The organism is Alistipes sp. AM16-43, assembly GCF_003435745.1.
In the GTDB taxonomy this organism is placed as follows: Bacteria; Bacteroidota; Bacteroidia; order Bacteroidales; family Rikenellaceae; genus Alistipes; species Alistipes onderdonkii.
In genome coordinates, this window is record NZ_QTUQ01000002.1 from 421,681 (window position 1) to 479,351 (window position 57,671).

A 57,671-nucleotide genomic window follows, 5' to 3' on the forward strand; every position below is an offset into this window, starting at 1 on the left:
CTCGGGCGATTCCGGTAATCCCTCGACGGGCGCCGGGCGGTTATAAGAAGTTTGTTTTTCGCGTTTCATTGTTCGGGTGTTTTTGGGTTGTGGTGTTAAACTCGGATTTGCGGCGCATCCAATTTCGCGCGGCGGCTTTCCAGTCTTTTATCGGATTTTTACCGGTTCGCCAGCCGTTAGCCGTGAAATAGTCGTAAAAGCATTCCGCATCCGTATCGCCTCCTTTGATCGTAGAAAAATAATCTTTGACTATTTCGAGCGAGGGGACGACAAACGCCGTGCGTTTGGTAGTCCCTCGGCGCGGCTTGTCCGCGCTCGTCGTTACCGAAGTGTCGTTACCTTCTGCATTCGTAGGCTCCCCCTTACAATCCCCCTTACTATCTACATCCTTATCCTTATCTACATCCTTATCCTTATAAAGGTTAGGTCTTTGGTTAGGTCTTTGGTTAGGTCTTTGGTTAGGTTCGCCCGCCTTGCCACTTGGGTTATTTCGGCTTCCTTTGGGCGCTCCACCTTTTCGGCCATTCTCCACACAGGCGTCGTATCGGTTATGTGCGTTATCGATTACGGGCTTGATCGCAATAAACAACGCCTTTGCAACTGCATTGCTATCCGCTCCAGGCGCAATGCCTTCAAAAGCATAGTCGAATATCGTTTCCGATACGACCTTATACAAATCCGGCGGTAATTCGCGCAAAGATTCACGGAATGAGCGGTAATAGACCATCGTGTCGCGGATCATCGTGTACCTCCTTTCCGGGCTTGCTTACGCTCCCATTTAACCCAATCCGCCTCAAGTTGAGGGTAGCAATAATCATAGAAAATACGGGATAGATCAGGCGGCAAGTCGGGGGCGATACGGTCAAGGCCATACATTACAACCGCATCCATAAATAACCGATAGTCAACGGGTGCAAGCCCTTCCATCGCACCCCGAAAAGAGCGATAAAAAATAAAACTATTACGCTTCATGGTCGGCCTCCTTCCGAAGGAAATACAGTTTAAATTGGGAGCCGTGCTCGCTGGGCACCCATTCATCGAGGATGTCGATGCCTTTGGCCCTCAAATCGCGTATGCAACTCCGAGGATCGGATAATCGTAGGGCGACGGAAATGTCTGCGGCAGAATATTTTTTGCCTGATTGGAGTAAATTATAGACGCGCTGCTGATGGAACGCTAAAGTTTTTTGCGTATCTTTGCTGGTGTCCACACCAGGGGTTGCCGCTGCGTGCTCGCTTCGAGCGCCGGCGGCGATCTTCATTTCATACATAGCCCTGGTGTTATTGCTGGTTATTTGCCGACTGTGCGATCCGCAATGCTGCGGCCGCCCGCTGTTCCTCGGGACGCAAAGTGCCTGCCTCAATCCATTTTGTGAGCTCCGTGCGAGAGAACACAAGGCGCCGGCGCACCTTACGATAGGGGATCGCATTTCTAAATGTCAACCCATAGAGATTGGAAAGAGTAGTCGGGTATCCCATAGCTTGTAGGAAGACAATCGCCTCCTCGGCTGTCAAGGTGTCGGATGCTTCCTCGGCTGGCTTCTTATAACCTGCCAGCTCTGGGATAATGGTGCGGACTGCTTTTAAGATCAAGCCTTCCAGTTGTTCTGATGATGCAACATATACTGTTGCCGGAGTTTGTACTTCCATAACATTGTGGCTTTAAAAATTCAAAATTTGCCCGCGTCCGGGCTCGTGATCGACCACAATGCAAAGGTGCATAATGTTTTATTTGCAAAAAATGCATATAAATTGCAAATAATAAGGGAATAATATTTGCAACTGAAAACGCCCCTGCATGTAGGTGCAAAGGCGCTTCTCTTGTTAGTTGCAAAAAATTGCAAAGTATTTTACATTGGGGGCAAGTATTGGCATATTGACTGCCTTGTGGGTAAGTCCGGTATAATGCCTCTTAATTGGTTAATAAATCCGCTCAATCTGCCATTTAATTCTATAATCTTACCTTCTTCTTTTAGTCTCATTATTTCTTCTGCTACAATTTTACTGCGAGGTATACCTGATTTTATCGCAATAGTTTCTACAATTCGTTCAATTTCAATATCTGCGTCTAAAGTAAAATAATCCTTCAATGCCATTTCGCGGCACGACCTTCGTCCTCGTTTTATAGGGGTTTCGGGAACTTCATCTCCAGCATCTTTACCCCAACTAAAAATAGCGTGGCAAAACCTTTGTAAATTCTTGTCGTTTTTAATATCCGAAATTTTATATTTAATGCACACTTCCGCAATACCGCTATAAAATGTCGCCAATGCTGAAATTGCCTCCCAAAAATAATTTTCTTCTGATGAAATATTATTGAAGTTTTCCGACTGTTCTGCGATACGCTTTTCATGATTGATATAATGCTTTAAACGATCATCAGTGCCAAATATGCGCCATCCATACTGAATAAGTGTACATATTACGGCCTCTCGTGCTGCTTGATCCATTCTTGTTAGAATAGCATTTGTTGCCATTATATATTCTTCTCCATAAATATGTCCTCTACGTCCTAATCCATACATATGCCGATCTATATCATCTGGAATATTAGACCCTTCTAAAATTCCATCATACGCAACAAAATCAACTAATTCAATAAGCCATAAATATATATCTTTTATACCTTTACTATTAGATAAATAATAGCTATTTTTAGGTGCCATTAACAATTTTTCTGATTTTACAACATAAGGATTTTTGCATTTGAATCCAACACCTGATAACAAGCTTGACATATTCCCAATTTGGTAGCATTCAACCCCATCGCATACCCATTCGGTTATGACATCATGAATTTTATAAATAAATACTAAAGCAGAAAATACTGAATCAAATATAGCCGGATAGGTGTCCCGCAACCTTTCCCGCCAAAATATTTCTTTTTTATCTGCTCGCAGTTGGTGCACATATTCATTCACTTCATAATTAATACAAGCATTATAATTCTCAAAAATTAAATTTGCAACTTTTTCCCGTTTATCGTCCGAGATTAATTTTATAATATTTAATGCTTTAAGGCGTAAATCTATATGTCCATCTATTGAAAAATCGTAGTTTTCTACATTTTCTATTGGTTTGGTAAGATCATCGGCTTGTGTTTGCCTTATAATTCCTATAATAAATGCGTTCACAAGTTTAGAACATTTACGCACATAGTCCAAAACATCTGTAATTGTAGCTATATCCATACTCACTCGAATTTAGTTAATATTTCTGCCCACTTCGTGCGCTCCTCCTTTTCAAAACTGGCAAGATAGTTTTCCGTAGTTTTCAAATCCTGGTGCCCGAGCGATTCAGATATATAAGAAATGTTCGCCCCGGATCGTTTCAATACGGTGGCGAAGGAATGACGAGCAGTGTATGTTGAAATGCGCCCGATATTGAGCCTTTCGCCCACCTCAGCCATTCGTCTATTAAATGCTCGCGTAAAATACTGGGTCTTCTGCTTTCGCCGAATAGCATCCTCGGAACCGTCCAGCACCGGGAATATGTATGTATTCGGGGTGGCGGGGGTATTTCCCCAACGGTCGATAATCGTTTGCATAGGTTGGGTTATAACGACACTTATTTCCTTACGGGTTTTGGTGGTAAACTCGGTTTTCTGACGCACGAAATGAATTTCCCCGTCGGATATGTTATTATATTTCAATTTCACGAAATCGGCAACATTTATTCCGTTGCATAGGTAGAGGAATAACCAATAATCCCTGTATTTAGCCGTAGCCTGCGTACCGTCTTCGTATTTAGCTATGGTGGCTATCTGTTCTTGCGACAAAGCCAACTTGCGCCCTTCGCCGGCCTGTATTTCATACCGCCCCCGACCGAAGGGGTATTGCGATTCTTTGAGCACTCCCAAGCGCTTTGCATCGTTGAGGAGCGCGCGGAGGTGGCGTAGATTTATTGAAATTGTGGTTTGTGCTTTACCTTCACTACGGAGAAAGTCTGCGTACCTCCGCACCCAATTTGTAGTTACAGCCTCAAGTAGCACATTTTTCCCGGCAAACCGTTCGACACCCTTTAACACATTGTCATATACCAACATGGTGCCGATGCGTCCCGATTTCCTCAATTCGTCTATTTTGGCTTTAAACATCGTGTTTAAAGTATCGGATGCCGCCCCCTTCAATCGCTCATTAAGTGCCTCCAAAGAGAAATTGCCAGTATAGGCAATAGTTTTGGCCGCCGCAAGAACAATACTATAACTGTTTTCTATATCTGCGCGTACATCAAGCAATGCGCGGGATCGAGTTGTCGGTAATGCGTTCCACTCCTCCGGCGTCAACGCTTTACCAGTCGGGTAATACTTTCGGTTGCGTCGATATGTAACACGAACACGAACAGAAAATCGCCCCCCATCTCTCGGGTGTCCCGTGTCCAGCATAGCAGCAACCGTTATTCCATCCTTTGAGTAATTAAAATTCATCTTTGCGTGGTATATATATTGTCTTTTCGGAATATTTATGTAATTTTAAACACAACCGCAAAAAAACACTATCGGCTATTATTGTAAACCAGCGTATTATTACATACAAAACGGGTACACAATCTAAACACAAAGGTATAAAATCAATCAATTTCATGCAAACATAATCAAAAATAAATTTATATATTCGCCGCTGAATTATAGTAATTTACAGTATAATTACAAATAATATCGAAAACAATAAAAATAACGGGCTGACGACTACGGATCAGAAGGTTACAGGTTTGAGTCCTGTCGGTGTCACGAAGAGGGAGCAAAGAAAATTGCTCCCTCTATTGTTTTTTAGCGAGTTACATCGCTGAAACCAAACTCTTTCGGCAATACAGGTGGTTTTTCCGCGCCTCGTTTCAAGCCTGTTTTCCCTCGGTTCTTACCGTTTATGTAAACCAAGGTGCAAACCGATTGGAAAAGAAAACCCGGGGATAACGCCATAAATAAAGTAAAAAATCATTAACTTTATCAGAAAAACATCCCCCAATGAAAGAAACGACTAAATTCGATGATTTTTCAGGCGAAAAAGCGATCTCGCTTGCGAAAACTTTTGCAAAAGACGCCTACACGAAAGAATTAGGAGTCGTCCTGAGTGTGGCCTTTAGCGATATACGCAATCTACCGGCATTGGGGTTTAACCAGGATGAGCCCATCCCCCTCAAAGAATATGTCAAGAAATGGGTTTCACGATACTTTTCAGGATACAATGGCAGGCCGTCGAAACGGCATGGCAAAAAATCCCAAACAAAACCGGATCCCGCCGTAAAATTAATTCTCCGAACCCGAAGAGAAGATATCGACGACAATTTCGCAGACACTCTTGAAAAAGGGCACTCCATCATGATGACAATCGAGGGGATGGTCGGCAATCTGCTCGAAGAATATCTGGCGACAATTTTACACCCGTATGGCTGGTATTGCTGCTGGGGAAGCACCATAGACGCGGTCGACTTTTGCAAGGAAGACGGCTCTTTACTCCAGGTGAAGACAAGCAACAATTCGGAAAACAGTTCCAGCATCCGCGTGCGGAACGGAACAGAAATAAGAATATGGTTCCGAAGATTCTTCAACAAAGCCAATACGTTCAACTGGGTCGCCCTAAATGAAATAATCGGCAGGGACATATTCAACGAAGAAGATTCTGAACGAAAATTCAGGGATTTCATTACCCGGACGATCCGGGAGAATCCCGGCTGCATCTACATCCCTGAAAAGTGCCGTATCGAAGCTGTTCAGATGGAATTGTGGTAACCCCCAAAAACAATCGAACCTTTCGTTCCGGATCGGTTCAATTGTTATTATATCGCGCTCCCGGCATTTTAATAATTCATTTCTTATCCGACAATTATTTTCCAAAGGAAATTTGTTTTAATGGAAAATATTCTATATCTTTGCATCGTTATTGATACAGAAGAACTATAAAAACGGATAATGACCATGAAAAAACTATTATTGACCACGATGTGCATGCTCGGCCTGGCAGCCTGCGCAAACGGCAGCAACAAGGAAAACAACACTAAAAAAGAGAATACCATGAAAACGATCGCACTGACCAAGGCGGATTTCCTGACCAAAGTCGCAAATTACGAAACGAACCCTACGGAGTGGAAGTACCTCGGCGACAAACCGGCGCTCATCGACTTCTACGCATCGTGGTGCGGCCCCTGCAAGGCACTCGCCCCGGTTCTGGAAGAGCTGGCTGCCGAGTACGGCGACAGCATTTACATCTACAAGGTGAATACCGAAGAGGAGCAGGAGCTCGCCGCCGCGTTCGGCATCCGCTCGATCCCGACGCTGCTTTTCATCCCCACCAGCGGCAAGCCCCAGATCGCACAGGGTGCCCTGCCCAAGGCGTCGCTCAAGGAGGCCATCGACAAGGTACTGCTCAACAAGTAGACAGGCATGGCACTCACCGTCGACAATCTCCGCTGCCCGCAGAACCACCGGTGCCCGCTGCTGACGGTTTGCCCCGTCGGGGCGATCACACAATCGGGATTCGGACTTCCGGTCATCGACCCGGAGAAGTGTATCGAATGCGGCAAATGCGTCGGGCACTGCGGCAAACAGGCCATACACAAACCGGCAGACAATGGAAAAACTGTGTAGGATCCGCGAGTTGCAACGGGCTGTCAACCGGTTCGAAGCGGCACTCGAACGCTCATACGGGATCTGCCTGAACGAAGGCATGGCCTTATGCAGCCTTTCGAAAGCCGGACGTCTCTCCTGCGGGGAGCTGGGCGAAATGCTGGGGCTTACTCCGTCGAACACCTCGAAGGTGCTCCGCTCGGTCGAAGGGAAAGGCTACGTAAACCGGGAGTTGGGCACGAACGATAAGCGGCAGATGTACTTTTCGCTGACCGAAAAGGGCCGCGGGCTTCTGGGAAGCATAAATTGTGAAGAAATCGAAACGCCCGAATTACTGAAAACACTATTCGGGGAATAAATGACGCAAACGGGGCAGCCGGTCTTTCGGGATCGGCTGCTTTTTTATACCTCCTACTGCCGATGGACATCACACAGCCCAGGCTCCATATTACAATTTTTCTCAAAAACACTTATTTATATAATATTTTAAATATTAAATGTGGTTTTGCGTGATTTTTTATCACCAAAAGTGAATTTTTAATTAAAAATTCCTTAAATTTGTAAAAACAGCATAACTGCACGACCTCATGGCAAAACGGGAATTATTACTCGGAGACGAAGCCCTCGCACTGGGGGCGCTCCACGCAGGGTTGTCGGGTGTATATGCCTATCCGGGCACGCCTTCGACCGAAATCACCGAATATATACAAGGACATCCGCTCACCGCCCAGCGGGGCATCCACTGCACATGGTCGGCCAATGAGAAGACGGCGATGGAGGAGGCGCTGGGCATGTCGTTTGCCGGAAAACGCGCCCTGGTGTGCATGAAGCATGTGGGCATGAACGTCGCCGCCGACGCCTTCGTCAACTCGGCGATGACGGGAGCCAACGGCGGGCTGGTCGTCGTGGCAGCCGACGACCCCTCGATGCACTCGTCCCAGAACGAGCAGGATTCACGCTTCTACGGCAAGTTCGCCCTTGTCCCGACGTTCGAGCCCTCCACGCAGCAGGAGGCCTACGACATGGTGCAGGCCGCGTTCGATTTCTCGGAAAAATACCGCATTCCCGTACTGATGCGCCTTACGACCCGCATGGCCCACTCGCGCGCCATGGTCGAACCGCGCGAGGCACGCTCCGAGAACAGCCTCGCCTATCCCGCCCGGACGCGCCAATGGGTGCTGATGCCGGGCAATTCGCGCGTAAGATACGAGGCATTGCTCGCCGACTATGCCCGCTTCGAAGAGGAGGCGGCCGCAAGCCCCTTCAACCGTTACGCCGATGCTGAAGACAAATCGCTGGGCATCATCGCCTGCGGCATCGCCTACAACTACCTCGCGGAGAATTATCCCGACGGATGCCCGCACCCGGTGCTCAAAATATCGCAATACCCGCTGCCGCAGGAACTCGTGCGCCGCATGGCGTCGGAATGCAAGGCGCTGCTCATCATCGAGGAGGGACAACCCGTCGTCGAAGAAGCCCTGCGCGGCATCCTGCCTGCGCCCGTTGAGATCCGCGGCCGCATGTCGGGCGAACTGCCCCGCACCGGGGAACTGACTCCGGACAGCGTACGCACGGCCCTGGGGCTCGCCCCGCACGCGGCCCTCGCCGCCAGCGGCATCGTCGTCCCCCGTCCGCCCGCATTGTGCCAGGGTTGCGGGCACCGCGACATGTATACGGCACTGACGGAGGTCGCCGGCGAATATGAAAATGCCAAGGTATTCAGCGACATCGGCTGCTACACGCTGGGGTGGCTCTCGCCGTTCCACGCCATCGACACCTGCGTCGACATGGGCGCCTCGATCACCATGGCCAAAGGCGCAGCCGACGCCGGACAGCACCCCGCCCTGGCCGTCATCGGCGACTCTACCTTCACCCACTCGGGGATGACCGGGCTGCTGGACGCCGTGAACGAGGGGACGAACATCACGGTCGTCATTTCGGACAACCTCACCACCGGCATGACCGGAGGCCAGGATTCGGCCGGCACGGGACGCCTCGAGCAGATATGCGCCGGGCTGGGCGTCGACCCCGCACATATCCGCGTCGTGGTGCCGCTGCCCCGCACCCGCGAAGAGATGAAGGCCATAATCCGCGAAGAGATCGCCTACGACGGCGTTTCGGTCATCATCCCCCGCCGCGAATGCATACAGACCGCCAAACGGCACAACGCAACCAAACAGAAACAATAGCGACACGCCCGTCGCGGCGACCACCCGGCGGCAAAACCCTAAAAACAGGCAAACCATGAAACGCGACATCATACTCTCGGGCGTAGGGGGACAAGGCATCCTCTCGATCGCCACCGTCATCGGCAGGGCCGCCCTCGACGAAGGGTTGCACATCAAGCAGGCCGAAGTCCACGGCATGAGCCAGCGGGGCGGCGACGTGCAGTCGAACCTGCGCATCTCGTCGGATGAAATCGCCTCCGACCTCATTCCGCGAGGTGCCGCCGACCTGATCATCTCGCTCGAACCGATGGAAGCACTCCGCTACCTGCCGTGGCTTTTGACCGGGGGCTGGGTCATCACCAACACCGCCCCGCTGATCAACATCCCCGACTATCCCGATGCCGATACGCTCGGGCGGGAGATAGACTCCCTGCCGCACAGCGTGGCACTCGACGTGGATGCCATCGCCCGCCAAGCCGCATCGCCCCGTGCCGCCAACATCGTGCTGCTGGGCGCCGCAGCACCCTTCCTGGGCATCGCACCCGAAAAACTCGAAGCGGGCATACGCGCCATCTTCGCCCGCAAGGGCGACGCTATCGTCGACACGAACCTCGCGGCATTCCGCGCAGGCTATGCATACGCACAAAAACAGGCCGCACAATGGGAAAACTGCCGATAGACCGCTCCGTGCTCAACTCCGCGCTGGAGCGCATGGACATCGCGGACATCGCCCAGGCGACGATCCGCCAGTCGGGCGACATAGCCCGCATCATGGAAACACAGACGGGGATGGAATTCCTGCACCTCGAAATGGGCGTACCGGGACTTCCGCCCGAAAAGGCGGGAGTCGAAGCAGAATGCCGGGCCCTGCAATCGGGCGTGGCGTCGCAGTACCCCAACATGTTCGGCATCCCCGAACTCAAACAACAGACTTCGCATTTCATCCGCGCGTTCCTCGACGTCGGGGTCGCACCGCAGGGCTGCATCCCGACGGTCGGGTCGATGCAGGGCAGTTTCACGGCTTTCCTGCTCTGCTCGCAGCTCACGCCCGGGAAGGATACGATCCTCTTCATCGACCCCGGATTCCCCGTGCAGCGCAACCAGGTGCAGATCCTCGATATCCCCAGTGCGTCGTTCGACATCTATGAATACCGCGCCGAAAAACTGGGCCCGAAGCTGGAAAGCTACCTCGCACAGGGCAACATCGCCGCCATCGTCTATTCGAACCCCAACAACCCGGCGTGGATATGCCTCACCGAGGATGAGCTGCGTACGATCGGCGAGCTGGCTACCCGATACGACGCCATCGTCATCGAAGACCTCGCCTACCTTTGCATGGACTTCCGCAAACCCTTGGGACGCCCCTTCGAAGCGCCCTACCAGGCCACCGTGGCCAGATACACGGACAACTACATCCTGATGATCTCCGGCTCGAAGATATTCAGCTACGCCGGCCAGCGCATCGCCATCGCGGCCATCTCCGACAAACTTTACCCGCGGCACTACCCCGCGCTCAAACAGCGCTACGGCATGGGGCGCCTGGGCGACGCCTATGTCCTCACGTTCCTCTATGCCGCCTCGTCGGGCACGAGCCACTCGGCGCAGCACGCCCTGGCGGCGATGTTCCGCGCTGCGGCCGACGGGCAGCTCGATTTCGTGGGCGAAACCTCGGAATACGCCCGGCGCGCCCGCCTCACCAAGGAGATCTTCCGGCGCCACGGCTTCCGCATCGTCTACGACAAAGACCAGGACGAAACCGTCAGCGACGGATTCTTCTACACCGTCGGCTACGGCGGACTCTCCAGCGCGGAGCTGCTGAGCGAACTGCTCCTTTACGGCATCTGCGCCATATCGCTCACATCGACCGGCAGCCGCCAGCCGGGCATCCGGGTCTGCGTTTCGCAACTGAACTGCCCCGAGCAGTTCGAACTGCTCGAAACACGCCTAACCGCCTTCGGGCAAAACCACCGATAAGCCTATGCGATTCACGACAGCCGCCGAAGCCGTAAAGCTCATCTGCCCGCACAGCAACGTCTACATTCAGGGCAGCACCTCGATCCCCGAAGTACTCGTCCGTGCCATGACCGACCGTGCCGCCGAGCTCACCGATGTCACGCTCTACTCCGGATTCGCCGTCGGGAGGGCAGACGCCCCCTATTGCAGCCCCGAATACAAGGATACGTTCCTGGTCAACAGCCTGTTCGTGGCCAATAACATCCGCCGCTGGCTGGCCCAGGGCTACGGGCAATCGATCCCGGCCTTCCTGGGCGAAATCCCGGGGCTGTTCCGCGACGGGACGCTGCCCGTCGACGTGGCAATCCTCAACCTCTCGCGCCCCAACGAGGAGGGCTACTGCTCGTTCGGCGTCTCGGCCGACCTGGCCGTTTCGGCCGTGGAATGCGCCAGGACAGTCATCGCGCAGATCAACACGGCCATGCCGTTCTCCTACGGCGACGCCGTGATCCACCTCTCGCGCGTCGCCGCGGCCGTCGAGGTCGACGACCCGCTGGTCGAAGTGCCCTCGGCGACCCCCACCGACATCGAACGCAGGATCGGCAACCACATCGCCGAACTGATCCCCGACGGGGCGACGTTGCAGATCGGCGTGGGCGGGATCCCCAACGCCGTGCTGGCCGCGCTCACGGGCCACAAACACCTCGGGCTGCATACCGAGGCGATGACCGACGGCGTGTTGCCGCTGCTCGAAAGCGGCGTGATCGACAACTCGCTCAAACGGGTCATGCCGGGTGTAACGGTCGCCTCGCTGGCGCTGGGCTCGCGCCGGCTGTACGATTACATGGACTACCGCAAAGACCTCGTGATGAAGGATGTGGCATGGACGAACGACCCGTTCCGCATCCGCGAGAACCCGCGCGTGATGGCGATCAACTCGGCCGTCGAGGTAGACCTCACGGGGCAGGTTTGCGCCGACTCGGTTGGCGAGCGCATCATTTCGGGCGTAGGCGGGCAGCACGATTTCATGTACGGAGGGGCCCTGTCGGAGGGCGGCAAAACCTTCATCGCCATCCCGTCGACTACCCCCAAGGGCGAATCGAAGATCAAGGCGCTGCTGACGCCCGGCGCAGGCGTCGTGACGACCCGCCACATGGTGCAGCACATCGTGACCGAATACGGCGTTGCGCATCTGCGCGGCCGCAACCTCGCCCAGCGGGCGCGGGCACTGATCGCCGTCGCTCACCCCTCGGTGCGCGAAGAACTGGAAAAAGCCGCCTGCGAACGCTTCGGCTACTCCTTCCTGAGGCTCAAATAGAAGCGCCCCGATCAAACGGGACGCTTATCGGAGGCATCTACCCAGCCCCTATACCAGGCATTGCTGCCGGACAACGGGGATCTGAGATCAAATCCGTGTGCCCGGGCACACTCTCTCCACCCCTCCGCAAACAAGCAGACCTGCCATATGGCAGGTCTGCTTGACACGTCGGGATGCCGCGGTTACCACCGGCACACCGGGTTATTTTGCGAACTTCATTTCGTCGAGCAACCACCCGGCGTCGGCATACTTGTCGATCACCCACATCACATAGCGGATATCCACGCACACCGTGCGCGCCAATTCGGGATGGAACCACACGTCGCCGGCCATCGACTCGCGGTTGCCGTCGAACGCAAGCCCTATAAGGTGCCCCCTGCCGTCGAGTACGGGGCTGCCCGAATTGCCTCCCGTAATGTCATTGTCGGTCAGGAAATTGACATAGAGCGTACCATTCTCGCCCCAGCGTCCCCAGTCCCGTTTGGCGATCAGCCGCCGCATACGGTCGTCGACACGGTATTCGTATTCGTCAGGGTTGTACTTCTCCATATAGCCCGCGATCGTCGAACGCGAATCGTAATGCACGCCGTCCGAAGGGTTCAGGGGCTGCACGTTACCGTAGGTCAGGCGCATGGTCGAGTTGGCATTGGGATACTGCGCCAGTCCTTCCGAAGCACGGAAATCGTAAAGCAGGTCGGCATAGCGGCTCTCGCTCCGCCCGACATGCGCCCGGCCGCGCTTCTCGGCCTTGTCCACACCGCCCGTAAAACGCTGTACGGTGACCGATTCGGTAAGCGCCACCATGGGGTCGCGGCGTATCTCGGCCACCGACCGGTTCTTCGAGAAATAGGCATCGTAACGCACGGGGTCGCTGCAAAACGAAGCATCGAACGCCGCACGCGCCATACGGTCGGCATCGCCTCCCGCCTGGTCGTACATCGCCTGCAACTGCACGCCCCACATCTCGCGCGGCACGTTGGCCGTGAAGTTCACCACCATCCGCGCCAACAGGTCGCGGTCGGTCGCGGCATCGTAGTTACGGCGCAGGCGGCCGCTCCCGGCCACGACGCTTCGGGCATCCTTCGAATCCACGATCAGCGAGTCCTGCTTCAGCCGTTCGAGTTTGCCAAGGTACGACGACACGCGGTTGGCCACGAGCAGCGCCTCGCTGGGGCCGAGCCATGCCTCGCGGAAATAATTGAGGTTGCGCTCGGCGCCCTGCCGCGCCTTGTAACCGCGCGCGAGCTCTTCGAGCAACATCCCGTCCTCGGCCTTGCGGGCGGAATCGGCCTCGATCCAACGCTGCAGGCGTTCCTCCTCGGCCTCACGGATCGCCACGACGTCGAAACGGCGCAGGCATTTGTTCTCCCACTTGGCGTAGTCGGCGTAGTTGCTCAGGCCGAAATAAGCATCCGAATACTCCATGCGCACCCGCGGATCGCGTTCCATATGGCGTTTGAGAATATCCATCCGGTCATGGCGGTTGGCCACGACGATCGGGTTCCGGACACGCTGCTTCTCGGCCACGGCGAACGACGACGCATAGCGGTTCGTACGCCCCGGGAATCCGATCACCATTGCGAAGTCGCCGTCATGCACGCCGCCCGTGGCGACCTGCAACACGCGGCGGGGTTTGAGCGGCACGTTATCGGCGGAATAGGCCGCAGGACGTCCCTCCCGGTCGGCATAGACGCGGTAAAGCGCGAAATCGCCCTTGTGCTGGGGCCAGCCCCAGTTGTCGTAATCGCCGCCGAAGGCACCGATCGACGCAGGCGGCGTACCCACCAGCCGCACATCCTTGTAGATGTCGTAGTAGAACATCAGGTACATTTTGCCGCCCCACATCGAGTAGCACGACACCTCGCACTCCGTTTCCCGGCCGTAGCGCCCTTCCAGTTCGGCATAGAGGCGGCGCGGAGCCATCATGCCCCATTTCCCGGCGGCTTTCATCTCCTCCTTGAGCGCATTGGCCTCGTCGGTCACGTCGACCACCTTGCGCACGAACCACACGGTCTTGCCGGGGACGGGAATCTCCTCATCGCGCGTGCGTGCCCAGAATCCCGTTTCGAGCAGGTTGCATTCGGGCGTCGACAGGGCGCAGATGTCGCTGTAAGCCACATGGTGGTTGGTAATCATCAGCCCCTGGTCGGAAATCATGCTGCCCGTCCCCATGCCGCCGTCGACTGCCACCACGGCATCGGCCAGCGCAGCCGATTTCTCGTTGTAGATCTCCTTATCCTTGATTTTCAGTCCCCGGGCCTTCATCTGCGGATAAATCTCCGCCAGCCGGTGCATCAGCCACATGCCCTCGTCGGCCATCGCAGGCTGCATACAGAGCAGCACAACGGCCAGACAGGCTATCCATCTTCTCATATTCTTCATTTTTCACCAATGGGAAAGAACCTTTTTCCCGGTTCTCCCCACATTCGGTCTGTTTTTAAAAACCGACAACAAAAATTCAATCCTCAGCATCGGCTCCGACAATGGCCGGCAAATTGACCCTGATAAAATCGTCCAATTCCTTTCCCCTCATCAAAACGAACGTGGAGTCGATCCGGTACATTTTATCCAAGGCGTATTCGGCCTTTTTTCGCACCGCGGCGGAATCTGCCGCCGGCATCGTCCGCATAAATGCCGCGACATTGACTTCGTAATACTTTTCGAACAGCTCGCGGCAGTTCGTATTTTTCGCACGAGCACATCCTGCAAGTACGAAAACCGCCAACGAAACCACAGACAGCAATCCGAATATCCTGCATGAAACAGTCATTTTTGCAGCCGTTTTTTCAATTACTCTCCAACCGTTTTCCCCGGATTGGTGAACTTCAGCCGCGGGTCGGCCTCCTTGAAGGTGCCGTCAGCCATGCGCAGCGTCCATTTTTCGGCCTGGAAAACCTCTTTCCACAGCTTCGCGTCGTCCCACATCGACTTCACATAGCGGATGCGCATCACGGGCTTCATATCCCGCAGGACGAAATCCACGGACACGATGCCGTCCGTACACGAAAGGAAGCTCTTGAAATAGGGGAACGCATTGCGGATCGGCATCTTCTCGATACCGGGGAATACCATCTCGTAGACCGCCTTGGGGAACTGCTCGTCGTCCCCCCACTTCTCCTGGTTGGCAACGAACCTGCCCGCGAGCTTCTCCACATCGCGGAACATGATCTGCGCAAACTCTTCGCGCGAAACCTGTCCGGCGACCGCATAGCTTTTAAGCACCGTATGCATCGGGATCACCTTCTCGCTCTCCTTGGTCGGGATGACCAGTTCCTTGGCGTCGATCGCCTCCCCGAACATTTTTTCGGTAATACCGGCGGCCGGATCGACGTAGACCGTCACATCCACCGGACAGGCGAACTCCGACGTGAAGCCGTAGACTCCCTCGATCTTCTGGAGCACCATGCCGAAATAGATCATATCCATCCGGTCGTGGAGCCCTTCGACGCCGAGCTTCACCACGTCGAGCATCGGCACCTGCTCGCCCGGCATGGCATATTTGCGCAGCGTCGGCGCAAAGATCGCAGCCTGTATCTTCAGCGTATCGGTGGCAGCCGGGTCGTAAAGCACCTCGACGCCATGGCGGCGTACAAAGGTCTTGACGCCATATACGCCCTGCACGGCCTGCATCTTGGCCGAAAAAGCCTTCGACGAACCGAAGCACTTGATCGTCTGCAAGCCCTTCATCTCGAACGTCTGCAGGTTCTCGACCTTCTCGTAGTCGCCCCACTTCTCGTCGATCGTCGGCAGTTCCATGGTGGAACCCAGCCATATGGCCAAGAAGAAGAGCACCACGGCCAGCAACCCGGGCACCCAGCGCAGCGAACGGCGGCCGTTGACCTGCAAGGCATCCTTGGCACACGCACCGATGCAGTTGCCGCACAACGTACAGTCAACATGCTTCACCTTCACATAGTCATGGATCGGAAGCTGGTAGGGACATTTCTTTTCGCACAGTCCGCAATTATTGCAGGTGTTCAAGTCCCGCTTGATGTACATCAGGGGGAAGGTGCAGCTGCGCATCTTGGCGATCTCGACGATATAGGCGGCAAGACATGCGCCGCCGATCGTCCATACCCATGCGTTCGCAACGCCCAGCGCACCGAGCGCCCAGCCGCCGAGGGCGGCGATCACGAACAGCAGCGTGAATTTGAAAATGTTGCTGGCAGCTCCCAGCGGACAGATATACTTGCACCAGAACATCTTCACCACGAAGCCGCCCAGGAGCAGCAGCGCAAGGCTCGTGAGCGACATCCAAAGCACGATTTCGCCCTTGAAACCCGTAGCCACAGCATAGAACGGGTCGAGTTTCTTGCAGAACAGCTCGCTCGACGAGAGCGTGAAATAGAGGATCGTGAAGAGCAGCACGTACTTCACCACGCGCAGCAGTTTGTCGACGACGCTGCCCGAAGGGACATCGACCTGCAGGTGCAGTTTTTTCCCGGCACGCCCCATCCACTCGCCGACGGTGCCCAGCGGACAGAGGTATCCGCAAAAAAGTTTGCTGAACAGAATCACTCCCACGGCGAGCACGAGGCCCATCATGATCTGGAGCATCGACATCGAACAGGCCAGCGAATTGTTCACCAGATAGGTACCGAAGGCCTGCAACCCGCCGAAAGGACAATATGCCTCGACATCGACAGGTTTGTCGCTGAATTTGGCCCAAAGCACCGTGCCGACGATGGCGGCCAGTACGCCCCATTGCAGCAGGTGTTTCAGATAATTAGGTTTACGTTTCATCTATTGTTTGTGTTATGTGTGTTCGTGTGTGCCGGGGGGAGGGTCACTCCTTGTCCTTGATACAGCGGACGGGGGCGGCGCAATAACCGCCCTGGTAAGCGATCGTCATACGGTTATAATTCTTATTGTAAGTTATCATACCGGCATAATACTGGATGTTCTTGATGCCGCTTTCCGGATCGTCGGCCGTATTGTAAGTAACCTTGTAGCCGGTCGAGCTGGGGAAATATCCCATACCGAACGCCGAGGCGTCGGCTTGTGACACCGTCGCCATATAGGCCGGGATCGCCGTGGCGTTCGCCGCATTGATATAGCCGCAGCCCGCAATATTGAAACCGTCCTTGTTGAGCGCGGCAATCGAACCGCCGCTTTGCGTTTCGTCCAAATAGGGCGACGTCGGGTCGGAGAGGCCGCCGCTGCCGGTACCCGCCAGCTTGAGCCACTCGGCCATCGTCGGAATATGCCACCCGTCGGGGCAGATGCCCTGCGCACCCGCGTACTGGTCGAAATTGGTGCCCGTCATCTCGCCGGTCATTCTCAGCATCACGGGATAACTGTACAGCAGGCCAGCGGTCTCAGTCAACGACGGGTCGGCGGCTTTCGAGAGGTTGCAGGGATACCACACCCCGTTGCCGTCCTTCGGATCGTTCGATATGGTTTTGCCTTCGGGCACATAGCGCAGGTTCTCGGCCATCCACGTACGGCCGTCCTTGAGCGTGACGATCTTGTACTTCACGCCGCCCCACTCGACGGTCGGGGTCTCCACCTCACCCCCGCCGTCCGGCAGCAGGTCGTCTCCGTCGACCCAGCCCGCGATCGGGCCGCTGAATTTCACCTGGATGTCCGCCGGCTGCACGTTGCAGTCCATGCGGCGGTTCTCACCCGACTTGAGGTCGGTCGTGCCGAGCGTCTGCGTACGTTTCTTGCCATCGGCCGTGGTGACCGTAACCCTGAGCTGCACACCGTTTTGCGGCACCAGCAGCGCGTAGTAAACCTTCTCGGCAGTGGCCGTGTTGGCAATCACGTCGGATGCTTCGACACCCGCCTTAGCCGTAAAATCGCCCGTGGCGGGATCGAGCACCCCGGTGCCGACAGCACCCTTGATGACGATGTCCGTAATGTCGAAACCCGATTCGTTCGTCACTCCGATAACGATCCGCGACATTTTATGCTTGAAGGTCATCTGCGTGGCCGACAGCGTAGGCTTGACCCCCGTCTTCACGGCCACGATCAGGTCGGAGGCCGTGTAATTCGCGCCGCTCTGATCCGCCTTCACCGAGAATTCCGCGGGCGCCGCGGCACCGGCCTGGTAGGGATAATAGGCAAAAAGCGTCGAAGTGGCGTCGACATCTTCGTACCAGAGGAAACCCTCGGTCTTGAAATCCGTTCCGTCGAACGACATCTCCTTGTTCGCCACGAACGCCGAACCGTCCGCCGTCATCGTGATCGTGAGGCCGACCTTATCGTTCAGCTCGAAATCGGTGTCCGTCGCACGCGTACCGGACGACATGCTTGCCGGCGTCAGCGCCGGATTGGCGATCGTCGGGGTGATGCGCACCTGCTTGTCGCCCGTCCCGGTGCTTTCCTCCTTCGAGCAGGCGGTGAAAACCATCGCCGCGACTGCCGTCAATGTCAAAATCCTTTTCATAATCCTATCCTTTAAATTAAAAATTATATCCTACACTCAGCGTCGCCGCGACCCGGTTGGGCTGCGCGACGTATTCCAGACCGAAGCCGTGTTCGTAACGCGCGAATACGTCGATATAGAAGCGTTTGATATTGCGCCGCAGCCCGAGCGCCGCCCCCAGCCGTTTGGCCGTGAGGTATTCGTTTTCGTAATCGTAATAAGCGGTCAGCTGTCCGGGATACTCGCCCGGCTGCACGCCGGGGGTCTCGAACCGCTTTTCGCGCTCCGTGAAACCGCCCAGGCGATAATCCGCCGCAAGGGTCAGCTCCCAGAGGCCGAACGTGCGGATCAGCGAGGCATATATCTTCGTAAAGTGGAGCTTCTGCCCCTTGACATAGGGGTACATCAGCGTCGATTCGCGGTTGAGCTGCGAATAACCGACCCCGGCGCGCAAATCCGTATGCGGTGCCACGAACTCGTATTCGCCTCCCAGGTCAAGTCCCTTGCGCCCGAAAGTTGGCGTCGAACCGTGTATAGTGATGATTTGCACGCCGTTGATGGTCTCGGTAGTGATGATGTTCTCGTCGGTGCCGAGCGTCTGCCAGTCGAGGTTCACGCGCACGAAATGCCTGCGCAGTGCCGTCCCCAGCGACAGGGCGGCATTGGCCGTCACCTGGTGCGTTTCGAACAGGTGCCAGATAATCCGGCTCTCGCCCGTCTCGCCCTGCCTGTTGCGGTAGGCGACGTCGGCATAGAACGGCCCGTATTGCAGTTGGACACCCGCCCCCTGCGTATTCTCCCGGACGGGGAATCCCGAAACGCCGTTGGTCGAGAGGTGTATGTCGGTGCTCCCCCACTTCTCCAGCGACCCGTAGAGCAATCCCCGGTCGAAGAATGCCTCGTACAGGTCGGCACCGGGGCCCACGCCTTCCGCGTCGACCTTCTCGCTGTTCGTACCCACGATATAGACCGCCCCTACGGCAAAGCGTCCCGCATGGTACATCACGCCGGGCGAAAATTCGAAATCCAGCCGCGTGTTCTTGTGGCGCAGGTCTTTGCGCTTGGCATAGTTGCGGGCTTCGAACTCCACGCGTAGGCCGCCCGTCCACCGGTTGTCCAGCACGGCCGATACGCCGCCCGCGAACGTATAATCCTCGCGCACCTTGCGCCCCGGCGTAAATTCGAGGATGTCTACCGGATAATACCCCGGCTCGGTGAACATCGAGCCGCACATGTTGCGGCCGTCGAAATAGTCGTAGCCGAAACCGCCCGAGAACGAGACCTTCTTCAGGTGGCGCACCGACTCGGTTTTCGCCCCGGCATTCCAACTGTCGTCCGACGCGGAGTGGCCCGCAAGCCCGCCGTTCTCCTTGGTGAAATAGATCTCGGCATAAGAACGGCTCAGGGAGTCCTGCCGGATACCCGCAGCGTTCAGGCCGCCGTTCCAGGGATTGCGGCGGAAGATATGGTCGAAACGCTCCTGTGCCGCGGCAGCAGAGACGGCAACCAGCATCAGTATCGTTAAAATCCGTCTCATAGGCTAATCACGCAAAGATTGTGTCTCACGCTCATAAAAATCGTTCGACGAGTTATTGGTATCCACGTACCTTTCGAAGCCGGCAGCAGCCGTGGCCTCTTCATCCAGCTTCCGATGCAGGGTATGCCCTTGCGCCTTGGCCGAGAAACCGATATACCCGGCATCCACATCGGTGTGCAGGCGTTTGTTCTTGGTCGCCTCGGTCATGTTGCATACCTCGACGCCGTCCACAATCCAGTCGTTGTCCCACGGTATCTTCGAATAGGTGATGCTGCCGTTCTGAACCGTCGACTGAAGGTCGTCGGCCAGGTAGGCATCCAGATCGAACCCCTCAGGCGCCCGGAAGAGGATCACGGCGGGCGAATTCTGCGAAATCACGTAGACGACGGCCGAATTGGTTCCGGTCTTTTTCAGCACCTTCATGTAATGCGCCTGGTCGATCTGGTCGCCCGGAACAGGCGTAGGATGGAGCTTGTTGCCGGGATAGTGCACCATATCGTAGAGCACGAAACAACCCTTGCGGTTGAGGTTCACCGACTGGGAATAGGTCTGCGTATGGTCGACGCCGTAGTAGGCCACCACGGCATCCTCGCCGGGTTCCAGCGGAAAATCCGTCCCCGATCCCGGGAACATCCAGATACAATCGGGGATGGCGGCGTAATCGCGGAAAACGATGTTGCCCGAAGGGTCGGTGCTCGTCCACGGATTGTTGGCGTTCGAGTTGTAGGGGGCGACCATCGCCAGGCACAGGCCGTCGAGGTAATAGGTTTCGAAACTGTTGTTGTGCAGGACGATATATTTGTCGTCGGCATAAGTCCCCGTCGCCGGCGGATCCTGCATGCAGCCGCCCGAGTAGATCTCCTTGATGAGGATCGTACCCGGCTTGGAAAATTTCAGCGCCACGTCGACGTCCTTGTCCCCGCCGACAAGGTCGACCTGCTCGATCGTACCGTTGAAAACCGCCGAATCGTCGGGCAGGTCGAGCACCGAGAGCCGGTAATGCCCGGCAGCGACGCGGAACCCGGCGTGGCCCTGCGCATCGGTCAGGGCGGTATAGACATTGCCCGTATTGCGGTCGGAGAGTTTCACCGCGACGCCTTCGCGCAGATAGCCGGCGTATCCCTCGGGATACACGGCCGTCACACGGAGTTCGCGCAGCGCACCGTCGTAAGGGTTCCTGTCGAACGACGTGCAACCGGCCACCAGCAGACAGGACAATATGCAAAATATCTTTCTCATCGTTTTCAGAATTTAAGGCGTACCGTAAGTCCGTAATAGAAATCGGGTGTGAAGACCGCCTTGACACCCGTGGCATACGAAGCGACGAAAGGCCGCGAATTGGTGAAGTTATTGGCGTAGAACGAGACGGAGACATGGTCGCCGATCTCCTTCGTGATGCTCAGGTTGGCCGAAAAATAGGGGTCGTAACCGTCGCCGTTGAAAGAGTAGGCATTGCCCGAACGCAACAGCAGGGAGGAGAAGGCCGGGTCGTTCTTCTCGGCATCGGTAAAGGGATGACGATTGCCATCGAGGTCGATGTAGGCCACAGGCCAGATCGCCGTATAGCTGTCGCCGTCGTAGATGCTCCCGCCGGTGGGGTTACGGTCTTCGTCGACGTTGAAGGCATACTCGCGTCCCTTGTACTCCGAAAGGTTCTGCGAGCGCTTCACGAGCGAGGCTTCGAGCCGCAGCGAGATGACCATGCGGATCGAGGGCACGTGCGTCGTGGCCGTGAGATTCATATCCAGCGCATGCAGCTTCCGGCCGTTGTAGGTGACGTTGGAGCTGCCCCCGTTATCGAGATAAACCCCCACATAGGGGTAGAACTCGCCGCCGGTCGAGGTCGAGGGATAGTAACATGCCTCACCCTCGTTGACGTATTTGGTATAGCCGTAAGCCCCATCGAGCCGCAGCTGCGTGCGGATGGGGTTGATCTGCGGGAACTCCACGACGAACTCCAGCCCCATGCGATCCACGGGCGAACCGTTGTTCTGGTAGGTATTCTTGACGAACGTCCGCTTGGTGGAAGTGGTCTGCATGGCGATCCAGCCGGCCGAAGGGTTGTCCTTGTCGCGGACGAAGATTTCGCCTGTCTGGCTGTCGACGCGGAATGCCGGGTTCGCCGGCATCGTATAGGCCGTCCCGTCGGGCAGCGTGGACGGCACGCCCATCATGTTATAGGAGAACGGCTCGAAGGAGGCGCTCAGCTTGTAGGGATATTTCGTGCGATTGAAATAGCCGACCAGCGAGACCGAGGTGCCCCCGATACGCAGGTCGACGCCGACCTCTGAATTGCGGTTGCGCTGCCACTTCAGGTTGTCGTTGTAGAGTATCTGGTAAGGCTGCGTGTGATAAACATAGGCGCTCTGCCCCGAGCCATAGGTGGTTGCGAACACGGGCGTATCGCGGTATTCGGGCAGCGGATAAAGCACGTTGAACGACGGCAGCTTCTCGGTGATGCCCCAGCCTCCGCGGACAGTCAGATGGTCGTTGATGCGGAATTTCAGATTGAAGCGTGGCGAGAGGCTCGACGTATTCTCGTATTGCGTATTCTTGATAAAGGTCTTTTCGGCACGCAGGCCCGCCATCAGTTGCAGCGTGGTCGCCCCCAGCGGCACAGTCAGCGTCTCCTCCACGTAGGCCGCGAGGTTATGCATATAGGGGATGTCCGTATACGGACGGGGGCGGTAACCGTTAGGCGCGAGGGAGGGAGTCGCATAGTACTCCCCGTCCCCGACATTACCGTTGGCCCGCCACGAAGCGCCGACCTTGGCATTGCTGTGCACGTCGCCCCAGCTGCGCACCCACGTGGCCTTGAGGTTGGCCGCATAGTCGAGCTGCTTGGAATCGACGTATTTGGTCGAATAATAGACCGGAGGGAGCATCTCGGCGATGTAATACCCTTCCTGTTCGGCATGGACGGCCGGAAGGGAGGTCGAATTGAGGTTATAGGTGCGCTTGCGTGCAAGGTTGTCGGTATAGTTGAGCGACGCGTCGAAGTCCAGGCTCGTGATCCACGACCTGTTCAGCAGCCATTTGAGCGAGGTGTTGGCACGCAGCACATTGTCACGCACCTTCTCCCACTCGCCTTTCTGGGCATCGGGGTCGTCCTCGGTATTCATACCGCCGATATTGGCCGTTACGCCGAAATTGAAACGCAGAACCTTGGCGAAGGTATTCTGGTAATTGAGCGCCAGCCCCGTGCGGGAATAGGAGGTGTAGGGCGACGTGGGGTTCTTCGTGGCCCGCGTATACTCGACGTTGCTGTTCAGCACCCCGTGGTTCCGCCCCAGGTCGAAGCCCTTCGAGGCGGCGATCTGTTTGGTGCGCGGATTGGTGGAGAGCGTCACCGTATAGGGCGTCTTGCCCTTGCGGGTCGAGATTTTCACCACGCCCGACAAGATGTCGCCGTATTCGGCCGAAGGTACGCCGGTCACTACCTCGACCGACTCGATGTTGGTCGCCGACAGGTTACGTGTGCTGGCACCCGTCGGGTCGCCCAGCGAAGCATTGGTGGAAAGGCGTACGCCGTCGACCTCGACGGCCGTACCGAACGCCGCATTGCCGGCCGTGCTCCCGCCGCTGCGCAGCGAAAAGACATTGTCCTTCATCAGGTCGGGATTAACCGTTTTGCCACCCGGCAGCAGTGCCGAGATGTCCGACGCATTGACCATTTGCAGGTGGTCGATGGCATTGCCGCCGATCGTACGCGACGTAGCCATGGCGTTGGGCGCCTCCTTGGCCGTCACCACGACGCTCTCCAGTTTCAGGTTATCCTCGGGGGCATAAAGCCTGACCGGCCCCATCCCCGTACGCACGTCGACCTCGGCTTCGGTGGTAACGAACCCCAGGCAGGAAACGACAAAACGCGTTTCCCCGGCCGGGACTCCCTTCACCGTGAAGTTTCCGTCGGCATCGGCCACGGCCCACAATCCGGACTGCGGCAATTCGACGACTGCTTGTCCGATCGGCTTGCCGGTATCCTTTACAAGCACCCGTCCCGTAACGTCGAGACGCTGCGCCGACACGACAGCCGGGACAATCGTGCATAAAAACAGTAGTAAAAGTTTCCTCATATGCTTGACCTAACGCAACAAATATAACGAAAAAGCATTACCCATAAACCGTTTATGTTATTTTTTTAACATATAACGTAATTTTTGCCTGCAAAAATAGCGATTCGGGCCTCAGGCGGCAATCGCCATTTATGGGGATTTTCACCGGCCACCCTACCGGGATATGCGCATAAAACGGGGTTTTCCCATCTTTATGTTATATAGGTCGGAAAGATTAATATATGATTTTCAGTACTCTGTATTGCATAGTATGTATTTTTTGCTTACATTTGCCGATATTATAACCACATTTATTGGTGTTTGGTAATTTTTTATTGATTTTCGATAAAAATAAATTGTTTTTCAAGATTATATTATTACCTTTGTCCCAAGCGCCTCACACACCGCTTACAGATTGTAACCCTCAACATCGCAAACCGCTTTATAACGGCAGACTGAATATGATAAAGCTGGAAAACATCAACAAGACCTATAATAATGGGTCACCCCTGCACGTGCTCAAAGGCATCGACCTCGATGTAGAAAAGGGCGAACTGGTCTCGATCATGGGCGCCTCGGGTTCGGGAAAATCCACCCTGCTGAACATCCTCGGGATTCTCGACGACTACGACAGCGGCAGTTACTACCTGGCCGGACGGCTGATCAAGAACCTCAGCGAAACGCAGGCCGCCGCTGCGCGCAACAACATGATCGGCTATATTTTCCAGTCCTTCAACCTGATCAATTACAAGAACGCCGTCGAAAACGTCGCCCTGCCGCTCTACTACCAGGGCGTCTCGCGCCGCAAACGCAACGCCCTGGCACTCGAATACCTCGACATGCTGGGGCTCAGGGAGTGGGCCGACCACATGCCCAACGAAATGTCCGGCGGCCAGAAACAGCGCGTGGCCATCGCCCGGGCGCTTATCAACAAGCCCCAGATCATCCTTGCCGACGAACCCACGGGCGCACTGGACAGCGCCACCTCGCAGGAAGTGATGAACCTGCTGCGCAGCGTGAACGTTGATATGGGCATGACCATCATCTGCGTCACGCACGAACAGTCGATCGCCGACCAGACGGACAAGATCATCCGTCTTACGGACGGCGTCATCAGCAGTATCACCGAAACCGGACTCGGAAAGCGATGAGGGAACTGCTGCTGGAGATCTGGACATCGGTGCGCCGCAACAAGCTGCGCACGTTCCTCACGGGCTTCTCGGTCGCGTGGGGCATTTTCATGCTCGTCATCCTGCTGGGCTCGGGCAACGGGCTCAAGAACGGCGTAACCTCCAATTTCGGCAACTACGCCACCAACTCGATCGACCTCTACGGCGGCCGTACTTCGAAGCCCTACATGGGCTACCAGAAGGGGCGCCGCATCCGCCTGTGGAACAGCGACCTCGAAATCCTCGCCCGGGAATTCCCCGAGGTAGACGAAGTGGCTGCCAACTCGTGGTTCGACAACCATACGGCAACCTACGGGAACGAATACACCAAGGTCTGGCTGCGCGGCTCGCTGCCCAAGATCGAACAGATCGAGGGCGTGGAGATCGTAAAGGGGCGCTTCGTCAACGACGCCGACATCCGCGAATACCGCAAGTCGCTGGTCATCGACCAGGCCATGCAGTCCCTGCTATTCAAGGGCGCCGATCCGCTGGGGGCAAGGATCAAGCTCGACAGCACGGTATTCACCGTGGTCGGCGTCTACAAGGGCGACGCCCAGCGCAGCAGTTCGTCGTGTTACATCCCGCTGACCACCGGGCAGCTGCTCTACAACGCCAACAGCCCCGAAGTGAACAATGCCATCATCACCATCAAGGGCGTCCACACCACCGAGGCGATGAAGGAGTTCGAAAAGCGCGTCATCCGGCGCCTTTCCGCCGAACACCACTTCGCCCCCGACGACGAAAGCGCCATCTGGCTCGACAATACGATGGAAACCTACAAGAATTTCATGATGGTTTTCGCAGGCATCAACATCTTCGTCTGGATCATCGGCCTGGGGACGCTGCTGGCCGGCATCGTCGGCGTAAGCAACATCATGCTCGTGACGGTCACGGAGCGCACCTCCGAATTCGGCATACGCAAGGCGCTGGGCGCCAAGCCCGTGTCGATCATCAGGCTGATCCTTACCGAGTCGGTGATGATAACCGCCGTATTCGGTTACCTGGGTATGGTATTCGGCGTGGCGATGATGGAAGGGGTCAACTACATGCTCAACCAGACGCCGCAGACGGGCGGCGGCCATGCGCCGTCGATCTTCCTCAACCCGACGCTCGATCTGGGCGTTGCGGTCAGCGCGACGGTCGTGCTGGTCATCGCCGGCCTGATCGCAGGCTACGTCCCAGCCTACCGGGCCGCACAACTCAAGACAATCGACGCCCTGCGTTATAACAAGTAGAAGCCATGGGATTTTTCGATACAGACCGCTGGAACGAGATATGGCAGACGATCTCCCGCAACCGCAAGCGCAGCATCATGACGGCACTGGGCGTCTTCTGGGGCATCTTCATGCTTACCGTACTGCTGGGTGCCGGCATGGGGCTGGGACGTCTGTTCCGGGCACAGCTGGGCGACATGTCGACCAACACGCTGCTCATACAGCCTTCGCAGACCTCTCTCCCCTACAAGGGCATGCCCAAGAACCGCTGGTGGCGCATGAACAACGACGACGTGGAAAACGTCCGGGGGCTCAAGGAGGTGCAGTACGCCTCGGGCGTCTACTGGGGCGGGGAGATCCATTGCAGCTACAACGAACGCAAGGGCGACTATTCGCTGATGGGCTACATGCCCGACTACCAGCAGATCAACCCGCAGAAGATCATCTACGGCCGCTTCATCAACGACGTCGACATGGCGCAGAAGCGCAAGGTCTGCGTCATCGGCACCCAGATACAGAAAGACCTGTTTCCGGGAATGGAAGACCCGACCGGCAAGGTCATCAAAGTCAACAACAGCTATTTCACCATTATCGGCGTCATGCGGCGCCAGAGCACGGCCATGTCGTTCAGCAACGTCGAACGCACGGTCGTAGCCCCGATCTCGCTCGCGCAGCAGATGTACGGTGGGGGCAACTCGATCCACATGCTGGCCATCGCCGGCCGGGAGGACACCCCGAGCAAAGAGGTCGAAACCGCCTGCAAGTCGGTGATCTTCGCCAAGCACCTGATCTCGCCGGACGACGAGAAAGCCGCCTGGTGCATGGCCACGGCCGAGATGTTCGACAAGGTGATGAGCCTCTTCTGGGGCATCGGGTTCCTGACATGGATCGTGGGCCTGGGGACACTGCTGGCCGGCATCGTCGGCGTGAGCAACATCATGCTGGTGCTGGTCAAGGAGCGCACGCAGGAGATCGGCATACGCCGCGCCCTGGGCGCGCCGCCCACGGCCATCATCTCGCAGATACTCTCCGAAAGTTTCATCCTCACCTTCATCGCCGGGGTGGTCGGCCTCACGGCCGCGGTCGGGGTGCTGTCGGTCGCCGATTCGATCTATTACCAGGCGGTGACCGTGGCCCAGGAGGGTGCCGAAATCTCGTGGCAAATATCGTTCGGAACAGGTATGCTGGCGCTTTTCATCCTCGTGGCCGGCAGCCTGCTGGCGGGCGTCATCCCCGCCTACCGGGCCCTGAGCATCAAGGCTGTGGATGCAATACGTGAAGAATAAATTAAATTAAATCAATAGATTACGGCTATGAAAAAATTTCTGAAAATCTTTCTGGGTGTGCTCTTTGCGGCGCTGTTGCTCGGAACGTTCGTGTTCCTGTGGCAGAAGACCCGTCCGGTAAAGGTAGTCTACACGATCGTACAACCCAAACTCGACACGCTCAAACAATTCGTGGTCGCCACCGGCAAGGTCGAACCCCGCGACGAGGTGCTGATCAAGCCCCAGATTTCGGGTATCGTTTCCAACGTCTACAAGGAGGCCGGGCAGATGGTGCGCAAGGGCGAGGTGATCGCCACGGTGAAGGTCGTGCCGGAGATGGGACAGCTTTCGAGCGCCGAATCGCGCGTTTCGGTAGCCGAAATATCGCTGGCGCAGACCCGCCGCGAATTCGGCCGCACGGAAACACTGCACGACAAGGGCGTCGTCTCAGACGAGGAGTTCGAACAGGGGCGCACCGACCTCCAGAAAGCCGAAGAGGAACTGCAGAACGCCAAGGAGAACCTGGAGATCGTCAAAAACGGCATCACCAGCCGCTACAAGGAGCTCAGCAACACGCAGATCCGATCGACGATCGACGGTATGATCCTCGACGTGCCGATCAAGGTCGGAAACTCGGTGATCCAGGCCAACACGTTCAACGACGGTACGACCATCGCCTCCGTAGCCGACATGTCGAACATGCTCTTCCGGGGCAACGTCGACGAAACGGACGTCGGCAAGTTGCACGAAGGCATGCCCGTGAAACTGACGATCGGCGCCCTGCAGAACGTCGAACTGGATGCCAACCTGGAGTACGTTTCGCCCAAAGCGACCGAGGATAACGGCGTCATCATGTTCGAAGTGAAGGCTGCCGTGAAGATTCCCGCCGACGTCTTCGTGCGCGCCGGGTACAGTGCCAACGCCAGCATCGTGATCGAAAGCCGCGAAGGCGTGCTCACGCTTCCCGAGAGCACCGTCGAATTCGAGGGTGAGAAAACGTATGTCTACCTGCTCACCAGCGCCGAGGACGCCGCAGAGCAGACCTTCGATAAACGCGAGGTCAAGATAGGCCTTTCGGACGGCATCAACATCGAACTTACCGAAGGCGTGACCGCCGACGACAAAGTCCGCGGCGCGAAGGAAGACAAGAAGAAATAACCCCAAATGCACCGCAGCATGAAAACCAGCACCCTATTCGCCGCTCTCTGTACAGCTGCCGCCGCTCTCTGCGCAATGTCCGCGGAGGCCCAGACCGCACCAGCTGCACCTCAAGCCGCCGCAGCACCGGCACCCGGCACCCCCTGGTCGCTCGACGACTGCATCGGTTATGCCCTGGCCAACAACATCGACGTGCAGCAACGCGCCCTGCAGGTTGAACAGAACGAGGTAGAACTCTCGACGGCCAAATACAGCCGCCTGCCCGACCTGAACGCCTCGATCGGAGGCGACGCATCGTTCGGCCGCGTACTCTCGAGCGACAATACTTATAAGGACAACAACCAGACCTCGGGTTCGCTCAACATCTCGACCAGCCTCCCCGTATTCCAGGGCATGCGCATCAACCGCCAGGTCAAAGGCGGCAAACTCGACCTGGCCGCAGCCATGCAGGATCTGGAACGTGCCCGCGAAGACGTGTCGATCAACGTCATGACACTCTACCTGGAGGTACTTTACAACAAGGAACTCACCGACGTTGCCGAACGCCAGCTCGCCCTGAGCACCCTGCAGGCCACGCAGAGTCGCGAACTGGTCGCCGCCGGCAAACAGCCGGAATCGGCCCGGTACGAAAGCGAGGCGCTCATGGCCAAAGACCAGCTGAGCCTGACCCAGGCCCGCAACGACCTACAACTGGCACTGCTCAACCTGAGCCAGGCCCTCAACCGCGAGAGCGCCGCAGGGTTCGACGTCGTGGTTCCGGAGCTCGACAGCGTGACGCTCGCCTCGCTGCACCGGCTGGGCACGGCAGACGGGGTCTACAACTATGCAGTGGAAAACCGTCCGCATATCAAGGCGGAGCGGCTGCGGCTCGAAAGTTCGGAGAATTCAGTCCTCATTGCCAAATCGGCACTCTATCCCTCCATCTCGCTTTCAGGCGGCTACGGCACGGGGGTGTACAGCGCCGACAGCGATAAGTTCTGGGCCCAGATGCGCCATAACAGCCGCGAATACGTCGGACTGTCGATGAACATCCCGATCTTCAACCGCCGCGCCACGCGCAACAATATCCGCTCGGCACAGCTTTCGGCCCGCAGCCAGCGGCTCGCGCTGACCGAAGCCGAGCTGGCGCTGCGCAAGGAGATCGAACAGGCGTGGTACAACGCCGACGCGGCGTACAGCAAATACCGTTCGGCCGGCGTAGCCCTCGCCTCGGCCGAGGTAGCGTTCGCCTACGAACAGCAGAAGGCGGAATCGGGCCGTTCGACCATTTTCGATTTCAACGATGCCAAGACACGCATGGAAAAAGCCGAGTCGGAACTCGTGCAGGCGAAATACGAATTCGTATTCCGTTCGAAAATACTGGATTTTTACCGCGGGAAACCGCTGAAACTGTAATCCGGGCAGGTAAACAGATCGTACATAATAAACAAATCAGGGCGGCCGATATCGACCGCCCTGATGCTGTCCGGAACAACCAATCCCTAAAGTTTTCCGGCAGCGGCCGGGTAAGGTTTTCAGACTCCCACCCGGCACAGAAGCCCTTTTGCGTCACTAATTACCCCCTCCATCCCCTGTGTGAAGTAGGGTAGTGCAAAGATATGTAAATTATCCTGAACTGCATAGTGCGGGGTCTGTTTTGTCATAACATGGAGCTAAAATGATTTACCTTGCCGACCGAAAATGTTGCACACAGACACAATGAGCCCACAAAAGGTTCGGCAAAAAGGCGGGTATCTGGAAAATTTGCCCTACTTTTGCAGCAAATTCACAAACGGAAAGGATGGAATGGCTTAAAAGTTTATTCGTCGAACACTCGGCCCTGCAGGCCGTCGTGGTTATTTCGCTCATTTCGACGATCGGGATCGCCCTCGGCCGGATACGCATCTTCGGCATCTCGCTGGGCGTGGCATTCATCTTTTTCGCAGGTATCCTGGCCGGGCATTTCGGACTGTCGATCGACCCGGCGATGCTGAACTATGCCGAGAGCTTCGGGCTCATCATCTTCGTATACGCCCTCGGCCTGCAGGTCGGCCCCGGCTTCTTCAACTCGCTGCGCGCCGACGGACTGCGCCTGATGTCGCCCGCCCTTGCGGTAGTATTGCTCGGCACGGGGCTGGCCGTGGCAATGAGCTATACGCTGCACGTCTCGATGCCCGACATGTCGGGCATCCTGTGCGGCGCCACGACCAACACCCCGGCGCTCGGAGCGGCGCAGCAGGCGCTGCAACAGATGGGCGTCGACTCCAGCGGCGCCGCCCTGAGCTGCGCCGTGACCTATCCGCTGGGCGTGGTGGGCGTCATCCTGGCCATCGTCTTCATCCGCAAGCTCTTCGTCCGCCCCGCCGACATGCCGGAGCCGGACGCCGAACACCGGAAAAACGTCTTCATTGCCAGCTACCACCTGACCAACCCGGCCGTATTCGGCAAGAGCGTACACGAAATAGCCGCTCAGAGCCACCACCATTTCGTCATTTCGCGCGTATGGCGCGAAGGAAAGGTTTCGATCCCCACCTCGGATAAGACGCTGCAGAAGGACGACGTCATCCTCGTGATCACCACCCCGGGCGAGGCCGATGCGCTGCGCCTGATCTTCGGAGAGCAGGAGCAGAAGGACTGGAACACGGAGAACATCGACTGGAACGCCGTCGACAGCCAGCTCATCTCGCAGCGCATCCTCGTGACACGCCCCGAAATCAACGGCAAGAAGCTCTCCTCGCTGCGCCTGCGCAACAATTACGGCATCAACATCAGCCGCGTCTACCGTTCGGGCGTGCAACTGCTGGCCACACCCGACCTGCGTTTGCAGATGGGCGACCGCCTGACGGTCGTGGGTGAAGCCGCAGCGATCAAGCATGTGGAAAAGATACTCGGCAACGCCGTGAAAAACCTCGAAGAGCCTAACCTCGTGGCAGTCTTCGTCGGCCTGATCCTCGGGCTCACGCTCGGGAGCATCCCCGTAAGCATCCCGGGCATCAGCCTGCCCGTAAAACTCGGCCTGGCAGGCGGCCCGATCATCGTCGGCATCCTGATCGGCACGTTCGGCCCGCGCCTTCACATGATTACCTACACCACGTACAGCGCCAACCTGATGCTCCGGGCACTGGGCCTGTCGATGTACCTCGCCTGCCTGGGGCTCGAGGCGGGCACGCACTTCTTCGAGACCGTCATGCGCCCCGAAGGGGCACTATGGCTGCTGCTGGGATTCCTGCTGACGTTCGTCCCCGTAGTATTGCTGGGTATCTTCGCGCTGCGCATCCTGCGCATCGACTTCGGGTCGGTCGCAGGCATGCTGTGCGGCAGCATGGCCAACCCGATGGCACTGAACTATGCCAACGACACGATCGAGGGAGACAACCCGTCGGTATCGTACGCCACGGTCTACCCTCTCTGCATGTTCCTGCGGGTAATTATCATTCAGGTGATGCTGATGATTTTTCTGTAACATCCGGTTTGGCCGGCACGTCCGGCTCCGGCCTCTGATAGCGCAGCGCCTCGATATCGCTTCCCGACGGATTCTGGAACACCCGCAGGTCGAACTCGGGGATGACGGCCAGCACATGGTCGAAGACATCCGACTGGATGCGCTCGTAATCCACCCACACCACCGTATCCGTAAAGAAATAGAGTTCCATCGGCAATCCCGTCTCCGTCGGTTGCAGCTGGCGCACCATCAGGGTCATCCCCTTGTTGACAGGCACCTCATCGCGCAGGTATCGTTCCAGATAGGCACGGAACACCCCGAGGTTGGTCTGGTGCAGGCCGTTGATCTTGCGTTCACCGGGGCGGATGCCATGCGCGGCATTGTATTCCTCGACCCGCTGCTCGGTCTGGTCGATATATTCGCGGATGATGTCTATGTTGCGGTACCGGGCCAGCATGTCCGGCGTACAGAATTTCACGCTCGTCATGTCCAGGTTCACCGAACGCTTCACGCGGCGGCCGCCCGACGCCTGCATTCCGCGCCAGTTTTGGAACGAATCGCTCACCAGCAGGTAGGGCGGCAGCGTAACGATCGTATTGTCCCAGTTCTGCACTTTGACGGTCGTGAGCGACACCTCGATCACCGAACCGTCCGCACCGTATTTGGGTACGGTGATCCAGTCCCCGACCTTGAGCATGTCGTTCGCCGAAAGCTGGATGCCCGAGACGAAGCCGAGGATGCTGTCGCGGAAGACCAGCATGATGACGGCCGCCGAAGCGCCCAGTCCGGTGAGCAGAATGGCGGGCGACTTGCCGATCAGGATCGAGACGATGAGGATACCGCAGATCAGCGCTGCGATTCCCTGCCCGGTCTGGCGCAATCCGTTGATCGGTTTGTTCTGCCACGCAGGACGCGCCGAGACGATATTGAAGGCCGCATAAAGCAGGGCGTTGATAAAACGGAAGACCGTGACGACGATGTACACCTGTATCAGTCGTGTGACGATCGTCCTGGCTTCCGACTGTTCATCGAAAACCACGGGGAGGACGATGACCAGCACGATGGCGCTGACGATATTACACAGCCGGCTCAACACGGCGGAACTGAACAGTTCGTCATCCCACGTGGCTTTGGTGCGCATCACGATGCGCCTAATCCCGCGCACGAGCACCGTACGGCACAGGAAATCGAGAAGCACGACGGACAGCACCACCAGGGCGAAAGCCACCCAACGATCCCAGCCGTTATTCAATGCGGAAGTGAGCCCGAGCCATGCGAGCAGGGCGTCGGCCCAACGTGTAAGGAGAGACTGCATACGATATTTCTATCAAATTTCAGACCTAACGGCCTTTGTAATCATCAGCGGCGGAAACCCCGGCGACAGGATAACGACTGCGGAAGGCAAAAATCCGGCACCAGCCATCACCATAGGACATGCGTTTGGGGAACGGCACCAATCCCTGCGCCTCGCACCGGTCAGTGCTGGACAATGCCCTGCGGCATACAGGACAGTCGCTTCATTGTCGGTTTCCAGGTTACAATATACGAAAAAAAACTATACCCCGAGTACCAGTTCCACCTCGCCCTCGAAATTGGGCGTGAAGACGCCTTTGCCGAGATTTTCAAAGATTTCGTCCCGGCTCCAGAAACGCCCGCCGTCGAGCTCGTCGCTCGGGACGACCTCCCCGTCGTACAACGTGCGGTGGACATAGATCAATTCGCGCTCGCGCTCCGAGCGAAACACGTACACCGCCACGCGTTCGGGTACGAAACCCGTCACACCGAGTTCTTCGCGCACCTCGCGCCGCAATGCGTCGTCCACCGTCTCGCCGTAGTCGACATGCCCGCCCACGGCCGTATCCCAGCGCCCGGGCTGGATATCCTTCCACACGGGACGCCGTTGCAGGTATAACTCGCCCCGCGAATTGAACAGGTGCAGGTGCACCACGGGATGCAGCAACATTCCGCCGCCGTGGCATTGGGCACGCGTCGCCGCCCCCATCACGTTCCCGGCTTCGTCGACCACCGGAAACAGCTCCGCACCGTTATCGCTTCGCATGGCGGGGATATTTACGGATATAAACCACGGCCGTCAGCAGCCCCAATAGGGTGAAACCCGCACCGGGCAACGCCGTATATTCGTAGCCCAGCCCGTGGGCGATCGGCAGGCCCCCGCAATAGGCACCCAGTGCATTGCCCAGGTTGAAAGCCACTTGCACGAGGGCTGCGCCGAGCATCTCGCCGCCACGCGAATTCTCCAGGATCAGCAACTGCTGGGGCGACGAGACACAGAACAGACAACCCGTACAGAGCGTCATCAGCATGACGGAAAGGTAAGGGACATGTGCCCCGAAGAAAATCCCGAGCAGCGTCAGGGTGGCCGCGGCCAGCGTAAAACGCACGACCTTCTCGGGCGTAAAACGGTCGGAGAGATGCCCACCGAGGATATTGCCCGCGAACATGCCGAAACCGGCCAGCATGATAATCAGCGTAAGGTTCTCCTCCGTAAAACCCGAGGTATGGATCATCAGCGGGCTGACATAGCTGTACCAGCAGAAGATCCCGCCGTTGCCGAGCATCACCGATGCCAGCACGAGCCAGGGCGCAAGGCTGCGCAGGAACCGGAACTGCCCTTTCAGCCCCGTATCGGGCAGCGGCTCCATGCGGGGCACCCACATCCTTACGAGCGTCAGCGCCACCACGCCCCACACGGCGACGATCGCAAAGGTCGTGCGCCAAGACAGCACATTGCTGATATAAGTGCCCAGCGGCACGCCGAACAGGTTGGCGACGGTCATCCCGACGATCATGATCGAAACGGCCTCCGTGCGCTTCCCGGCATCTGCCACCCGCTCTGCGACGATCGACCCGACACCGAAAAAGGCACCGTGCGGCAGGCCGGACACGAAACGCATCGCCATCAGCATCCAGTAGTTCGGCGCCAGCGACGCGCACAGGTTCCCGACGGCGATCAGAGCCGTGAGCGCCAGCAGTATCTGTTTCAGCGGGCGCGTCCGGGCCACCAGCACCGTAAGCGGCGCCCCGAAGCAAACGCCCAGGGCATAGGCCGAAATAAGGTGTCCGGCCTCGGGGATGGAAACCCCGAGGCTGCGGGCAATATCGGGCAGGATGCCCATCATCACGAACTCCGACATCCCCAGGGCAAGCGTCCCGAATGCCAGTGCAATCAGACTTTTTTTCATGTGTAAAACCAACTGACGAATAACCGGCTGCAAAAATAACACAAAAGGCGAAAAGTTTTTCGCTTTTCGCCTTTTGTTACGGTTTCCGTGTGGTTGCATAGACCGTCCGAATTACCGGCGGAGAGTTGCGGTGCCGGTCATTCAGCCTGCGGCGCGGGACGTTGCGGTTCGCGCGGCTGCCCGACCTCGTATCCCAGTTCGCGCATCCACTCGACGGTGAGCGGGTCGACCTGGTCGTTGCGATCCGCCCAGCGGCGTTGTTCGATCAGGCGTTTCTTATGCTCCTCGATGCGCATCATGATCGGGAAATCTGGATGACGCAGCCGCGTACGTTCCTTCCGCTGCGAAGGTCGGATCCTGCGGTCGAACACATCGGCCTGCACGGGCCGCCGCGCCCCCTCCCATTTAAAGCCTTTCAGGTAGAGATCCTGCGTGGGCGGGATATCGTCCATCGGATAGAAGTTGTAGACCGGTTCGGTTCGGTAGGTGATCTGCACCACCTGCTTGTCCTCGATATAGAATGAACAGTCGCCGCTCTCGATAACGCCCATCATCGTGATCTCGGGCGGCTCGCCGTCCTGCATGTAATAGATGGTCTGGGCATTACCGTTGACGTCGTTGCGGTATATCTGGTTGTTGTAGAAATAGGCGGTCATAGTCTTGCCCGCCACCTGGTTGTAGTGTGTCGTATCGAGCTGGCTGGCCATCATCGGGCTGCCGATGAATTCGGCACGTTTGATCTGCTGCCGCTCGGTGAAAATATCCATCACGTCCGAAGTGATCTGGTTGCTCTGGTTCCACAACACGGGGTCGATATAGAGGTGGATCGTCGAGTCGGTGCTGATCGCCACGATCGAGTCGCACACGGTCTGGAAATCCGACCTGAAGATCCTCACGTCGCGGTACCCCTTCATCAGGCGGTAGATGCTGTCGCGCGGCAGGGCGAGCGAGTCGACCGAATCGGCCGGAAGCGCCATCGCTGTCGTGTCGGACAACAGCGAATCTGCCAGCAGGTTGAGCAGCGAATCCTGTTCGGCCATGTTCATCTCGATCAGCGAATCCAGTTCGCGCAGGGCCGCCGAATCGACCGGGATCACCTTTCCCTTGCGGGCGGCACGCGCCTGCCGGGCTTTGAGCTTCGACGCAGCCTTCAGCCGCCGGGCGGCCAGACGCGCCTCCTCGCGCTCCTTCTGCAACAGCAGTTTGGCCGTGGTCTTCTCCTTGCGTCTGACGGCTATCGAATCGAGCTGCGCCTTCTTGATTTTGGCTGCCGCGGCCTTCTTTTCGGCCTTGGCCTTGCGCGCCGCTTCCTTGAGCAGGGCCTTGCGCTGGGCAACGGTCAGCGTATCGGCAGCCCTGTCCAACGAGTCGGGCAGGCTGCCCGGCACGGAGAGCGAATCGGCCATGCGCAACGAATCCGCCCGCGGCGAACCATGCGTCCGCGAATCGGAGCCGGAACCTGCGGCGAGCGAATCCGCCCCGCCGGTCGACGCGAGCGAATCGGCTGCGTCGCCGGGATGCAGTCCGGGCTCGGTACGTCCCTCCTCGGGGCCGGCCGGCGCGGCCAATCCATCGGGATGCTGCCCCAGCGAATCGGGCCGTTGCAGGGAATCGGCCCCCATACGCGCAAGCGAATCGGCCGCGGCCTTCTCCGCAGCCCGGCGCCGGGCATTCTCGTTGACCGTAAAGAGGAACATCGAGTCGGCACGCATGAAGAGCGAATCGCCCTGCGTAAGGTCGTAGCTCACCACCGAGGGGCGCCGCGTGAGGAATACATCGCCCGGTTCCTTCCAATACTCGCCGTAATCGCCGAAGGCGAGCACCTTGTGCTCCGTATCGTCGATCTGGATGTCCCGCCACAGCACCACGTGGTCTTTGGCGCGGAAATAGTCGATGCTGTCGCTCCACATCTCCTGTTTCTCGGTCAGCACATAACCGTTGCGCGTGACCCGGTAAAGCGTATCAGCCTTGTCGTACGCGCCCCGGTCAGCATAGAGGTAGTCGCCGTCCTTGTTCCAGATGTTGGTATTCTCGAAGAAAAAAGCGTTGTCGGTGGCCATGTTGTAGACCACCGAGTCGCCCTTGAGTTCGTATTCGTCGTTACGCATCTCGACGCGGTCTACGCAAACGAGATCCTTGGTGTTGGCATAATAGTAGCCGCGCACCGATTCGAGCCGGTTGTCCCGGTTTATCAGCACGCCACCGTCGGCGAACTGGCCGATATTCTCCTTCGTGTTGAAGACAAACCGGTAGGTATAGAGCGTGGCATCGCCGTCGACGACCTTGACGATGTCGGAATAGACCCGCGCCTCGTTCAGCTCGCCGTTGTATTCGGCACGGTCGCCGTAAATATAGGTCGTATTCTTGTTGATGAGGACATTGCCGAAGAACTCGATCCGCATGTCCGAATAACGCACGGCACTGTCGCACGTAATGACAGCGCCGTTATGCTGCGCGGCGAAATTGCCGACCAGGAAGATCACCGAGTCGCCGGGGGCTATGGGGCCCATGTTGTCCGACTTCAGGTCGATGAGTTTCTTCTCGGGCTCGGGCTCCTGTCCGGGTGCCTGCATCCCGCTGCGGGCGAAAATCACACTGCCCGCAGCCAGCACGACGGCAGCTATGGTAAAGAGCCTGCGCACGGTTTATTTCACCCAGCTTTTATTCTCGAACTCCCCGTCGCGGAATTCGGGGTCGATGTAAACGTACATGGCGTCGATCTTCTTCGTCAGCCACTCCTTGAACACCCGCTCCTGCTTGGCATTGAGCGCCATCTCCTCCAACCGGAGGTAGTCTTCGTTAAGCGATGCGACATGCGTGGGGATGATCTCCACCAGTTTGACGATCTTGGCCAGCTGGTTGCCCATGATGTCCTCGGTCAGGAATGCCGGCGAAATCTCGCCCGGTTTGAGGCGGATCAGGGCGTTGTAGTCGTCCAGAGCACCGAAGTGCGCGAAATCTTCACGCAGGAACTTCGTCACGGTGAGCTTCGCCTCGAAGGCGTTGAAACGCTCCAGGATGTCGTGGTTCGAGACGATACCGCCGTTCATCTTCGACGTGGCGTCGTCGGAGAACTGGAGGGCGGCCTTGTCGAACGAGAGGGAATCCTTGCGTATCTGGTTGGCGATGCTGTCCAGGAACACGACCCCTTCGTTGAGCTCGTCCATCGTATAGACCGGGCGCAGCAGGATATGGCGGAAATGGTAGAGGCTGCCGCGCTTGTCGAGCAACTGGATGATATGCTGTCCGTAGCGGGTCTCGACGACCTCCGATATCTGCCCCGGCTTCATGTTCTCGAGGGCGTCGGCGAACGGTGCTTCCAGTCCGTTGAGCTCGGTGGGATCCATCTCGCCGCCGCGCATCATCGTCCCGGGATCCTGCGAATACATGCGTGCCAGGTTCTCGAATTTCGCCTTGCCGGTAATGATCCGTTCGCGCATGTCGAGCAGGCGCTCGCGCGTGCGCTGCTTGGCCTCGGTGATCGACTTGGGGAAACGGGTGATCTGGGCGTAGACATATTGTTCGGCCACGGTCGGCAGGCTGTCCTTGTCGATCGACTTGTAGAAACGCTCGACCTCGCCGGGAATGACCGACACCTTGCTCACGACCTCGCTCTGCATGGAAGAGGCATAAGACTGCTCCTCATAGCGCTGGCGCATGTTCTCGCGGATGCTGAAAATGGCCATGTGGTGCTTGGCCTCGAGTTTGGGGATCGACCCCTCGGTTTCGATCATGTTCTGAATCTGCTGTTCCACATGCGTGGCGATGTCGCCCGCATTGATCTTCACCGAGTCGATCTGCGCCTGGTTGAAGAGCAGTTTCTGGGTCATCAGTGCCTCGAGCGCCTCGTTCATCGGGTCACGGTCGGAGGTATATCCTTCGGCACGGCGCTGGGCCGTGAGCTGCCGGGCATACTCCGCCACTTCGGAATGGAGGATGGACGAAGACCCTACGACGGCGACCACCTTGTCGAGCATCACCTGCTGTTTCTGCGCGAACGCCCCGGCCCCGGCAACGAGCAGGGCGAAAGCCGCCCCCAGCATACCTTTTTTCAACATTATTCTTTTTCTTTATCGTTTGTATTCTCGTTTTCGAAAATCTTTATGCTCCCGCCTTCGCACGCCCGGTTATAAAGTTCCTCCTCGTGGCTGCGGATGATCTCGCTCTGGCGCTGGTTGAAGAGGATGCGGCGGATCGTCCCCCGCAGCCGTTCGAGCGGGATGGGCTCCCCTTCGCGGCGCACGGCGTCGATCTGGAAATAGTAGTGCGAATGGCTGTCGCGCATCTCCTGCACGGCCGTCGATGCGAGCACCGGGTCGTAGTTCTGCGACCGGAGCGTAGGCAGGTAACTCAGAAATTCCGGGAAATCCACCCACTGGTCGCTGAAATCGGTGACCGTAAAGTCGTTCTTCGCACATATGTCCCGGAAATCCTGCTGCCGGGCTTCGCTCTTCGTCCCCATCAGCTCCCGCAATTTGCGCGCCTGGCGGTACCCTTCGCCGAACTGCACGATCCGCCCTTTGACCAACGTACGGTCGAGCCGGAAATCGGCCTTGTGCGCGTTGTAATAGGCCGCGATCTCGTTCTCCGTGAAGGTCGTGTCGATGCTGCGGTCGACGTAATGCTGATCCAGCTTGCGGATCAGCAGCGCCTGCCGGTACTCCTCGACCATCTTGTCGATATCGTCCGCCGAGGCGGAAAAAAGGATCTCGGCCTCCTGCAATTTGAGTTGTTTGCGCACCCAGCGGTCGACATAGACCTTCATGAAGGCCGCGCTGTCCTCGCCCGTAACCCCTTTCGGGACTACCGACTCGACATCGCGCATCTTCAGTTCGCTGCCGCCCGCCCGCGCCAGCGTGGTATCGCTGGCAAAATAGCCGGGCAGTTCCTGGCAACCGGCCAGGAATAACGTAGCCGCCACGACCGCTATTTTCGTTCGCAAAGTCATAATCCGGAGGACAAAGATACTGTTTTTACTCGTAACTAACGCAGCCTCCGCCCAGATTATTACGCCGCGCCGCGATTTTTCTCCTCGGCCTTCAGACGGCGCAGCGACACGAGCATCATGTAACCCGAAACGGCGAAGACGGCCAGCGCCGCGATATACAACAGCACGTAGAGCGTCCGGCTACCGACCATGTCGATGAGCATGGAATTACCGTGTCCGGCAATCAGCGCCAGGTAGGCTATGCCGTTGTTGATTGCATGGAGTATGATCGCAGACCAGAGCGAATCGGTGCGCAGGTAGATGAAGGCCAGCACCAGGCCCATGACAAAGGCGTTCACCACCACCGTGGGATGGACATGCACGATGCCGAAGATGGCCGACGAGAGCAGCCATGCGGCCACCACGCCGTACCGCACGCGCGTCGATTCGAGCAGTACACCGCGGAAGATCACCTCTTCGAAAAGCGGGGCCATCACCACGACCGTCACGATCGCCCACGCCCCGCGCCCGTAGACGTTCGGCACCTCGGGCATCAGGCTCAGAAACGGCTCCAGCACGACCGAGGTCGAGAGCATGAAGAACACCCCCCAGAGCAACAGCACGGGATTCAGCCCGCGCCGGGAGAAACGCGCCACGACCGTGGGGCCGTGCCTTCGCCTGCGGTAGAAGAGGAATCCCGCGAGCGTCACGGACATCGACACGAAATAGGTCACGGCATTGAAATGCCCGGCGGCGATCTGCTCCGCCGTGCTTATCGCCTCGTCGGGGCTGGCCAGCAGCTCCGGATCGGGCCATTTGCACCCCGCCAGCCATGCCACGGCAGTCCCCAGGCCCTGCGCCAGCAGGAAGATGCCGAAGAAAACCAGGTAGTCCACCACCACGGGGAATTTTCCGTTGTAGTGCCATATCTTATTATTGTCCCCCGCCTTTGCAGGCTCTTCGGCGGGCACGGGTTCCTGCACGGGAACCCCTTGTTTTTTTTCTGTCATAACAGGCTGTTGCTATCAATTCGTTCCGAGCCCAAAGATAGTGCAAGTCAAGGGCAAAAGCAAATTTATTTGCGCCGGCGGGGCCGCAGCCCATTTCCCGAAAAGATCAGCAAATTTCGGTTACGGTTATGGATTTCCATTTTAAATCATTAAATTTGCCCAATTATAAACCCGATTGAAACATGGCAAAGGTTATCGCTTTAGCGAATCAGAAAGGCGGCGTGGGCAAGACCACAACGGCTATCAACCTCGCGGCATCGCTGGCCCTGCTGGGCAAGAAGGTGCTGCTGCTCGACGCCGACCCGCAGGCCAACGCCACCTCCGGACTGGGCTTCGACATAAACCTCGAAGGCATCTACGAGTGCATCGCCGGGCTCAGGAAACCCGAGGAGGTCATCCTGCAAAGCCCCGACGTGAAGAACCTGTGGCTGCTGCCCTCGTCGATAGACCTGGTAGCAGCCGACACCGAGCTGCCCAAACTGGAGAACGCCCACCATGTGATGAAGCGCATCGTGGACGCCGTGCGCGAAAGGTTCGACTACATTTTCATCGACTGCTCCCCTTCGCTGGGTTACACCACCGTCAATATCCTCACGGCCGCCGATACGGTGCTCATCCCCGTGCAGTGCGAATACCTCGCCCTCGAAGGGCTTTCTAAGCTGCTGAACACCATCCGCAAGGTCAAGAGCGGCCTCAACCCGGCGCTCGACATCGAGGGTTTCCTGCTGACGATGTATATGCGCAACCGCCTGAACAATCAGGTCGTGAACGAGGTGCGCGAACATTTCGGGCCGTTGGCTTACGACACAATAATTCAGCGCAATATCCGTTTGGGAGAAGCACCCTCGCACGGAAAGCCCGTCATGCTTTACGACGCGGGCGCCGTCGGCTCGGAGAACTATCTCACGCTGGCCCGGGAATTCCTCAAGCGCAACCGCAAACCGAGAAAATAACATACCGAAATGAAACAACCGAAGGGATTAGGGCGCGGACTGGACGCCATATTCGGCACCGACGCCGTCGACGCCAAGCTCAAGCCGATGAGCCAGATGTCCGAGATCGACATCACGGAGATCATTCCCAACCCCACGCAGCCGCGTACGCAGTTCGACGAGGAGGCGCTCGACGAACTGGCCGACTCGATCCGCCAGCTGGGGGTCATCCAGCCCATCACGGTCAAGAAATCCGGCGACGGGAAATATATCATCATCAGCGGCGAACGCCGCTGGCGTGCGGCGCAGCGCGCCGACCTGACGAGCCTCCCGGCCTATATCCGCGAGGTGGACGACGAGAACCTGCACGCCATGGCCCTCGTGGAGAATATCCAGCGCCAGGATCTCAACGCCATAGAGATCGCGCTCGGAATGCAGCGCCTGATCGACGAGTGCAACCTGACGCAGGACGCCCTCTCGGAAAAGGTGGGCAAGAAACGCTCGACCATCTCGAACTACATGCGGCTGCTCAAGCTGCCCGACGAGGTGCAGCTGGCGCTCAAGGAGGGGCTCATCTCGATGGGGCACGCCAAAGCCATCGCCGGCGCCCCCGACGGGACGCAGGTACGCGTGCTCAAACGCATCATCAAGAAAGGCCTTTCGGTACGCCAGGCCGAGGAGCTGGTACGCTCGCTCACCGAACAACCGGCCGCAGCGGCACAGAATGTGGAGGACGAGGAGTATCCCGAAAGCTATTCGCGGCTGGTGGAGCAACTCGAAAAGTTCTTCTCGCAGGACATCAGCATCAAACGCTCGAAGAACGGCGGCGGGCGCATCGTCATCGGGTTCGGCGACGACAAGGATATCGAACAGTTCATCGAACGGTTTTCGGGACGTATTAAATAATATGGTAAGTATCCGGTTCAGACACCTGCTGCCGATGCTCGCAGCGCTCATGTTGTGGCTCCCCGCCGAGGCACAGCTCCACCGCGGGGCGCGCACCATCGTACGCGGCGGCATGTTCGTCAAGCCGGATTCGCTGCGCCACAAGAGCGATTCGCTGGCCAACAACGCCCTCACGCGCGAACTCGACTCGCTCCTGACACTGGACTTCACGGCCGATTCACTCGCCGTGACGGCATTGCGTACGGACGACATCCGCACCACGGACTCGCTCATGCGGCTCAGGCTGGCCGGCATCAAGACCGAACCGGATTCCATGCGGCACAAGAAAGGCTGGCTCATGAGCGACTCGATGTCGCTCTCGAAGGTCTGCTGGATCTCGACCGTCCTGCCCGGCTACGGACAGATATACAACAAACAATACTGGAAGCTGCCCATACTCTACGGTACGGTGGGAGCGGGGCTGGCGCTCTACATCAACGAAAACAGGACATACAAGCCGCTCAAGCGGGAGTATGACGCCTATACCGACAAAAACCTCACGCGTACGCCCGAACTGGACGCACTGCAGGCCAAGATGATCCGCAGCAACACCCGCCGCCAGGTCTACCTGGGACTGACCGTCGCCTCGTACATCTATTTCATCGGCGATGCGGCGGTAAACTACTCGACCAACGACGTGTCGAATGTCAAGAAGGCCACAACGCTGGCCTGCATCTTCCCCGGCGCGGGGCAGATCTACAACAAAAGCTACTGGAAAGTCCCCTTCGTGGTCGGAGGTTTCGCGGCGATGATCTACTGCATCGACTGGAACAACCGCGGCTACCAGCGTTTCAAGAAGGCGTACAGGCTGCTGAACGAGTACGAACAGAACCCCGACAAATTCCCTGACGGGCCTACCGACGAATTCCACGGCCGCTATTCGGCGGATTATATCCGCAACCTGCGCAACAACTTCCGGCGCAACCGCGACCTGTGCATCATCATCTCCGCAGGCCTGTACGTATTGCAGATCGTCGATGCCCACGTCGATGCCCACCTCAAGGACTACGACATCTCGGACGACCTGACGATGAACCTCGAACCGATGGTCGACTACACCTACGTGCCCTCGCTCGGCGGCAACCGCCCGGTATTCGGCTTCAACATGAGCATCAAATTCTAACCGATGAGAACCCTCCTGACCATACTGCTGCTACTGGCAGTCGCCGTCCCGGCCCCGGCACTCGACCGCCGCCCCCGCAAAAAAGACAAGAAGAAAAACAAGACCGAAGCCGTCGTAACACCCCCGGCTGCCCCCGTGGCCGGGCAGCAAGCCGCCCCCGAGCCGGAGGAGCCCGAACTTCCCGACCCCGCCGAGGTGCAGTACGACGACATGACGCTCGGGCTCACGGCAGAACAGGCCGATTCGCTGGTCGCCGTGTGGCGCGAACGGCAATGCGGGGATTCCTACCAGGAATTTTTCGACAACTACATCCTGGTCGACAGCACGGCCGAAGGCACGACCCCCGATTCGGTCTACATCCAGCGGCTGCGGGCGCTCGTTTCGCCGATCCAGCTGCCTTACAACAACATCGTACGGGGTTATATCAACCGCTACACCGATTCGCGCTACGGCACGATCAGCCGCATCCTGGGCATGTCGCAGTACTATTTCCCGCTCATCGAGGACGAACTGCTCAAGGAGGGGCTCCCCGTCGAACTGCGGGCACTGCCGATCATCGAATCGGCGCTTTCCACCACGGCCGTGTCGCCGATGGGCGCCGTAGGCCTGTGGCAGTTCATGCCCTCGACGGGCAAAAGCTACGGACTGGAAATCAACTCGCTGGTCGACGAACGCCGCGACCCAGTCCGCTCGACACAGGCCGCCTGCCGCTACCTGAAAGACCTCTATGCCATCTATAACGACTGGTCGCTGGCCATCGCCGCCTACAACTGCGGCCCGGGCAACGTCAACAAGGCAATAGCCCGCTCCGGCGGCAACGGGCGCACGTTCTGGGACATCTACGACTACCTGCCCCGCGAAACGCGCGGCTACGTCCCCGCATTCATCGGCGCCTCGTACGCCTATGCCTACCACCGCCAGCACGGCATCGAACTCACCGAAGCCCCGATCCCGCTGGCCACGGATACCATCCGCATCGACCGGCTGATGCACCTCGGGCAGATCGCCTCGACGATCGACATCCCGATCGAAACCCTGCGGCAGCTCAACCCGCAATACAAACTCGACATCATCCCGGCCACGACCAAACCCTATACGCTCGTGCTGCCGCAGCGCAACATCACACAATACATCGCCAACGAGCCTGCGATCTTCGCCAAAGACTCGGCCTACCTCAAGGAGTACATCAACCCGGCGAACATCGACAAGAAACGCCAGGAACGCTCGGGTACGGTCTACGTGGTCAAGAAGGGCGATACACTGGGCGCCATCGCCCGCCGCTACCGCGTGACCACAGCGCAGCTGATGCGCTGGAACGGCATCAAAAACGCCCATAAACTCCGTCTGGGACAGCGAATCCGCATCGAAGGAAGATAACATGATCCGGGATCACGATACCATCGCAGCCCCGGCAACCGCCGCAGGAGGAGCATTAGCCGTCATCCGCATCAGCGGGGAGGAGGCGTTGCGCATCTGCGACCGTATCTTCCGCGGCAGGGAACCGCTGGCCGCAGCAGCAGGATACACGGTACACTACGGGGAGATCGTGGACGACGGTCGCGTACTGGACGACGTGCTGGTCACGGTATTCCGTGCACCCCGCTCCTACACCGGCGAGGATGCCGCCGAGATCTCCTGCCACGGATCGCAATACATCGTTTCCGAGATCCTGCGGCTGCTCACCGCCTCCGGCGCCCGCATGGCCGGGCCGGGCGAATTCACCATCCGCGCCTACCTCGCCGGCAAGTTAGACCTCTCGCAGGCCGAGGCCGTGGCCGACATCATCGCTTCATCGTCGCGCGCGGCCCATGCGCTCGCCGCGAACCAGATGCGGGGAGGTTATTCCGACGCGCTGGAAGGACTGTGCGAAAAGCTGCTGGAACTCACTGCGCTCCTCGAACTGGAACTCGACTTTTCGGAGGAAGAGGTCGAATTCGCCGACCGCGCGCAACTGCGGGAGGCGATGCAGCGGATCGGGGCGCATATCGACGCCCTGCGCAATTCGTTCACGCTCGGGAATGCCATCAAGGAGGGGGTCGCCGTAGCGATCACGGGAGCCCCGAACGTCGGCAAGAGCACCCTGCTCAACCGTCTGCTCAACGAAGAGCGCGTCCTGGTCTCGGACATCGCGGGCACGACACGCGACGTCATCGAGGAGCGGATCAACATCGACGGGGTCGTCTTCCGGTTCCTCGACACGGCGGGCATCCGCGCAACGGACGACCGGCTGGAACAGATGGGCATCCAGCGCACGATGTCGAGCATCGAACGGGCGCAGATCGTGATTTACATGACCGACGCGGCACGCCTTGCAGCAGGTGCGCCCGTTGCCCCGGAATTCCCGCTCCGTGCCGACCAGAAACTGCTGGTGCTGGTAAATAAAACGGATACGGCACCGGACTGCCCCCTGCCCGAAGGCACGATCGGCATTTCGGCCCGCAACGGCGACGGCATAGAGAGCCTGCGCCGGATATTACGCTCCTTTGTGGATACGGAAGCCCTCTACCACGGCGACGCAATCGTTTCGAACAACCGCCATTACGAAGCCCTCACGGCCGCCGGCGATGCGCTCCGCCGGGCCCTCGACGGGCTCGGCAGCGGCCTTCAGACCGACCTGCTGAGCGAAGAAATCCGCCAGGTCATCCACCATGTCGGCAGTGTCACGGGACGCAATTCGTTAGCCTCCGAAGAAGTGCTAAAGCACATATTTTCAAAGCATTGCGTGGGAAAATAAAATTTTGGCATCATGAAAATAATGCCCACAGCAGACATGCCGGGCACCGCGGCCGCACGACGCTGCACGCGGGTATAACCCCATGCGGCGCCCCGCACCGACCTCAGGACACCCATACCCGAAACGGCCCGGCACGCAGAAATTACGCAACAGTTCCGCCCGCGCACGGGAGGATATAATCCCGGATTATGCCGGCCGGGAACGGTGCACCGCAACTGCGGCGATACCTGCCCCCGGGACTTAGAAATTGATCTGATTGCCTTCCGCGAACAGGGAATCGAGGATCACGTACAACTCCGACTCCAGTTCTTCGGGTTCGAGGTCACCACCCAGCGAGAAGAATTTCCCCGGGGGCGTGCAATACTGCACCGTGCTGGCCGCCTCGCAGGATTCGATACCGCAGACGATCACCGCATCGACGTCGTCCTCATGGCGCAGCATGGCATTGTAGAAAGCGAGCAACTGCCGCGGGGTGCCCATAGGCGGCACCAGCACCACGGTTCCCGAAGGCTGGAACTTATCGGGTGTACTTATCAGTTTGAGGCCGTATTTCCCGGCGATTTTCCCGGCGATTTCCGCCGATACTCCATACAGTACGATATTCATAACCATCGTTATTTACAAAAGACATGGCCGCATCCCAAAATTCATTACAGCATCGTGTTCCATATTACCATGCCTTTCCGGTTTGTCAATTCTCAAAATTTCCGCCGCACGGCTTACGGGAATACGTCCGGATCCGCCCGGCAGTCCGCATAAACCTCGCATCGAAAAACAGGACAGTAATCCCTGCAAAACGCCGATTGCATAAAATCCCAAAGCATCATACGACCGAAACCAGACGCCCAGTCCGCGGGGCTTTCCGACAACGAATCGATCTGGCAGGTCTTCTGACTGACCCCTGTCCCGAAGCCTTCCCGCCCCGCGGGGCAGTGGCTGAGATATTCGGAACGTCACGGGGCTTCACAGCAGCGGGACTGTCCGGGATTTGCACCCGATTCCCTTTTCACACCCTCCCGCGACGGGGAGCGGAGAACCAAATCTGAAGCAAATATAGCGGATTATTCCGAAAAATTGTCCGGAAATCCGGATTATTTTCACAAACCGGCACCACGGCACGGTAAAACCGCTATTTTTACCACGTGGATATTTCGCTTCCATATACGGCCCGGGATTTTTCGGCAGAACTTCCCGCTGCCGATTACATCGCCCGTTTCCGCGATGCCGAACGGATCGGGGGCTACTGCCGCGCCTGCCCCAATTACGGGCGCAGCTGGGGATGCCCCCCTTTCGGATTCAGCGTCGGGAGGTACCTTTCCGGCTACGCCACGGCACTGCTCACCGTTACGAAAATCGTTCCGCAAAAGCAGGGGCTCCCCTCGTCGGAAGCCGGACGGCTGATCCTGCTCGAACGCAGACGCCTCGAACAGCAATTGCTCGGGATGGAACGGCAGTACGGCTGCCTATCGTTCGCCTACGTCGGGACATGCCTCCACTGCCCCGAAGGCACCTGCACACGTCCCGACGGGAAGCCCTGCCGACACCCCGAACTGGTGCGCCCGTCGCTCGAAGCCTGCGGATTCGACATCGGCAAAACTACCGCCGAGCTCTTCGGCATCTACCTGAAGTGGGGCACGGACGGCAAATTGCCCGAATACCTGACCCTCGTCTGCGGATTCTTCCACAACGCCGGACATGTGACATGGAACGGATAAAGGCGGTTTTCAACTGGAGCGGCGGCAAGGACTCCGCCCATGCCCTGCTGCGGGCGATGCAGTCGGGCAAATACGAAATCGTCGCATTGCTGACGACCGTAAACCGAGACACGCACCGCTCGACCATGCACGGCATCCCGACCGCCCTGCTGCAGGCACAGGCCGACAGTATCGGTATCCCCCTGCACATCGTCGACCTCACCCCGAAAGGCAATATGGAGGACTACGGAGCTGCCATGTCCCGTGCCGTGGAGTATTTCAAGGCGCAGGGCGTAACCTGCTTCATCTTCGGGGACATCTTCCTGCACGACGTACGCAAATACCGCGAGAGGCAGCTCGCACCCCACGGCATCGGAGTCGCGGAACCGCTCTGGGGAAAATCCTCCGGCGACGTGATGCACGACTTCCTCGCCTCGGGGCTCAGGACGGTCATCGTCACCACGATAGCCGACAGCCTCGGTGCCGGCGCCATCGGGCAGGAAATAGACCCCGCATTCATCGCCTCGCTGCCTGCGGGCGTCGATCCCAACGGCGAGAACGGCGAATACCACACATTCTGTTACGACGGGCCGATCTTCCGCACCCCCGTCCCGTTCCGGCTCGGCACGCCTTTGCGCCGAAGTTACCGCATCCGCCTTGACGACGGATCGGAAAAGAGCTATTCCTATTGGTTCGCCGACCTGCAGCAGGCATAATACGGCACCGGAGCGGGAAATTAGCCTCAGGGCGCTCCCCCTTAAAATATTCCGATTATCTTTGCCCCCGTAAAACCGATGTAGTGATGAAAACAAAGACGAACGGACTGCGTGATTACCTCAAGGCCAACCGCAGGGCAAGCCGTGAGGCCGAGATCGGGAATCACGACCGCCCGGTCAGTTTCAGCCGGGTACACAAGTCGAAAAAGGTCTATGACCGCAAAAAGCTGAGGGCAGATGATAAAAGGCATCTGCCTTCATCGTTTCCATGCGGCGGCCGCCTGGCCGGAAGCCGGGGACGAAACGGGTTCACGGCACCCCTACTATCCTCCCCACCCTCGGCAAGAACCGGGGCTAACGCTTCGGCGCGCGGATCCGTTGTGCAATGAGCGTATCGGCGGCGTAGCGGCCAGGGCCGGCAACGTACATCAGGACGAAGACAACCAGGTAAACCAGCGCCAGCTCACGTGCGGCAAAGGGATCGCCGCCGTGTACCGCAAAGAAAGCCACACACATCGTAAAGACCATCGGGATCAGCGCCAGCCGGTAGAATAACCCGGCCACACACCCGGCCGCGCAGACGACCTCCCCGAAAACGGCCAGCACGAGCGACATCCGGCTCCCGACACCCAGCGGATCGGGGAACGTCGCCGAGAGCGCCTCGAAGTTCTGCAACTTGGCGATGCCGTGCGACATCAGCAGCAGGCCGAAAACGACACGCGCAGCAAGCAACAGCCACGAGCTGCGGGAATCCCGGGGTTCCCCCGGGAACAGGAAATTCAGGACGGCGGACATAACGATCGGATTTGATTGTACGAATATCAAAATAAATACCGGATTTTACAATACTTTGCGACATTATCCCCGACCGCCGAACCGCCTGCAATCGGGCCAATCCGACAAAAATCCGACAGAGACAGGCGATACGCCACCGTGAGGGGCACTGCGATTTTTCGTACCTTTGCACACGTACATCAATATTCCACCATGGTTCAGCAAGCAGAATTCACCCTCACGCCGCGCAGCCGCGGGTTCCACCTGGTTACCGACGAAGTGCTATGCCACCTTCAGCCGCTGCCCGACGCCGGGCTGGTACACCTCTTCGTCAAGCACACCTCCGCAGGGCTTTCGATCAACGAAAACGCCGACCCCGACGTGCGCAACGACCTCGGGGCGATCTTCGACCGGCTGGTAGGCGAACGCGAGGCCTACTACACCCACACGCTCGAAGGCGACGACGACATGCCCGCACATGCCAAATCGACACTCACGGGCGTCGAACTCACCATTCCCGTCACCCGCGGCAGGCTCAACCTCGGCACCTGGCAGGGGATTTATCTCTGCGAGTTCCGTAACCGCGCCCCGGGCCGCCGCATCGTCGCCACAATCATCGCGTAAAGCGCCGTCACCGGGCGAAGCACATTGGGCAACGAAGCAGCCGCTGTGCGAAAAAGCGGTGGCTGGCCGGGAATTTGCGTATCCCCGCAACAACACCAATGCTGCAACAGCCATGACGACACAGACCAAACCGCACGACCGCCTCACCGCCGCAGAGCGGCACGAACTTCCCGATTCGGCATTCGGCATCCCCGAAACGCGCGAATTCCCGCTCGTCGACGCCGAGCACGTCCGTGCGGCGGAAGCCTATTTCCGCTATGCTCCCGATGCGGAGAAAGCCGCACTGGCGCGGCGCATACTCGCCAAAGCCGCCGAATTCGGCGTGCACGTGCAAAGCCCGACCATCCGCATTTGGGCCGAAAAGCCCTGACCCGCACGGCCGGAGCAGCAGCCGGGCTTCCCCGCTCCATCGCCAAACGGCAGGAACGCCCCTCCCCCGCCTAAAAACAGCAGAAGCGGCGGCAGGGGTATTCCTGCCGCCGCTTCATGCAACGATCATCCCGGGCACGGGCACCCGGCTGCACCTTCCCGGCTCAGGTATCTTCCGGTACCTTCCGGCCGGCAGCCCAAGCTCCCGCCTGAGGTAGGCGAAGGCGCGGGGTTGCCCTGCGCCCTGCACCGTTATTCTTCGGAGGTCGAAATCACCAGTTCGCCCTTGTTCAGCGCATCGTGCGACACGAACCAACCGTCGACGGGCTTGCCGCCGCAGGTGATGCCCGTGATCTTACGTCCCTGCCCGTCGTGGCGGATCGTCCAGCGGTTGCCGTCGCCCAGTGCGACCTGCACCTTGTCGAACAGCGGCACGGTCACGATATATTCGGGGTCGGCCGGCGAATAGGTGTAAAGGCCGATGGCATTGAACACGTACCACGACGACATCTCGCCCGCATCGTCCATACCGCACAGCGCCAGCCCTTCCGGCCCCATACCGTAGAAGCGGTCGAGAATGTAATCCAACAACTCCTGCGAACGCTCCTGGCGACCGATGAAATAATAGAGGTACGGGAAACTGTGGTCGGGCTGGTTACCGTGGCAGTACTGGCCGATGAAACACGAGAGGTTGTCCACTTCGTATCCTTTCCACGGAATCGAGAAGAGTTTGTCCAGCTGCTCGCCGAACGCCTCGCGGCTCGGGAAGAGGCCGATCAGCCCCTCGGTGTCGTGCGGTGCGAAGAACGCCTGCTGCCAGGCATTCGCCTCGCGGTACATATATTCGTAGTAGGGATATTGATCATCGAAAGGTGTGATCCACTCGCCGTTTTCGAGGCGCCCGCGCATCAGCCCCGTCGAGGGGTCGAAGAGGTTCTTGTAGTTCGACGTGCGCTTCATCAGCATGTCGTGGTTCTCCTTGTCGCCCAGCGCATCGGCCAAGAGGGCAACCGCATAGTCGTCGTAGCTGTACTCCAGAGTCTTGGTCACGGCGGCTTTGCAGACCGTCCACGTCACGGGGTTCTCGACATCCATTTCCGAAATGTACCCCTTGGCGACATATTCGTCGAGCCACGGGCGGCTCGGGCCCTGTACCGTAGCGTTGCGCAGCACGAGGTTGTAGGCACGGTTGACGTCGAAACCGCGGTTGCCGCGCAGGTATGTCCCGGCCACGAACGCCGAAGCGTGGTCGCCGTGGAAGAACGTGGGCATGAACCCACCCCGTTTCTCGCCCTTGTCCGTGTCGGAGCTGATGACGTCGGCCGCCACATCGGGAGCCAGCATCCCCAGCAGGATCAGCTTATTGCGGTAGTCGTCCCAATACGACGGGCCCGTATAGTAACGGAAACCGGGATTGATGACCGTTCCATCGACATCGGTGAACTCGCCGTTCACGTCGCTGCGCAGCGCCGGCCAATGGAACGAACGGTAGAGGCTCGAATAGAACAGCCCCTTTTCCCGCTCCGTGCCGCCTTCGACGCGGATCCGCCCCAACAGGTCGTTCCACGTCGCCGTAGCCTCGGAGCGTACCTCGGCGAAGCTCTTGCCGAGCATCTCGGCCTCGAGGTTCTCGCGGGCGTTTTTCTCGCTCACGAACGAGAAGCCGATCCGGAGCTCCAGTGCCCCGTCACCCTCGCCGAAACGCACGATGCGCACCTCACGGTCGCCCTCGACGACGGGTTCTATCCCGGTCACGGGACGGTTCGCCACGGCGTAGAAATACATCTTCTCGCCAGTCTGCTGCCAGCCTGCGAATACGTTATCACCCTCCTTGCGGATATCCCACGCACGCACATGCTCGTTCGAACGCTGCAGGTCTGCCAGCACGGCGGGCGCGGCACCCGCGGGATAGGTATATTTATGGAATGCACAGCGCAGCGTCGAGCTGAGCTGTGCATCGACGCCGTAACGGTCGAGGAATACCTGGTAATACCCCGGGGCGGCCGATTCGCGCTCGTGGCTGAACGGCGAGCAGTAGTCGCCCGGCGTGGGCGTACCCGTCACGGGCAGCAGGGGAATATGGCAAAGGTTCCAGTGCCCCTTGTTGGTGTGCGTAAAACCGTAGATCACGGAATCTTCATACTGGTAGCCCGCACCGCTGTGGAACTTGGTGACGGGGCTGACCTGCACCATGGCGTTGGGCAGCGCCGATCCGGGGAAGACCTCGGCGCCCCATGTCCGTTTGGTGGGTTTGAATCCCAGGTCGACGCTGTCCCACAGCGTCGCCGTCCCCAGCATGGGGTTCACATAGTCGGTAAGCGGCTTCTGCGCAGGGGCGCACCCCACGGCAAAAGCGAAAAAAGCGATACAAAGTCTCGATTTAAGCATAAGCGGTCAGATTTACGTTTCAGACAAAATTAGCGCATTTTGCAGGGCTCCTGCAAGCCCATTCGGGCAAAAAAGCTATCTTTGTCCCGCAGGCAGACTACTCTTGCACAAAATCGGACACCAAGGCATGGAATCGCTTTCGCAAATACTGGCCGACTGGGGCTATTGGGGACTTTTCTTCTCGGCATTCATCGCCGGGAGCATCCTCCCGTTCAGCTCCGAAGCCGTGATGATCGTGCTCGTGCACATGGGGCTCGACCCGGTATTGTGCGTCGCAGCCGCATCGCTGGGCAACACGCTGGGCGGCATGAGCTGCTACTGGATCGGCACGCTGGGAAAAAGCGAGTGGGTCACCCGGCTGGGCGTGAGCGAAAAACAGCTGGCACGGGCGCGCAGGTTCCTCTCCGGGCGCGGGGCGCTGATGGCCTTCTTCGCATTCCTGCCCACGATCGGCGAGGCCATCGCCATCGTGCTGGGGCTGATGCGCAGCAACGTCTGGCTCACGGGCGGCTCGATGCTCGCGGGCAAGACCCTGCGTTATATCGTCGTACTGGCGACCTTTGAAGGCGCCGCATCGCTTTTCTGACATGGATCTCGAAATTGTAATGACAGACACGCCGCAGCGCGACCTGCTGCTGCTGGCCGACGAATCGGAAGAGTCCGTAGCCGACTACGCCGACCGCGGCACAACCTATGTCGCACGTCGTGACGGGGAAATCCTCGGCCAGTATGTATTCCTGCACACGCGGCCGTTCACGGCCGAAGTGGTCAATATCGCCGTCGTCCCCGAACACCAGCGCAAGGGCATCGCCACGGCCATGCTCCGCCACGCCGTCACCACGGCCCGGGCGGCCGGGTTCCATCTTCTCGAAATCGGCACAGGAGATTTGGGCGCGGGCCAGATTGCGCTCTACGAACGCTGCGGGTTCGTCCGCTGCGGCGTCGACGTGGACTATTTCCGCAAACACTACCCCGTTCCGTTTTTCGAAAACGGCGTCGAGTGCCGCCACATGGTGCGCCTGCGCATGGAGCTCAAATAACAGGTTATGTCGGTCAGTTGGAACCCGTGGCACGGATGCCGCAAGCTCAGCGAAGGCTGCCGCCACTGCTACGTCTACCGGCAGGATGCGCAGCACGACAAGGACAGCCGCGAGGTACGCAGGACAGCGGCTTTCAACCTCCCTGTGCGCCGTACGCGCGACGGACGTTACAAAATCCCGCCGGGCGAGATGGTCTATACCTGCTTCACGTCCGATTTCCTCGTCGAGGAGGCCGACGCATGGCGCGCCGAAGCGTGGGAGATGATCCGCATACGCAGCGACCTGCGTTTTTTCTTCATCACCAAGCGTATCGACCGCCTCATGCAGGTATTGCCGCCCGACTGGGGCGGGGGCTACGAAAACCTCGCCGTGGGCTGCACGGTCGAGAACCAGGCGATGGCCGACTACCGGCTGCCTTTGCTGCTGAACGCCCCCTTGCGCCACAAGCTGGTCATCTGCGCATCGCTGCTCGGGCCGCTCGACATCGCACGATACCTCACCCCCGGGATCGAAGAGGTATCCGTCGGGGGCGAATCGGGCAACGAAGCCCGCCCCTGCAATTACGACTGGGTGCTTTCGATCCGCCGCCAGTGCGTCGCGGCAGACATTCCCTTCGCTTTCCACCAAACCGGCGCGCGGCTTGTTAAGGACGGGCGCCTTTACCGCATCCGCCGCCCGTACCAGCATTCGCAGGCCCGCAAGGCCGGGATCGACTACAAGGCAAAGCGATGAGGTGAGCCCCCCTATCCGCCCTGCACGAGCCCCGGCATCCGGCTCTTGTTTTCCCACATCCCGCTCCCGGCCCTCTTCACAAGGCCATTCCCGCGCCTCCTTCCCGGCCGGTACGGTTCCGGCATGCGGCAAACCGCCGCATTTCAGCCCCGCAATCTCCCTCAGGAATCGCCCCTGCCCGACACCTCGCTCGATACCCCGGAATCGCTTTCCCCGGAATCATACCCCTCAATAGCCCCCCCCCGGAATAGCTTCTCCCCAATAGCTTTCCAGGAACTGTTTTCCCAGCCATTCTGCCCGGACACACGGACTTCCGGACATCCGGCAAAAGCAACCGCCCCGGGAAACCGGGGCGGCAGACTCAGCAATCAGGTTCGCTGCGAATTATTCGGTTGCCGTGGCAAGCGGCGAAGCCTGCTGGTAGACACGGGCCGCCAGTTCCTTGTCGAGCGTATAAAGCCCGAACTTGTTGCCCTCGACAGCCTCGCAGGCGGTAATCATGTCGCGTGCCGACTCCTCCTCCTCGACCTGCTCGTCGACGAACCACACGAGCATGTTCGACGATGCGAAATCCTTATCTTCGGCGGCGATGGCTGCCAGGTTGTTGATCATCGAAGTCACCACCTTCTCATGCTCCAGCGTATCCTTGAACATATCGAGCGGCGACGTCCACTCGGTACGCACCTCCTCGATCGGCTTCAGCACGACCTTGGCATCGCGCGAATTGATGTAGTTCATCAGGATGCGAGCATGATCCTGCTCCTCGCGGAACTGGACGAAAAACCAGTTGGCCACGCCTTTCAGCCCCTTGTTCTCGGCGTCCATCGACATCGAAAGATAAAGATAGGCCGACCACAATTCGGCGTTGATCTGCGCATTCAGTGCGTCATGTAATCTTTTGCTTAACATAGTAATATTGTTTTAAGTTTGTGTTTGTATTTTCTCTTCCTGATACAAATATACAATAGTTTCTACTAATTTGTACGAAAAACACATCATATTATTTTATAACGATATAGCTCTATGTTATAACAAAAAAAACGGAGCCCGCACCTCCGGGATGCAGGCTCCGCAAAAGCATACGGGACGATCAGAGCAGGGTGCCGTCCTCGAGGATACGCACCGTCGCCTCCCGTTCGGACTGCGGGTCTTCCACCTCGATGGCGTACCACACGCGGTCGGGGCTTTCGTAGAGGTCAACATCGTCGATCACCCACGTACCGTACTGCGATGACTGCAAAGTCCGCCTCACCACGTCCGGAACCTCCGAAAGGCGCACTCCGGTTTTCGTCCACAGCCAGGCGTCACCCGTACCGAAGCACACCTCGAGCGCTTTCCCGGCGAAGATGATATCGACCTCGGTATTTCCCTTCTCCCGCTCCGCATCAACGATACGGGCACCGGGGTATTTCCGGGCGATGAAGTCGCTGATCGCCTTCGACAGTTCCTGCGGAAGCATATCGCCGTGATCGTCATTGCCGTCCCTGTCGGGCACTTCGCGCAACAGCACGCCGTCCTCGGAATAATAGAGGTCGAATTCCTGCTCGGCACGTTCGACTTCGAGCACATAGACCGTCTCCTGGCCGTTGCGCAGCAGCTTATCCACGTCGTCCACATGCCAAGCGGCATAATCGCCGGCTTCGTAGGCAGTACGCACCGCCCGGGGCAACTCGGCATAGGAGATATCCTCCTCGGTCATGTACCATTTGCCGGCGGCATCGAACCATGCCTGCATGACATACCCGCGCTGCGGAAATCGGCGACCATATACCCGCCCTTGTCTTCCCATTCGACATGGCTTGCAGCGGGGAACATCTCCCCGAAAGCAGCCTGCACGGCGGCCGGTACCTTTACCGATTTACTGTCGTCGTCACAACCCGCCATCGCACCCAGCGACACGAGTCCCATTACCAATACCATGAATTTCTTCATACGATTCCGAATTTGAGGTTAATCCCGGGGTTAAATTAATTGTCGATGTCTATCAGACGGAACTTCAGGTCGAATTTCAGGTCGAGGCCGTTGTCCAGTTCGACTTCGTAGTCGCGGCGGTCGCGGTCGATCGCCGTGATCTTGCGGTCGGGATAGTTCTTGGCGACATAGTCGCGGATCTGCTGCGGTACGATGGCGGCCGGCACCTCACCGTATTTGCATTCAACGTCTTTCCATTCGCCGTTCTTCGTGAATTCGACCTTCGCGCCGTTGACGAACACGACCTTGTAATCCTTGTCGAAAAGTTCCTCGTCCACCTTGGATAAGGAGACTTCTACG

Annotated in this window: 54 protein-coding genes and 1 riboswitch (2 of these 55 only partly in view); of the genes, 26 read left to right on the forward strand and 28 right to left on the reverse strand. The window is 58.2% G+C overall.

Going from position 1 to position 57,671, the window contains the following annotated elements:
• The 7 genes from DW189_RS04940 to DW189_RS04960 form a co-directional block, all read right to left on the reverse strand.
• Positions 1–69, reverse strand: partial view of a replicative DNA helicase gene (locus DW189_RS04940; RefSeq protein WP_117507072.1) — the start only. 1,338 nt of this gene lie to the left of the window's left edge; only the first 69 of its 1,407 coding nucleotides appear in the window; its start codon is at positions 67–69; the stop codon falls past the left edge of the window.
• Complete coding sequence (locus DW189_RS04945; RefSeq protein ID WP_117507073.1) at positions 41–742, reverse strand: DUF6291 domain-containing protein; 702 nt, start codon at positions 740–742, stop codon at positions 41–43. The genes DW189_RS04940 and DW189_RS04945 overlap by 29 nt, the downstream gene beginning before the upstream one ends.
• Positions 739–1,038 carry a DUF6291 domain-containing protein gene (locus DW189_RS14735; protein ID WP_409012327.1) on the reverse strand — a complete coding sequence of 100 codons (300 nt, stop codon included), beginning with the start codon at positions 1,036–1,038 and terminating at the stop codon, positions 739–741. The genes DW189_RS04945 and DW189_RS14735 overlap by 4 nt, the downstream gene beginning before the upstream one ends.
• Positions 962–1,270, reverse strand: a complete 309-nt coding sequence (locus tag DW189_RS04950; protein ID WP_181969290.1) for a helix-turn-helix domain-containing protein — start codon at positions 1,268–1,270, stop codon at positions 962–964. Before DW189_RS04950 ends, DW189_RS14735 begins: the two co-directional genes overlap by 77 nt.
• Positions 1,271–1,280: 10 nt before the next feature.
• Positions 1,281–1,649: a hypothetical protein gene (locus DW189_RS14405; RefSeq protein WP_022332015.1), complete on the reverse strand. Its 369-nt coding sequence runs from the start codon at positions 1,647–1,649 to the stop codon at positions 1,281–1,283.
• A 200-nt stretch (positions 1,650–1,849) separates the two neighbouring features.
• Complete coding sequence (locus tag DW189_RS14225; protein ID WP_022332016.1) at positions 1,850–3,190, reverse strand: hypothetical protein; 1,341 nt, start codon at positions 3,188–3,190, stop codon at positions 1,850–1,852.
• A 2-nt stretch (positions 3,191–3,192) separates the two neighbouring features.
• The gene (locus DW189_RS04960) at positions 3,193–4,425 is read right to left on the reverse strand and encodes a site-specific integrase (RefSeq protein ID WP_055202784.1); all 1,233 of its coding nucleotides are present in this window, start codon (positions 4,423–4,425) and stop codon (positions 3,193–3,195) included.
• A gap of 537 nt (positions 4,426–4,962) precedes the next feature.
• Here DW189_RS04960 and DW189_RS04965 point away from each other — a divergent pair.
• The 8 genes from DW189_RS04965 (at position 4,963) to DW189_RS05000 (ending at position 12,000) form a co-directional block, all read left to right on the forward strand.
• Positions 4,963–5,727: a SinI family restriction endonuclease gene (locus tag DW189_RS04965; RefSeq protein ID WP_117507076.1), complete on the forward strand. Its 765-nt coding sequence runs from the start codon at positions 4,963–4,965 to the stop codon at positions 5,725–5,727.
• Positions 5,728–5,913: 186 nt separating this feature from the next.
• Positions 5,914–6,372, forward strand: coding sequence for a thioredoxin (trxA, locus tag DW189_RS04970; RefSeq protein ID WP_022331951.1), 459 nt, complete (start codon positions 5,914–5,916; stop codon positions 6,370–6,372).
• Positions 6,373–6,378: 6 nt separating this feature from the next.
• A complete protein-coding gene (locus DW189_RS04975) occupies positions 6,379–6,582 on the forward strand; it encodes an ATP-binding protein (protein ID WP_022331950.1) in 204 nt (67 codons plus the stop codon).
• Positions 6,566–6,919 (forward strand): MarR family transcriptional regulator, encoded by a 354-nt coding sequence (locus DW189_RS04980; RefSeq protein ID WP_022331949.1) that lies wholly within the window; start codon positions 6,566–6,568, stop codon positions 6,917–6,919. The genes DW189_RS04975 and DW189_RS04980 overlap by 17 nt, the downstream gene beginning before the upstream one ends.
• A gap of 229 nt (positions 6,920–7,148) precedes the next feature.
• Entirely contained in the window at positions 7,149–8,750 is a 1,602-nt protein-coding gene (locus DW189_RS04985) for a thiamine pyrophosphate-dependent enzyme (protein WP_022331948.1), read from the forward strand.
• A gap of 55 nt (positions 8,751–8,805) precedes the next feature.
• Positions 8,806–9,408 (forward strand): indolepyruvate oxidoreductase subunit beta, encoded by a 603-nt coding sequence (locus DW189_RS04990; protein ID WP_117507077.1) that lies wholly within the window; start codon positions 8,806–8,808, stop codon positions 9,406–9,408.
• A complete protein-coding gene (locus DW189_RS04995) occupies positions 9,390–10,703 on the forward strand; it encodes an aminotransferase class I/II-fold pyridoxal phosphate-dependent enzyme (RefSeq protein ID WP_117507078.1) in 1,314 nt (437 codons plus the stop codon). Before DW189_RS04990 ends, DW189_RS04995 begins: the two co-directional genes overlap by 19 nt.
• A gap of 4 nt (positions 10,704–10,707) precedes the next feature.
• Positions 10,708–12,000, forward strand: coding sequence for an acetyl-CoA hydrolase/transferase family protein (locus DW189_RS05000; RefSeq protein ID WP_117507079.1), 1,293 nt, complete (start codon positions 10,708–10,710; stop codon positions 11,998–12,000).
• Between the two features lie 201 nt (positions 12,001–12,201).
• Here the strand turns inward: DW189_RS05000 and DW189_RS05005 are convergent, their stop codons facing one another.
• From DW189_RS05005 to DW189_RS05035, 7 genes are all read right to left on the reverse strand, one after another.
• On the reverse strand, positions 12,202–14,373 hold the full coding sequence (locus DW189_RS05005) for a S46 family peptidase (RefSeq protein ID WP_181969291.1): 2,172 nt from the start codon (positions 14,371–14,373) through the stop codon (positions 12,202–12,204).
• A gap of 85 nt (positions 14,374–14,458) precedes the next feature.
• Positions 14,459–14,770: a hypothetical protein gene (locus tag DW189_RS05010; protein WP_022331942.1), complete on the reverse strand. Its 312-nt coding sequence runs from the start codon at positions 14,768–14,770 to the stop codon at positions 14,459–14,461.
• 20 nt (positions 14,771–14,790) lie between these two features.
• On the reverse strand, positions 14,791–16,743 hold the full coding sequence (locus DW189_RS05015) for a 4Fe-4S binding protein (RefSeq protein WP_117507080.1): 1,953 nt from the start codon (positions 16,741–16,743) through the stop codon (positions 14,791–14,793).
• A gap of 43 nt (positions 16,744–16,786) precedes the next feature.
• On the reverse strand, positions 16,787–18,391 hold the full coding sequence (locus DW189_RS05020; RefSeq protein WP_022331940.1) for a fimbrillin family protein: 1,605 nt from the start codon (positions 18,389–18,391) through the stop codon (positions 16,787–16,789).
• Positions 18,392–18,407: 16 nt separating this feature from the next.
• Complete coding sequence (locus DW189_RS05025) at positions 18,408–19,907, reverse strand: DUF6850 family outer membrane beta-barrel protein (protein WP_117507081.1); 1,500 nt, start codon at positions 19,905–19,907, stop codon at positions 18,408–18,410.
• 3 nt (positions 19,908–19,910) lie between these two features.
• Positions 19,911–21,146 (reverse strand): DUF4876 domain-containing protein, encoded by a 1,236-nt coding sequence (locus DW189_RS05030; protein WP_117507082.1) that lies wholly within the window; start codon positions 21,144–21,146, stop codon positions 19,911–19,913.
• Between the two features lie 5 nt (positions 21,147–21,151).
• Complete coding sequence (locus DW189_RS05035; RefSeq protein WP_117507083.1) at positions 21,152–23,983, reverse strand: TonB-dependent receptor; 2,832 nt, start codon at positions 23,981–23,983, stop codon at positions 21,152–21,154.
• A 440-nt stretch (positions 23,984–24,423) separates the two neighbouring features.
• Between DW189_RS05035 and DW189_RS05040 the strand changes: the two genes are divergently transcribed.
• The 6 genes from DW189_RS05040 (at position 24,424) to DW189_RS05065 (ending at position 32,210) form a co-directional block, all read left to right on the forward strand.
• Complete coding sequence (locus DW189_RS05040; RefSeq protein ID WP_022331936.1) at positions 24,424–25,113, forward strand: ABC transporter ATP-binding protein; 690 nt, start codon at positions 24,424–24,426, stop codon at positions 25,111–25,113.
• Positions 25,110–26,366 (forward strand): ABC transporter permease, encoded by a 1,257-nt coding sequence (locus tag DW189_RS05045; protein WP_055202809.1) that lies wholly within the window; start codon positions 25,110–25,112, stop codon positions 26,364–26,366. Before DW189_RS05040 ends, DW189_RS05045 begins: the two co-directional genes overlap by 4 nt.
• Positions 26,367–26,371: 5 nt before the next feature.
• Entirely contained in the window at positions 26,372–27,631 is a 1,260-nt protein-coding gene (locus DW189_RS05050; protein WP_018694758.1) for an ABC transporter permease, read from the forward strand.
• Positions 27,632–27,658: 27 nt separating this feature from the next.
• Positions 27,659–28,768: an efflux RND transporter periplasmic adaptor subunit gene (locus DW189_RS05055; RefSeq protein ID WP_117507084.1), complete on the forward strand. Its 1,110-nt coding sequence runs from the start codon at positions 27,659–27,661 to the stop codon at positions 28,766–28,768.
• Positions 28,769–28,774: 6 nt separating this feature from the next.
• Complete coding sequence (locus DW189_RS05060; RefSeq protein WP_055202813.1) at positions 28,775–30,163, forward strand: TolC family protein; 1,389 nt, start codon at positions 28,775–28,777, stop codon at positions 30,161–30,163.
• Positions 30,164–30,548: 385 nt separating this feature from the next.
• Positions 30,549–32,210, forward strand: coding sequence for a putative transporter (locus tag DW189_RS05065; protein ID WP_055202815.1), 1,662 nt, complete (start codon positions 30,549–30,551; stop codon positions 32,208–32,210).
• On the opposite strand, the gene DW189_RS05070 is transcribed toward DW189_RS05065, so the two are convergent.
• The 7 genes from DW189_RS05070 to DW189_RS05100 all read right to left on the reverse strand — a co-directional run bounded on the left by DW189_RS05070 (position 32,179) and on the right by DW189_RS05100 (position 41,329).
• Positions 32,179–33,504 (reverse strand): mechanosensitive ion channel family protein, encoded by a 1,326-nt coding sequence (locus DW189_RS05070; protein ID WP_117507085.1) that lies wholly within the window; start codon positions 33,502–33,504, stop codon positions 32,179–32,181. The two genes, DW189_RS05065 and DW189_RS05070, sit on opposite strands and share 32 nt — an antisense overlap.
• Before the next feature lie 240 nt (positions 33,505–33,744).
• Complete coding sequence (locus tag DW189_RS05075; protein ID WP_117507086.1) at positions 33,745–34,248, reverse strand: NUDIX hydrolase; 504 nt, start codon at positions 34,246–34,248, stop codon at positions 33,745–33,747.
• Positions 34,235–35,392, reverse strand: a complete 1,158-nt coding sequence (gene araJ / locus DW189_RS05080) for an MFS transporter AraJ (protein WP_117507087.1) — start codon at positions 35,390–35,392, stop codon at positions 34,235–34,237. The genes DW189_RS05075 and araJ overlap by 14 nt, the downstream gene beginning before the upstream one ends.
• Positions 35,393–35,529: 137 nt before the next feature.
• Positions 35,530–38,034 (reverse strand): OstA-like protein, encoded by a 2,505-nt coding sequence (locus DW189_RS05085; protein ID WP_162851424.1) that lies wholly within the window; start codon positions 38,032–38,034, stop codon positions 35,530–35,532.
• Between the two features lie 3 nt (positions 38,035–38,037).
• A complete protein-coding gene (locus DW189_RS05090; protein ID WP_117507088.1) occupies positions 38,038–39,450 on the reverse strand; it encodes a peptidylprolyl isomerase in 1,413 nt (470 codons plus the stop codon).
• Entirely contained in the window at positions 39,450–40,340 is an 891-nt protein-coding gene (locus DW189_RS05095) for a hypothetical protein (protein ID WP_022331927.1), read from the reverse strand. Before DW189_RS05095 ends, DW189_RS05090 begins: the two co-directional genes overlap by 1 nt.
• A 59-nt stretch (positions 40,341–40,399) precedes the next feature.
• Positions 40,400–41,329 carry a CPBP family intramembrane glutamic endopeptidase gene (locus DW189_RS05100; protein ID WP_256166017.1) on the reverse strand — a complete coding sequence of 310 codons (930 nt, stop codon included), beginning with the start codon at positions 41,327–41,329 and terminating at the stop codon, positions 40,400–40,402.
• A gap of 182 nt (positions 41,330–41,511) precedes the next feature.
• Between DW189_RS05100 and DW189_RS05105 the strand changes: the two genes are divergently transcribed.
• From DW189_RS05105 to mnmE, 5 genes are read left to right on the forward strand one after another with little or no spacing between them, the layout of a single operon-like run.
• On the forward strand, positions 41,512–42,282 hold the full coding sequence (locus DW189_RS05105) for a ParA family protein (protein ID WP_022331925.1): 771 nt from the start codon (positions 41,512–41,514) through the stop codon (positions 42,280–42,282).
• Between the two features lie 9 nt (positions 42,283–42,291).
• On the forward strand, positions 42,292–43,167 hold the full coding sequence (locus DW189_RS05110) for a ParB/RepB/Spo0J family partition protein (RefSeq protein WP_055202827.1): 876 nt from the start codon (positions 42,292–42,294) through the stop codon (positions 43,165–43,167).
• A 1-nt stretch (position 43,168) separates the two neighbouring features.
• Positions 43,169–44,329 (forward strand): DUF5683 domain-containing protein, encoded by a 1,161-nt coding sequence (locus DW189_RS05115; RefSeq protein ID WP_117507089.1) that lies wholly within the window; start codon positions 43,169–43,171, stop codon positions 44,327–44,329.
• A gap of 3 nt (positions 44,330–44,332) precedes the next feature.
• Positions 44,333–45,706, forward strand: coding sequence for a lytic transglycosylase domain-containing protein (locus DW189_RS05120; protein WP_117507090.1), 1,374 nt, complete (start codon positions 44,333–44,335; stop codon positions 45,704–45,706).
• 1 nt (position 45,707) lies between these two features.
• Positions 45,708–47,063, forward strand: coding sequence for a tRNA uridine-5-carboxymethylaminomethyl(34) synthesis GTPase MnmE (gene mnmE, locus DW189_RS05125; protein ID WP_022331921.1), 1,356 nt, complete (start codon positions 45,708–45,710; stop codon positions 47,061–47,063).
• Between the two features lie 240 nt (positions 47,064–47,303).
• Here the strand turns inward: mnmE and DW189_RS05130 are convergent, their stop codons facing one another.
• On the reverse strand, positions 47,304–47,669 hold the full coding sequence (locus DW189_RS05130) for a hypothetical protein (protein ID WP_018694742.1): 366 nt from the start codon (positions 47,667–47,669) through the stop codon (positions 47,304–47,306).
• A gap of 256 nt (positions 47,670–47,925) precedes the next feature.
• Positions 47,926–48,119, reverse strand: a riboswitch (cobalamin riboswitch).
• Between the two features lie 86 nt (positions 48,120–48,205).
• Here DW189_RS05130 and DW189_RS05135 point away from each other — a divergent pair.
• Positions 48,206–48,778 carry a DUF2284 domain-containing protein gene (locus DW189_RS05135; RefSeq protein WP_117507091.1) on the forward strand — a complete coding sequence of 191 codons (573 nt, stop codon included), beginning with the start codon at positions 48,206–48,208 and terminating at the stop codon, positions 48,776–48,778.
• Positions 48,766–49,473, forward strand: a complete 708-nt coding sequence (locus DW189_RS05140; RefSeq protein WP_117507092.1) for an adenine nucleotide alpha hydrolase — start codon at positions 48,766–48,768, stop codon at positions 49,471–49,473. The genes DW189_RS05135 and DW189_RS05140 overlap by 13 nt, the downstream gene beginning before the upstream one ends.
• A gap of 354 nt (positions 49,474–49,827) precedes the next feature.
• Here the strand turns inward: DW189_RS05140 and DW189_RS05150 are convergent, their stop codons facing one another.
• Complete coding sequence (locus DW189_RS05150) at positions 49,828–50,268, reverse strand: DoxX family protein (protein ID WP_117507094.1); 441 nt, start codon at positions 50,266–50,268, stop codon at positions 49,828–49,830.
• Between the two features lie 192 nt (positions 50,269–50,460).
• On the opposite strand from DW189_RS05150, the gene DW189_RS05155 reads away from it, so the two are divergent.
• Positions 50,461–50,871, forward strand: a complete 411-nt coding sequence (locus DW189_RS05155; protein ID WP_117507095.1) for a secondary thiamine-phosphate synthase enzyme YjbQ — start codon at positions 50,461–50,463, stop codon at positions 50,869–50,871.
• 112 nt (positions 50,872–50,983) lie between these two features.
• Positions 50,984–51,241 carry a DUF6582 domain-containing protein gene (locus tag DW189_RS05160; protein WP_117507194.1) on the forward strand — a complete coding sequence of 86 codons (258 nt, stop codon included), beginning with the start codon at positions 50,984–50,986 and terminating at the stop codon, positions 51,239–51,241.
• Between the two features lie 251 nt (positions 51,242–51,492).
• Here DW189_RS05160 and DW189_RS05165 read toward each other — a convergent pair whose 3' ends face one another.
• A complete protein-coding gene (locus DW189_RS05165; protein WP_117507096.1) occupies positions 51,493–53,628 on the reverse strand; it encodes a GH92 family glycosyl hydrolase in 2,136 nt (711 codons plus the stop codon).
• 127 nt (positions 53,629–53,755) lie between these two features.
• On the opposite strand from DW189_RS05165, the gene DW189_RS05170 reads away from it, so the two are divergent.
• The 3 genes from DW189_RS05170 to DW189_RS05180 are packed head-to-tail and all read left to right on the forward strand — an operon-like array spanning position 53,756 to position 55,400.
• Complete coding sequence (locus DW189_RS05170; protein WP_026318168.1) at positions 53,756–54,214, forward strand: YqaA family protein; 459 nt, start codon at positions 53,756–53,758, stop codon at positions 54,212–54,214.
• A gap of 1 nt (position 54,215) precedes the next feature.
• Positions 54,216–54,668, forward strand: coding sequence for a GNAT family N-acetyltransferase (locus DW189_RS05175; RefSeq protein WP_117507097.1), 453 nt, complete (start codon positions 54,216–54,218; stop codon positions 54,666–54,668).
• A 6-nt stretch (positions 54,669–54,674) separates the two neighbouring features.
• Positions 54,675–55,400 carry a DUF5131 family protein gene (locus tag DW189_RS05180; protein WP_117507098.1) on the forward strand — a complete coding sequence of 242 codons (726 nt, stop codon included), beginning with the start codon at positions 54,675–54,677 and terminating at the stop codon, positions 55,398–55,400.
• A 384-nt stretch (positions 55,401–55,784) separates the two neighbouring features.
• On the opposite strand, the gene DW189_RS05185 is transcribed toward DW189_RS05180, so the two are convergent.
• The 4 genes from DW189_RS05185 to DW189_RS05195 form a co-directional block, all read right to left on the reverse strand.
• Positions 55,785–56,309, reverse strand: a complete 525-nt coding sequence (locus tag DW189_RS05185) for a ferritin (protein ID WP_022331914.1) — start codon at positions 56,307–56,309, stop codon at positions 55,785–55,787.
• Positions 56,310–56,490: 181 nt separating this feature from the next.
• Complete coding sequence (locus DW189_RS05190; RefSeq protein WP_232045478.1) at positions 56,491–57,135, reverse strand: PepSY-like domain-containing protein; 645 nt, start codon at positions 57,133–57,135, stop codon at positions 56,491–56,493.
• A complete protein-coding gene (locus tag DW189_RS14605; RefSeq protein WP_232045476.1) occupies positions 57,096–57,332 on the reverse strand; it encodes a hypothetical protein in 237 nt (78 codons plus the stop codon). The genes DW189_RS05190 and DW189_RS14605 overlap by 40 nt, the downstream gene beginning before the upstream one ends.
• Before the next feature lie 35 nt (positions 57,333–57,367).
• Positions 57,368–57,671, reverse strand: the 3' portion of a protein-coding gene (locus DW189_RS05195; RefSeq protein WP_055202849.1) for a PepSY-like domain-containing protein. 140 nt of this gene lie beyond the right edge of the window; 304 of the gene's 444 nt are visible here — the last part of the coding sequence; its start codon lies beyond the right edge, outside the window; the stop codon is at positions 57,368–57,370.

Bases quoted from the DNA above. Each gene is read 5' to 3' on its own strand.
- DW189_RS04945 (WP_117507073.1), bottom strand. From the start codon at position 742: ATGATCCGCGACACGATGGTCTATTACCGCTCATTCCGTGAATCTTTG.
- DW189_RS14735 (WP_409012327.1), bottom strand. From the start codon at position 1,038: ATGAATGGGTGCCCAGCGAGCACGGCTCCCAATTTAAACTGTATTTCC.
- DW189_RS04950 (WP_181969290.1), bottom strand. From the start codon at position 1,270: ATGTATGAAATGAAGATCGCCGCCGGCGCTCGAAGCGAGCACGCAGCG.
- DW189_RS14405 (WP_022332015.1), bottom strand. From the start codon at position 1,649: ATGGAAGTACAAACTCCGGCAACAGTATATGTTGCATCATCAGAACAA.
- DW189_RS14225 (WP_022332016.1), bottom strand. From the start codon at position 3,190: ATGGATATAGCTACAATTACAGATGTTTTGGACTATGTGCGTAAATGT.
- DW189_RS04960 (WP_055202784.1), bottom strand. From the start codon at position 4,425: ATGAATTTTAATTACTCAAAGGATGGAATAACGGTTGCTGCTATGCTG.
- DW189_RS04965 (WP_117507076.1), top strand. From the start codon at position 4,963: ATGAAAGAAACGACTAAATTCGATGATTTTTCAGGCGAAAAAGCGATC.
- trxA (WP_022331951.1), top strand. From the start codon at position 5,914: ATGAAAAAACTATTATTGACCACGATGTGCATGCTCGGCCTGGCAGCC.
- DW189_RS04975 (WP_022331950.1), top strand. From the start codon at position 6,379: ATGGCACTCACCGTCGACAATCTCCGCTGCCCGCAGAACCACCGGTGC.
- DW189_RS04980 (WP_022331949.1), top strand. From the start codon at position 6,566: ATGGAAAAACTGTGTAGGATCCGCGAGTTGCAACGGGCTGTCAACCGG.
- DW189_RS04985 (WP_022331948.1), top strand. From the start codon at position 7,149: ATGGCAAAACGGGAATTATTACTCGGAGACGAAGCCCTCGCACTGGGG.
- DW189_RS04990 (WP_117507077.1), top strand. From the start codon at position 8,806: ATGAAACGCGACATCATACTCTCGGGCGTAGGGGGACAAGGCATCCTC.
- DW189_RS04995 (WP_117507078.1), top strand. From the start codon at position 9,390: ATGGGAAAACTGCCGATAGACCGCTCCGTGCTCAACTCCGCGCTGGAG.
- DW189_RS05000 (WP_117507079.1), top strand. From the start codon at position 10,708: ATGCGATTCACGACAGCCGCCGAAGCCGTAAAGCTCATCTGCCCGCAC.
- DW189_RS05005 (WP_181969291.1), bottom strand. From the start codon at position 14,373: ATGAGAAGATGGATAGCCTGTCTGGCCGTTGTGCTGCTCTGTATGCAG.
- DW189_RS05010 (WP_022331942.1), bottom strand. From the start codon at position 14,770: ATGACTGTTTCATGCAGGATATTCGGATTGCTGTCTGTGGTTTCGTTG.
- DW189_RS05015 (WP_117507080.1), bottom strand. From the start codon at position 16,743: ATGAAACGTAAACCTAATTATCTGAAACACCTGCTGCAATGGGGCGTA.
- DW189_RS05020 (WP_022331940.1), bottom strand. From the start codon at position 18,391: ATGAAAAGGATTTTGACATTGACGGCAGTCGCGGCGATGGTTTTCACC.
- DW189_RS05025 (WP_117507081.1), bottom strand. From the start codon at position 19,907: ATGAGACGGATTTTAACGATACTGATGCTGGTTGCCGTCTCTGCTGCC.
- DW189_RS05030 (WP_117507082.1), bottom strand. From the start codon at position 21,146: ATGAGAAAGATATTTTGCATATTGTCCTGTCTGCTGGTGGCCGGTTGC.
- DW189_RS05035 (WP_117507083.1), bottom strand. From the start codon at position 23,983: ATGAGGAAACTTTTACTACTGTTTTTATGCACGATTGTCCCGGCTGTC.
- DW189_RS05040 (WP_022331936.1), top strand. From the start codon at position 24,424: ATGATAAAGCTGGAAAACATCAACAAGACCTATAATAATGGGTCACCC.
- DW189_RS05045 (WP_055202809.1), top strand. From the start codon at position 25,110: ATGAGGGAACTGCTGCTGGAGATCTGGACATCGGTGCGCCGCAACAAG.
- DW189_RS05050 (WP_018694758.1), top strand. From the start codon at position 26,372: ATGGGATTTTTCGATACAGACCGCTGGAACGAGATATGGCAGACGATC.
- DW189_RS05055 (WP_117507084.1), top strand. From the start codon at position 27,659: ATGAAAAAATTTCTGAAAATCTTTCTGGGTGTGCTCTTTGCGGCGCTG.
- DW189_RS05060 (WP_055202813.1), top strand. From the start codon at position 28,775: ATGCACCGCAGCATGAAAACCAGCACCCTATTCGCCGCTCTCTGTACA.
- DW189_RS05065 (WP_055202815.1), top strand. From the start codon at position 30,549: ATGGAATGGCTTAAAAGTTTATTCGTCGAACACTCGGCCCTGCAGGCC.
- DW189_RS05070 (WP_117507085.1), bottom strand. From the start codon at position 33,504: ATGCAGTCTCTCCTTACACGTTGGGCCGACGCCCTGCTCGCATGGCTC.
- DW189_RS05075 (WP_117507086.1), bottom strand. From the start codon at position 34,248: ATGCGAAGCGATAACGGTGCGGAGCTGTTTCCGGTGGTCGACGAAGCC.
- araJ (WP_117507087.1), bottom strand. From the start codon at position 35,392: ATGAAAAAAAGTCTGATTGCACTGGCATTCGGGACGCTTGCCCTGGGG.
- DW189_RS05090 (WP_117507088.1), bottom strand. From the start codon at position 39,450: ATGTTGAAAAAAGGTATGCTGGGGGCGGCTTTCGCCCTGCTCGTTGCC.
- DW189_RS05095 (WP_022331927.1), bottom strand. From the start codon at position 40,340: ATGACTTTGCGAACGAAAATAGCGGTCGTGGCGGCTACGTTATTCCTG.
- DW189_RS05100 (WP_256166017.1), bottom strand. From the start codon at position 41,329: ATGACAGAAAAAAAACAAGGGGTTCCCGTGCAGGAACCCGTGCCCGCC.
- DW189_RS05105 (WP_022331925.1), top strand. From the start codon at position 41,512: ATGGCAAAGGTTATCGCTTTAGCGAATCAGAAAGGCGGCGTGGGCAAG.
- DW189_RS05110 (WP_055202827.1), top strand. From the start codon at position 42,292: ATGAAACAACCGAAGGGATTAGGGCGCGGACTGGACGCCATATTCGGC.
- DW189_RS05115 (WP_117507089.1), top strand. From the start codon at position 43,169: ATGGTAAGTATCCGGTTCAGACACCTGCTGCCGATGCTCGCAGCGCTC.
- DW189_RS05120 (WP_117507090.1), top strand. From the start codon at position 44,333: ATGAGAACCCTCCTGACCATACTGCTGCTACTGGCAGTCGCCGTCCCG.
- mnmE (WP_022331921.1), top strand. From the start codon at position 45,708: ATGATCCGGGATCACGATACCATCGCAGCCCCGGCAACCGCCGCAGGA.
- DW189_RS05130 (WP_018694742.1), bottom strand. From the start codon at position 47,669: ATGAATATCGTACTGTATGGAGTATCGGCGGAAATCGCCGGGAAAATC.
- DW189_RS05140 (WP_117507092.1), top strand. From the start codon at position 48,766: ATGGAACGGATAAAGGCGGTTTTCAACTGGAGCGGCGGCAAGGACTCC.
- DW189_RS05150 (WP_117507094.1), bottom strand. From the start codon at position 50,268: ATGTCCGCCGTCCTGAATTTCCTGTTCCCGGGGGAACCCCGGGATTCC.
- DW189_RS05155 (WP_117507095.1), top strand. From the start codon at position 50,461: ATGGTTCAGCAAGCAGAATTCACCCTCACGCCGCGCAGCCGCGGGTTC.
- DW189_RS05160 (WP_117507194.1), top strand. From the start codon at position 50,984: ATGACGACACAGACCAAACCGCACGACCGCCTCACCGCCGCAGAGCGG.
- DW189_RS05165 (WP_117507096.1), bottom strand. From the start codon at position 53,628: ATGCTTAAATCGAGACTTTGTATCGCTTTTTTCGCTTTTGCCGTGGGG.
- DW189_RS05170 (WP_026318168.1), top strand. From the start codon at position 53,756: ATGGAATCGCTTTCGCAAATACTGGCCGACTGGGGCTATTGGGGACTT.
- DW189_RS05175 (WP_117507097.1), top strand. From the start codon at position 54,216: ATGGATCTCGAAATTGTAATGACAGACACGCCGCAGCGCGACCTGCTG.
- DW189_RS05180 (WP_117507098.1), top strand. From the start codon at position 54,675: ATGTCGGTCAGTTGGAACCCGTGGCACGGATGCCGCAAGCTCAGCGAA.
- DW189_RS05185 (WP_022331914.1), bottom strand. From the start codon at position 56,309: ATGTTAAGCAAAAGATTACATGACGCACTGAATGCGCAGATCAACGCC.
- DW189_RS05190 (WP_232045478.1), bottom strand. From the start codon at position 57,135: ATGCAGGCATGGTTCGATGCCGCCGGCAAATGGTACATGACCGAGGAG.
- DW189_RS14605 (WP_232045476.1), bottom strand. From the start codon at position 57,332: ATGAAGAAATTCATGGTATTGGTAATGGGACTCGTGTCGCTGGGTGCG.